This is a genomic window from Pseudomonas sp. NPDC098740 (genome assembly GCF_044760065.1).
GTDB lineage: Bacteria > Pseudomonadota > Gammaproteobacteria > Pseudomonadales > Pseudomonadaceae > Aquipseudomonas > Aquipseudomonas rossensis.
Genome location: NZ_JBIWAM010000005.1, coordinates 132438 through 188626, shown reverse-complemented (window position 1 = coordinate 188626; position 56189 = coordinate 132438). Strand labels below are relative to the sequence as shown.

At 58.4% G+C, this 56189-nt stretch carries 55 protein-coding genes, 1 tRNA gene and 1 pseudogene (1 of these 57 only partly in view); 32 read left to right on the top strand and 25 right to left on the bottom strand.

Features of this window, described 5'->3' with window-relative positions:
- Both ACIQU2_RS08410 and ACIQU2_RS08405 read right to left on the bottom strand, forming a co-directional pair.
- Nucleotides 1-1477, bottom strand: the 5' portion of a protein-coding gene (locus ACIQU2_RS08410; protein ID WP_403139955.1) for an ATP-binding protein. 41 nt of this gene lie to the left of the window's left edge; 1477 of the gene's 1518 nt are visible here — the first part of the coding sequence; the start codon lies at nt 1475-1477; the stop codon falls past the left edge of the window.
- Nucleotides 1474-2190 (bottom strand): response regulator transcription factor, encoded by a 717-nt coding sequence (locus ACIQU2_RS08405; protein WP_347803115.1) that lies wholly within the window; start codon nt 2188-2190, stop codon nt 1474-1476. The genes ACIQU2_RS08410 and ACIQU2_RS08405 overlap by 4 nt, the downstream gene beginning before the upstream one ends.
- Before the next feature lie 151 nt (nt 2191-2341).
- Between ACIQU2_RS08405 and msrB the strand changes: the two genes are divergently transcribed.
- Nucleotides 2342-2860 carry a peptide-methionine (R)-S-oxide reductase MsrB gene (gene msrB / locus ACIQU2_RS08400; protein WP_347803114.1) on the top strand — a complete coding sequence of 173 codons (519 nt, stop codon included), beginning with the start codon at nt 2342-2344 and terminating at the stop codon, nt 2858-2860.
- A gap of 68 nt (nt 2861-2928) precedes the next feature.
- On the top strand, nt 2929-3636 hold the full coding sequence (gene msrA, locus ACIQU2_RS08395) for a peptide-methionine (S)-S-oxide reductase MsrA (protein ID WP_403139953.1): 708 nt from the start codon (nt 2929-2931) through the stop codon (nt 3634-3636).
- A gap of 19 nt (nt 3637-3655) precedes the next feature.
- On the opposite strand, the gene ACIQU2_RS08390 is transcribed toward msrA, so the two are convergent.
- Nucleotides 3656-4669 (bottom strand): diguanylate cyclase domain-containing protein, encoded by a 1014-nt coding sequence (locus ACIQU2_RS08390; protein WP_403139951.1) that lies wholly within the window; start codon nt 4667-4669, stop codon nt 3656-3658.
- Between the two features lie 75 nt (nt 4670-4744).
- The gene (locus ACIQU2_RS08385) at nt 4745-5650 is read right to left on the bottom strand and encodes a LysR family transcriptional regulator (protein WP_403139949.1); all 906 of its coding nucleotides are present in this window, start codon (nt 5648-5650) and stop codon (nt 4745-4747) included.
- Nucleotides 5651-5752: 102 nt separating this feature from the next.
- Between ACIQU2_RS08385 and ACIQU2_RS08380 the strand changes: the two genes are divergently transcribed.
- The gene (locus ACIQU2_RS08380; protein ID WP_403139947.1) at nt 5753-6928 is read left to right on the top strand and encodes an aspartate aminotransferase family protein; all 1176 of its coding nucleotides are present in this window, start codon (nt 5753-5755) and stop codon (nt 6926-6928) included.
- Nucleotides 6929-7047: 119 nt separating this feature from the next.
- Here ACIQU2_RS08380 and ACIQU2_RS08375 read toward each other — a convergent pair whose 3' ends face one another.
- The 9 genes from ACIQU2_RS08375 to ACIQU2_RS08335 form a co-directional block, all read right to left on the bottom strand.
- Nucleotides 7048-7281, bottom strand: a complete 234-nt coding sequence (locus ACIQU2_RS08375; protein ID WP_403139945.1) for a hypothetical protein — start codon at nt 7279-7281, stop codon at nt 7048-7050.
- A 66-nt stretch (nt 7282-7347) separates the two neighbouring features.
- Entirely contained in the window at nt 7348-7785 is a 438-nt protein-coding gene (locus ACIQU2_RS08370) for a bleomycin resistance protein (protein WP_403139944.1), read from the bottom strand.
- A gap of 25 nt (nt 7786-7810) precedes the next feature.
- Entirely contained in the window at nt 7811-8314 is a 504-nt protein-coding gene (locus tag ACIQU2_RS08365; RefSeq protein ID WP_403139942.1) for an adenylate kinase, read from the bottom strand.
- Nucleotides 8315-8364: 50 nt separating this feature from the next.
- Nucleotides 8365-10287 carry an alkaline phosphatase D family protein gene (locus ACIQU2_RS08360; RefSeq protein WP_403139940.1) on the bottom strand — a complete coding sequence of 641 codons (1923 nt, stop codon included), beginning with the start codon at nt 10285-10287 and terminating at the stop codon, nt 8365-8367.
- Between the two features lie 173 nt (nt 10288-10460).
- The gene (locus ACIQU2_RS08355) at nt 10461-10682 is read right to left on the bottom strand and encodes a formate dehydrogenase subunit delta (RefSeq protein WP_283189968.1); all 222 of its coding nucleotides are present in this window, start codon (nt 10680-10682) and stop codon (nt 10461-10463) included.
- Nucleotides 10679-13561, bottom strand: a complete 2883-nt coding sequence (fdhF, locus tag ACIQU2_RS08350) for a formate dehydrogenase subunit alpha (RefSeq protein WP_403139939.1) — start codon at nt 13559-13561, stop codon at nt 10679-10681. Before fdhF ends, ACIQU2_RS08355 begins: the two co-directional genes overlap by 4 nt.
- Nucleotides 13558-15096 carry a formate dehydrogenase beta subunit gene (locus tag ACIQU2_RS08345; protein WP_403139937.1) on the bottom strand — a complete coding sequence of 513 codons (1539 nt, stop codon included), beginning with the start codon at nt 15094-15096 and terminating at the stop codon, nt 13558-13560. The genes fdhF and ACIQU2_RS08345 overlap by 4 nt, the downstream gene beginning before the upstream one ends.
- Nucleotides 15093-15569 carry a formate dehydrogenase subunit gamma gene (locus ACIQU2_RS08340; protein ID WP_403139936.1) on the bottom strand — a complete coding sequence of 159 codons (477 nt, stop codon included), beginning with the start codon at nt 15567-15569 and terminating at the stop codon, nt 15093-15095. The genes ACIQU2_RS08345 and ACIQU2_RS08340 overlap by 4 nt, the downstream gene beginning before the upstream one ends.
- Before the next feature lie 661 nt (nt 15570-16230).
- A complete protein-coding gene (locus ACIQU2_RS08335; protein WP_403139934.1) occupies nt 16231-16542 on the bottom strand; it encodes a DUF3077 domain-containing protein in 312 nt (103 codons plus the stop codon).
- Between the two features lie 668 nt (nt 16543-17210).
- On the opposite strand from ACIQU2_RS08335, the gene ACIQU2_RS08330 reads away from it, so the two are divergent.
- The 3 genes from ACIQU2_RS08330 (at nt 17211) to ACIQU2_RS08320 (ending at nt 19382) form a co-directional block, all read left to right on the top strand.
- Entirely contained in the window at nt 17211-18347 is a 1137-nt protein-coding gene (locus tag ACIQU2_RS08330) for an ImmA/IrrE family metallo-endopeptidase (protein WP_403139933.1), read from the top strand.
- Nucleotides 18344-18841, top strand: coding sequence for a DUF4411 family protein (locus ACIQU2_RS08325; RefSeq protein WP_403139931.1), 498 nt, complete (start codon nt 18344-18346; stop codon nt 18839-18841). Before ACIQU2_RS08330 ends, ACIQU2_RS08325 begins: the two co-directional genes overlap by 4 nt.
- Nucleotides 18842-18986: 145 nt before the next feature.
- Nucleotides 18987-19382 (top strand): hypothetical protein, encoded by a 396-nt coding sequence (locus tag ACIQU2_RS08320; protein ID WP_403140072.1) that lies wholly within the window; start codon nt 18987-18989, stop codon nt 19380-19382.
- Between the two features lie 131 nt (nt 19383-19513).
- Here ACIQU2_RS08320 and ACIQU2_RS08315 read toward each other — a convergent pair whose 3' ends face one another.
- The 8 genes from ACIQU2_RS08315 to ACIQU2_RS08280 form a co-directional block, all read right to left on the bottom strand.
- Nucleotides 19514-20158 (bottom strand): DUF3916 domain-containing protein, encoded by a 645-nt coding sequence (locus ACIQU2_RS08315; protein ID WP_403139929.1) that lies wholly within the window; start codon nt 20156-20158, stop codon nt 19514-19516.
- Nucleotides 20159-20488, bottom strand: coding sequence for a hypothetical protein (locus tag ACIQU2_RS08310; RefSeq protein ID WP_282375247.1), 330 nt, complete (start codon nt 20486-20488; stop codon nt 20159-20161). It lies immediately after the preceding gene.
- Nucleotides 20489-20987: 499 nt separating this feature from the next.
- Nucleotides 20988-21101 carry a DUF1652 domain-containing protein gene (locus ACIQU2_RS08305; RefSeq protein ID WP_080995113.1) on the bottom strand — a complete coding sequence of 38 codons (114 nt, stop codon included), beginning with the start codon at nt 21099-21101 and terminating at the stop codon, nt 20988-20990.
- A 260-nt stretch (nt 21102-21361) separates the two neighbouring features.
- Entirely contained in the window at nt 21362-21634 is a 273-nt protein-coding gene (locus ACIQU2_RS08300; protein ID WP_017338150.1) for a hypothetical protein, read from the bottom strand.
- Nucleotides 21635-21661: 27 nt separating this feature from the next.
- On the bottom strand, nt 21662-26557 hold the full coding sequence (locus ACIQU2_RS08295) for a polymorphic toxin type 46 domain-containing protein (protein WP_403139928.1): 4896 nt from the start codon (nt 26555-26557) through the stop codon (nt 21662-21664).
- A complete protein-coding gene (locus tag ACIQU2_RS08290; RefSeq protein WP_403139927.1) occupies nt 26554-27294 on the bottom strand; it encodes a DUF4123 domain-containing protein in 741 nt (246 codons plus the stop codon). The genes ACIQU2_RS08295 and ACIQU2_RS08290 overlap by 4 nt, the downstream gene beginning before the upstream one ends.
- Nucleotides 27284-29326 (bottom strand): type VI secretion system tip protein TssI/VgrG, encoded by a 2043-nt coding sequence (gene tssI / locus ACIQU2_RS08285; RefSeq protein WP_403139925.1) that lies wholly within the window; start codon nt 29324-29326, stop codon nt 27284-27286. Before tssI ends, ACIQU2_RS08290 begins: the two co-directional genes overlap by 11 nt.
- 130 nt (nt 29327-29456) lie before the next feature.
- Entirely contained in the window at nt 29457-29972 is a 516-nt protein-coding gene (locus ACIQU2_RS08280) for an Hcp family type VI secretion system effector (RefSeq protein ID WP_017338154.1), read from the bottom strand.
- A gap of 395 nt (nt 29973-30367) precedes the next feature.
- Here ACIQU2_RS08280 and ACIQU2_RS08275 point away from each other — a divergent pair, with 395 nt between their 5' ends.
- Entirely contained in the window at nt 30368-30589 is a 222-nt protein-coding gene (locus ACIQU2_RS08275) for a hypothetical protein (RefSeq protein WP_017338155.1), read from the top strand.
- 19 nt (nt 30590-30608) lie between these two features.
- Here the strand turns inward: ACIQU2_RS08275 and ACIQU2_RS08270 are convergent.
- From ACIQU2_RS08270 to ACIQU2_RS08260, 3 genes and pseudogenes are all read right to left on the bottom strand, one after another.
- Nucleotides 30609-30831: pseudogene (locus tag ACIQU2_RS08270) on the bottom strand (integrase); the annotation flags it as partial.
- 981 nt (nt 30832-31812) lie between these two features.
- Entirely contained in the window at nt 31813-33141 is a 1329-nt protein-coding gene (locus ACIQU2_RS08265; RefSeq protein WP_129438209.1) for an integrase arm-type DNA-binding domain-containing protein, read from the bottom strand.
- Nucleotides 33142-33305: 164 nt separating this feature from the next.
- Nucleotides 33306-33390, bottom strand: a tRNA-Leu gene (locus ACIQU2_RS08260).
- Between the two features lie 107 nt (nt 33391-33497).
- Between ACIQU2_RS08260 and queA the strand changes: the two genes are divergently transcribed.
- The 6 genes from queA to ACIQU2_RS08230 all read left to right on the top strand — a co-directional run bounded on the left by queA (nt 33498) and on the right by ACIQU2_RS08230 (nt 39596).
- Nucleotides 33498-34562 (top strand): tRNA preQ1(34) S-adenosylmethionine ribosyltransferase-isomerase QueA, encoded by a 1065-nt coding sequence (gene queA, locus ACIQU2_RS08255; protein WP_403139922.1) that lies wholly within the window; start codon nt 33498-33500, stop codon nt 34560-34562.
- Nucleotides 34563-34576: 14 nt separating this feature from the next.
- Entirely contained in the window at nt 34577-35692 is a 1116-nt protein-coding gene (tgt, locus tag ACIQU2_RS08250; RefSeq protein WP_403140071.1) for a tRNA guanosine(34) transglycosylase Tgt, read from the top strand.
- A gap of 43 nt (nt 35693-35735) precedes the next feature.
- Nucleotides 35736-36071 (top strand): preprotein translocase subunit YajC, encoded by a 336-nt coding sequence (gene yajC / locus ACIQU2_RS08245; protein WP_008147715.1) that lies wholly within the window; start codon nt 35736-35738, stop codon nt 36069-36071.
- A gap of 63 nt (nt 36072-36134) precedes the next feature.
- The gene (secD, locus tag ACIQU2_RS08240; RefSeq protein WP_403139920.1) at nt 36135-38003 is read left to right on the top strand and encodes a protein translocase subunit SecD; all 1869 of its coding nucleotides are present in this window, start codon (nt 36135-36137) and stop codon (nt 38001-38003) included.
- Nucleotides 38004-38012: 9 nt separating this feature from the next.
- Nucleotides 38013-38927: a protein translocase subunit SecF gene (secF, locus tag ACIQU2_RS08235; RefSeq protein ID WP_403139918.1), complete on the top strand. Its 915-nt coding sequence runs from the start codon at nt 38013-38015 to the stop codon at nt 38925-38927.
- A gap of 120 nt (nt 38928-39047) precedes the next feature.
- Entirely contained in the window at nt 39048-39596 is a 549-nt protein-coding gene (locus ACIQU2_RS08230; RefSeq protein WP_347804040.1) for a glycine zipper 2TM domain-containing protein, read from the top strand.
- A gap of 251 nt (nt 39597-39847) precedes the next feature.
- Here the strand turns inward: ACIQU2_RS08230 and suhB are convergent, their stop codons facing one another.
- Nucleotides 39848-40663: an inositol-phosphate phosphatase gene (suhB, locus tag ACIQU2_RS08225; protein ID WP_033061458.1), complete on the bottom strand. Its 816-nt coding sequence runs from the start codon at nt 40661-40663 to the stop codon at nt 39848-39850.
- Nucleotides 40664-40809: 146 nt separating this feature from the next.
- Between suhB and trmJ the strand changes: the two genes are divergently transcribed.
- From trmJ to ACIQU2_RS08130, 19 genes are all read left to right on the top strand, one after another.
- The gene (gene trmJ, locus ACIQU2_RS08220) at nt 40810-41580 is read left to right on the top strand and encodes a tRNA (cytosine(32)/uridine(32)-2'-O)-methyltransferase TrmJ (protein ID WP_347803668.1); all 771 of its coding nucleotides are present in this window, start codon (nt 40810-40812) and stop codon (nt 41578-41580) included.
- A gap of 2 nt (nt 41581-41582) precedes the next feature.
- The gene (gene cysE / locus ACIQU2_RS08215) at nt 41583-42359 is read left to right on the top strand and encodes a serine O-acetyltransferase (protein WP_347803669.1); all 777 of its coding nucleotides are present in this window, start codon (nt 41583-41585) and stop codon (nt 42357-42359) included.
- Between the two features lie 169 nt (nt 42360-42528).
- Nucleotides 42529-43020 (top strand): Fe-S cluster assembly transcriptional regulator IscR, encoded by a 492-nt coding sequence (gene iscR / locus ACIQU2_RS08210; protein WP_007903581.1) that lies wholly within the window; start codon nt 42529-42531, stop codon nt 43018-43020.
- Nucleotides 43021-43070: 50 nt separating this feature from the next.
- Nucleotides 43071-44285: an IscS subfamily cysteine desulfurase gene (locus ACIQU2_RS08205; RefSeq protein ID WP_074873944.1), complete on the top strand. Its 1215-nt coding sequence runs from the start codon at nt 43071-43073 to the stop codon at nt 44283-44285.
- Between the two features lie 84 nt (nt 44286-44369).
- Complete coding sequence (iscU, locus tag ACIQU2_RS08200) at nt 44370-44756, top strand: Fe-S cluster assembly scaffold IscU (protein ID WP_003443374.1); 387 nt, start codon at nt 44370-44372, stop codon at nt 44754-44756.
- A gap of 34 nt (nt 44757-44790) precedes the next feature.
- Nucleotides 44791-45114 carry an iron-sulfur cluster assembly protein IscA gene (gene iscA, locus ACIQU2_RS08195; protein WP_007903589.1) on the top strand — a complete coding sequence of 108 codons (324 nt, stop codon included), beginning with the start codon at nt 44791-44793 and terminating at the stop codon, nt 45112-45114.
- Between the two features lie 8 nt (nt 45115-45122).
- Entirely contained in the window at nt 45123-45644 is a 522-nt protein-coding gene (gene hscB / locus ACIQU2_RS08190; protein ID WP_008070981.1) for a co-chaperone HscB, read from the top strand.
- A gap of 51 nt (nt 45645-45695) precedes the next feature.
- Complete coding sequence (gene hscA / locus ACIQU2_RS08185; RefSeq protein ID WP_403139916.1) at nt 45696-47558, top strand: Fe-S protein assembly chaperone HscA; 1863 nt, start codon at nt 45696-45698, stop codon at nt 47556-47558.
- A 2-nt stretch (nt 47559-47560) separates the two neighbouring features.
- Nucleotides 47561-47902, top strand: a complete 342-nt coding sequence (fdx, locus tag ACIQU2_RS08180) for an ISC system 2Fe-2S type ferredoxin (protein WP_403139915.1) — start codon at nt 47561-47563, stop codon at nt 47900-47902.
- A 14-nt stretch (nt 47903-47916) separates the two neighbouring features.
- On the top strand, nt 47917-48117 hold the full coding sequence (gene iscX, locus ACIQU2_RS08175; RefSeq protein WP_403139913.1) for a Fe-S cluster assembly protein IscX: 201 nt from the start codon (nt 47917-47919) through the stop codon (nt 48115-48117).
- 214 nt (nt 48118-48331) lie between these two features.
- On the top strand, nt 48332-48757 hold the full coding sequence (gene ndk, locus ACIQU2_RS08170; RefSeq protein ID WP_007916882.1) for a nucleoside-diphosphate kinase: 426 nt from the start codon (nt 48332-48334) through the stop codon (nt 48755-48757).
- Nucleotides 48758-48785: 28 nt separating this feature from the next.
- Nucleotides 48786-49934 carry a 23S rRNA (adenine(2503)-C(2))-methyltransferase RlmN gene (rlmN, locus tag ACIQU2_RS08165; protein ID WP_059403385.1) on the top strand — a complete coding sequence of 383 codons (1149 nt, stop codon included), beginning with the start codon at nt 48786-48788 and terminating at the stop codon, nt 49932-49934.
- Between the two features lie 12 nt (nt 49935-49946).
- The gene (gene pilW / locus ACIQU2_RS08160; protein ID WP_347803672.1) at nt 49947-50705 is read left to right on the top strand and encodes a type IV pilus biogenesis/stability protein PilW; all 759 of its coding nucleotides are present in this window, start codon (nt 49947-49949) and stop codon (nt 50703-50705) included.
- Nucleotides 50705-51739, top strand: a complete 1035-nt coding sequence (locus ACIQU2_RS08155; RefSeq protein WP_347803673.1) for a RodZ family helix-turn-helix domain-containing protein — start codon at nt 50705-50707, stop codon at nt 51737-51739. The genes pilW and ACIQU2_RS08155 overlap by 1 nt, the downstream gene beginning before the upstream one ends.
- 3 nt (nt 51740-51742) lie before the next feature.
- Nucleotides 51743-52852 (top strand): flavodoxin-dependent (E)-4-hydroxy-3-methylbut-2-enyl-diphosphate synthase, encoded by a 1110-nt coding sequence (ispG, locus tag ACIQU2_RS08150; protein WP_347803674.1) that lies wholly within the window; start codon nt 51743-51745, stop codon nt 52850-52852.
- Nucleotides 52853-52876: 24 nt separating this feature from the next.
- On the top strand, nt 52877-54166 hold the full coding sequence (hisS, locus tag ACIQU2_RS08145) for a histidine--tRNA ligase (RefSeq protein ID WP_403139911.1): 1290 nt from the start codon (nt 52877-52879) through the stop codon (nt 54164-54166).
- Nucleotides 54167-54206: 40 nt separating this feature from the next.
- Nucleotides 54207-54848 (top strand): tetratricopeptide repeat protein, encoded by a 642-nt coding sequence (locus ACIQU2_RS08140; protein WP_095131572.1) that lies wholly within the window; start codon nt 54207-54209, stop codon nt 54846-54848.
- Nucleotides 54841-55992: an outer membrane protein assembly factor BamB gene (gene bamB, locus ACIQU2_RS08135; RefSeq protein WP_403139908.1), complete on the top strand. Its 1152-nt coding sequence runs from the start codon at nt 54841-54843 to the stop codon at nt 55990-55992. The genes ACIQU2_RS08140 and bamB overlap by 8 nt, the downstream gene beginning before the upstream one ends.
- Before the next feature lie 139 nt (nt 55993-56131).
- The coding region (locus tag ACIQU2_RS08130; protein WP_403140069.1) for a GTPase at nt 56132-56189 on the top strand (58 nt) is incomplete at its 3' end.

The window sequence follows — 56189 nt, the reverse complement described above, 5'->3', positions numbered from 1 at the left end:
ATTGCTCAGCCGTTTGCTGGTCCACCGGCAACGAAAAGCGGAAGGTCGCGCCGCGGCCGGGAACGTCAATCAGCTGGATCTCGCGGCCGTGCAATTGCAGGATCCGGTGCACGATCCGCAACCCCAGTCCACCGTCACGCCGTGCGCCACCAATGTTGAACGGGCGCAGGAACAGACCTTCGTGCAGTTCGGCAGCGATGCCGGGGCCGGTGTCGCTAACGGTGACTTCAATAAAAGGACCTTGCGGGCGCAGGCTAAGCTCGATTTCTCCCCCTTGCGGGGTGTGGCGCAGGGCGTTGTCGAACAGGTTGGTGAGCACCCGCTCGATCAACCCAAGGTCGGCGCAGGCCGCTGAAACATTGGGTGCAAAGGTGGCCTTGAGTTCGACGTGACGCGCCTCGGCCGTCAGTTCGAATTTCTGGAAAATGTCCTGCACCAGATCGGTCAGCGAGAAACGCTCCAGTACCGGTTGCACGAAACCATGTTCCAGGCGCACCAGCTCCAGCAGCGATTGCGCAAGACCACCCACCTTGCGGCTTTGATCCAGTGCGATGCCCAGGTAACGGCGGCGGTCGGCGGGTGACAACGTGGCATCCTTGAGCGACAAGGTTTCCAGGTAACCGTGCAGCGAGGCCAGAGGCGTGCGCAGGTCGTGGGAGATGTTTGCCACCAGTTCACGGCGTTCCTGATCCTGGCGGGTCAACGAGCGCCATTGCTCGCCGAGGCGCGCCTGCATCTGCCGGAAGGTCGCGTCGAGAATGGCAATTTCATCGTGGCTGGCGGCTTTTTCCACCGGGACGGATGCAGGCGGCGTTACCGGAGCACCATCAATGTCGAACTGGCTGACGGTTTCGGTCAAACGGCGCAAAGGGCGGGTGATGAGGGCGAATGCGGTGAGACCGGCAATCAGGCACAGCAGCGCCACCAACCCGATCGACAACAGCGCGGTATTCAGGGCGGCACTGGTGGCGCCGCGTTCGGCGAAGCGGTCATGCTCTTCGCTCAGCAGCACCACATAGAGATAGCCCACCGGTTTTCCATTGACCTGCAATGGCGCGGCGCTGAACACTTTGCGGCCATCGACGCTGCGCGGATCGTCGCCGAGAACCGGCAGAGCATCGCCCTTGAGCAGACGCTGGATCGGCGCCAGATCGACCCGCTCCCGGCGTATCCGACCCTCGGGCGCAGCACTGCCGACAATCCGGCCCTCGGGGTCGAGCAGATAGACCTCGACACTGGGATTGACCAGCATCAGTTGGCTGAACAGGTCGCGCACGGCGTCGGGCATCAGGCCTTTGGTGTCCATCAGCACGGTGTCATGGGCGATGTGCCGGGCCAGATCCCGCGACAACCCTTGCACCACTTCCAGCTCATGCATCTTGTTGGACCGCACCTGCATCCATGCCGACGTGCCGCAGCACACCAGCAGCAACACGGCGAACACCAGAGACAGGCGCTGAGTCAGGGTCAGTCTCACGGCTGCTCCTCCCTGGCCGCGAATTTGTAGCCTCGTCCCCACACCGTGAGGATGCGCGCCGGTTGCGCCGGATCGGCCTCGATCTTTGCCCGCAAGCGGTTGATGTGAGTGTTGACGGTGTGCTCGTAGCCTTCATGGCTGTAGCCCCAGACGGCGTTGAGCAGGTCCATGCGCGAGAACACTTTGCCGGGCTGACGGGCGAAGAAATACAACAGGTCGAACTCCCGTGGCGTGAGGTCGAGGCGGCGACCGTCAAGGGACACCTCGCGAGTGATCGGGTCGATGGAGAGGCCGTCCGAGATCAGGCTGCCGGCGTCCATTTTCAGATTGCGAGCCATGGCGTCGACCCGTCGCAACAGCGCTTTGACCCGGGCCACCAGTTCGAGCATCGAAAAGGGTTTGGCCAGGTAATCGTCGGCGCCGAGTTCGAGCCCGAGAATCCGGTGCACTTCGCTGGAGCGCGCACTGGTAATGATGATCGGGGTGTAGCGGGCCATGGCGCGGGCGCGGCGGCAGATTTCCAGGCCGTCGACGCCGGGCAGCATCAGGTCGAGGATCAGTGCGTCCCAGCTTCCTTGCTGCAGCAGGCGCATGCCTTCATCGCCATCGGCGCAGTGCACCACCTCGAACTGCTCATCGCGTAGATGCAGGCAGATAAGGTCGGCGATATGCAGGTCGTCCTCGACCACGAGGACGCGTTTGGTCTGTTCCATCAAGCTCAATCCTTCGGCGCAATGAGCGCATTGTGCGGGTTTTCCGGGGCCTGAGTTATCACGAATTGTTTAACTTCTCGTGAGGATTTGGCGATCAACCCAAGCCTAGGCTGTGTTCCATGTCAGGCATCTGGAATTTTCGGAGACGACCATGTTTTCACGGCGACAGTTTCTCGTAGCAAGCGGCGGGCTAGGCGCTGCAGCCCTGGTCATCGGTGTATTGCCAAAATTTGCCGCGCGTTCTGCACTGGTCAGTGATGCCGACGCGGGAGAGGTGTTCGAGGTGACTCACAGCGACAGCGAATGGCGCGCCATGCTCAGCGCCGAGCAGTACGAAATCCTGCGCGAAGAGGGCACTGAACGGGCCTACAGCAGCCCGCTGAACAACGAGCACCGTGAAGGTACGTTTGCCTGTGCCGGTTGCGATCTGCCGCTGTTTTCTTCCACGACCAAGTTCGACAGCCGCACCGGTTGGCCGAGCTTCTGGGCACCGCTGGACAAGGCTGTGGCCACTCGTCAGGACCGTTCCTTCGGGGTGCTGCGCGAAGAAGTCCACTGTCGGCGTTGTGGCGGTCATTTGGGTCATCTCTTCGATGATGGGCCCAAACCCACCGGCTTGCGCTACTGCATGAACGGCCTGGCGATGACTTTTGTGCCGAAGACGGCTTGATCCATGGACACACTTTTTCGCGTTTACGTTCGGTTGATCGTCATTCCATTTATTCAGGAGTCAGCCTCATGAAAACCCTATTCACCTGGCGCCGCACCCTGTTCGGCCTGGCTGCTGCCGGCGTCATCGGCCAATGCCTGGCGTTCTCCTTCGGTGCGGCGGAAGACGCGGTCATTATTCCTCCACCCACCCTCGACGAAACCACCCAGGCCGACAGCGAAAGGGCGGTCTTTGCCGGCGGTTGCTTCTGGGGCGTCCAAGGCGTGTTCCAGCATGTAAAAGGGGTGAAGAAAGCTGTCTCCGGTTACGCCGGTGGTGCAGCCAACACTGCTCAGTACGAGCGGGTCAGCAATGGCGATACCGGTCATGCGGAATCCGTCGAAGTCACCTTCGACCCCCGTCAGGTCAGCTACGGCACCTTGCTGCAAATCTACTTCTCGGTGGCTCACAACCCTACCGAACTCAACCGTCAGGGACCTGACAGCGGCACTCAGTATCGCTCGGCGCTTTTCCCGGAAAACAGCGAACAGCAACGTGTCGCTCAGGCCTACATTGCCCAGCTCGACGCCGCTCATTCGTTCAACAAACCTATTGTCACCAAGCTAGAAACCTACAATGGTTTCTACCCGGCAGAGGAGGAGCATCAGGACTTTCTGACCGAGCATCCGACTTATCCGTACATCGTGATCAACGATCTACCGAAGGTTGCGCAGCTGAAAAAGCTTTATCCGGATCGGTATCAGGAGAAACCGGTATTGGTGAAGGCGGGAATGTGAGAAGTGAAGGGCATAGTCCTTACCCCGAAATCACATTCTTGCCCGCGATCTTCGACCGATACAGCGCTTGATCGGCCCTGGCCAGCAACCCGGTCTGTTGTTCTTCTTCAAAGCGCTGAACCACGCCAAAACTCATGGTCACTTGAAAGTCCCCCACTGGTAGCAGGCTTGCGAGGCCATGGCGGATACGTTCGGCGAGGGCCCGGGCATCGACGAGTGGTGTATTGGGTAGGATCAGGATGAACTCGTCGCCGCCCCAACGCGCGAGCAGATCGCCCTCGCGTACGCAGTGCTTCACGCTATCGATCACCTGCACCAATGCCGCATCACCCAGCGCGTGGCCATAGTGATCGTTGATGTTCTTGAAGTCGTCGATGTCCATAGCGATCAGCGACAGCGGTTGTCGAAAGCGTTGGGCGCGTTCGCATTCCTGGGGCAGGGCTTTTTCCAGAAGATAGCGATTGGCGATTGAGGTCAGTGTGTCGGTTTCCGCCAGTTTGCGGTTTTCTTCGAGTTGGATTTGCAGTTGCTGATTGACGCGAGACAACTCTCGGGTGCGTTCTTCAACGATCGCTTCAAGGGATTGGTTGCGCCGTTCAAGCGCTTCGTACAGGCGCTTCTTGTCGTCGATGCTGCGGTGTGCGCCGACCATCCGCGCCACCGAGCCGTCGGCATTGCGTGCCAATACGTAGCCACGGTCTTCGATCCAGGTGTAGCTGCCATCCTGCATGCGGCAGCGATACTCGGCCTGATAGCCGGGGGCGCGCTGATTCAGGTAGTCATCGAACAGGGCCATGACCTGCTGGTAATCGTCGGGATGGATCACGTTTTCCCAGGTCAACACGTTGTTATCCAGGGAATGAGGCGGGTAGCCGAGCATCTCGTACCACCCGGGGTTGCGATAGACGAACCCGGTGTTGGCGTTCCAGTCCCAGATGCCGTCACTGACCAGTTCCAGAATGGTGTGCAGCATGTCTTCGTTCAAATCCGACAGATTGAACTTCAACGGCTCGATATTCGACGCCTCACCCATCTCCGCACTCCCTGCCGTCCTGATATCTAAGTGACCCGCCTGTCGAGGAGATTAGTGCATGGGGTATTCGGTCGGCTAGTGCTTGCCCCATCTCTGCAAGGCAAAGTCGACGAAACTACGCAGTTTTGGCAAACGGTAGCGATCCTGGGCATACATCAGGTTCATCGGTCGGCTCGGCGGCAAGTAATTCTTCATCAATGCCACCAGTTTTCCGTCCTTGAGATCTTGCTCCATCAACGCATCAGGCAACACCACGATGCCCATACCGGTTCGCGCCGCTTGATGCAGTCCTGCCGAACTGTTGATCAACATCGGTCCATTGACCGCTACCGCCACTTCTCCCTCGGGACCGGTCAGGCGCCAATGTTTTTCCACCGACTGCCAGTCATCCCCGGCCGGATAGGCAAAGGATAGACAGTCGTGGTGTTGCAGATCATCAGGTTTCTCCGGTGTGCCTTTGCGCGCCAGGTACTCCGGTGATGCACACATGGTCAGGCTGTAGTCGAGGAGTGGACGGGCGATCAGGTGGGTCTCCTCGGTATTGCCCAGGCGAAACGCCACGTCGAAACCGTTTTCGAGCAGGTCCGGACGGCGATTGGTGAGGACCACATCCAATTTGACGCGTGGACACAGCAGGGCGAATTCATTCAGGGCGGGTGCTAGTTTTTCGCTGCCGAACGTCAGCGGTGCGGTGATGCGCAAGGTGCCGCTCGGCTCGTCGAGGGTTTGCTCGGCCAACCGCTCGGAATCGGCCACCAGCCCCAGCACTTCGAGGCAACGCTGGTAATAAGCGGTGCCGAATTCCGTTAACCGCTGGCGTCGCGTCGTTCGGTTGAGCAGGCGTACACCCAGCCGTTGCTCCAGCGCCCGCAGGTGATTGCCGACCATGGTCGTGGACATTTCGCACTCCAGCGCGGCAGCGGTCATGCTGCCGGTTTCCACCACCCGGACGTAAACGGTCATTGCCTGGAACAAATCCATTATCAAGCCCAGCTTTAAAATGATCGAAGTGTTGCAGCGTTTATCCAGCTCAGGTGGCTAACCATACTGCAAAAACACCGACCATTGATGGAGCTTGATGTCATGACCGCTGCCTGCCTGATGACCACTTACCAACCTTTGGCCTTGAGTTTCAGCAAGGGCCTGGGCACGCGCCTGTGGGATCAGGCCGGTCGTGAATACCTGGACGCGGTGGCGGGCGTGGCAGTGACCAACGTCGGTCACTCCCATCCGAAAATTGTCTCGGCCATCAGTGAGCAGGCCGGACTGCTGTTGCACACCTCCAATCTTTACAGCATCGATTGGCAACAGCGGCTGGCGCAGAAACTGACGCAACTGGCGGGCATGGAGCGAGCGTTCTTCAACAACTCCGGTGCCGAAGCCAACGAGACGGCGTTGAAACTCGCGCGGTTATATGGCTGGGGAAAAGGCATCGAACAACCGCTGGTGGTGGTCATGGAAAACGCCTTTCACGGCCGCACCCTGGGCACTTTGTCCGCCAGTGATGGCCCAGCCGTGCGCCTGGGGTTCAACGAGTTGCCAGGGGACTTCGTCAAAGTGCCATTCGGTGACCTCAAGGCGCTGGACAAGGTGCAGCAAGCCCACGGCCCGCGCATCGTGGCGATCCTGATGGAGCCGATTCAGGGTGAAAGCGGTGTCCAAATGGCCCCGCCCGGTTACCTGAAAGCCATTCGCGAACTCTGCACTCGCCGCTCGTGGCTGCTGATGCTTGACGAAATCCAGACCGGCATAGGCCGCACCGGCCAGTGGTTTGCCTTTCAGCACGAAGGCATAGTTCCGGACGTCATGACCCTGGCCAAAGGCCTGGGAAACGGCATTCCCATCGGCGCCTGCCTGGCCCGGGGCAAAGCCGCCGACCTCTTCACGCCCGGCAGTCACGGCAGCACTTTCGGCGGCAATCCACTGGCCTGCCGGGTCGGATGCACCGTGCTGGAGATCATCGAAGAACAAGGACTGCTGGATAACGCCAAGCTTCAGGGCGAGCGTCTGCTGGCCAGATTGCGCATTGAATTGGCGGACGACCCGAACGTGTCGGCGATCCGCGGTCAGGGTTTAATGATCGGCATCGAACTCAAACAGCCGATTCGCGACCTGACCCTCATCGCCGCACGGGATCACGGCTTGCTGATCAACGTGACACGGGGCAAAACCATTCGCTTGCTGCCGCCGCTGACGATTGATGAGCGGGAAGTGGAGATGATTGTGAGAGGGGTTTGCCGGGCGGTGAAAGTGGCTTGACATCCCTAGGACTCACGCAAGCCTCTCGTAGGAGCTGCCGAAGGCTGCGATCTTTTGATCTTCAGCGACTTCAGTTCCGGCCAAAATCAAGATCAAAAGATCGCAGCCTTCGGCAGCTTCTACAGGATCGGCGTTTCCGTCGGTGTAATGGGCTTGCCGATACTGGTTGTTCCTGCCCTCAAAGTAGCGATCGACTTGAGCAAACGTTTCGCATTGGCTTTCGAACTCAAAAGGTAAGCGGTTTCATCACTTGCTTTGAAGTTGGCAGCACAGCCTTTTCCAAAGTAATTGCTATCTGATTGTTGGGTGGTTTGCATCGTGTTTTCCGCATTTGACAGACGCTCAGTATTCATCGACTTACCAAAAGACGTTTCCGTGATCGATGTAATCCCGATCCGAAAAACAAGCCATCTTTTGGTTCAGTGGCTTACGGACGCAAACGGCCGCTCCCCCAAACTCTCCACCAGGCGAACCAGATAACCGTCCGGATCCTGCACCAGAAATTCACGCTGGCCGACTTCTACCGCATCGGCGCGATACCAGACATCGGCGCAAGGACGAAACAGCGGCCAGCCAATGTCGCCCAGGCGCTGGAGTATTGGCTCGACGACATCGACCGTGATCTGAAAGTTGATGCCTCGACCAAACGGTGCTTGCAGTGCGCCGGTCACCCACTGGCCTTCAGCCGGATCGAATTGCTCCAGCATGATCTGAACGCCGTTTTTATCGAGGTAGGCAAAGCCGACTTCGGGGCGTTCATAGGCGATTTGAAAACCGATCAGGGAGGTCCAGAAGTGAAGGCTTTTCTGGATGTCCGAGACCATCAGTTCGGGGACTAATTTGCTCCGTGCAAACATACGTATCCTTGGTAAACAGTGTGAGTTAGTTGGCCTGTAACACGGTGTCGGCGAATGTTGTGATTTCGGTTCGATCCCTGAGTTTGAGTTTCGAACCGCTAAACCCTTCGAACAGTTGCTGATGCGCGGCAAATCCACTGGACTCTTCGCGCGTACGATAGCTGCCGGCCCAGTCGAGCAACGCAATCAATAACTCGTCATTCCTGTCCCGGTGCGCCTCTCGCTGACGAATATTGGCAACACATTTCTCATCTTCAACACACAGCCAGATCAGTGTTGTCGCCCGGGGCATGAGTTCGCTGATGATCCAGCCGTAAACGCCTTCGATAACCCAGCGCTCTTCACTGGCCTCCACCCATGCCAAGCCCAACGCCTCGGCACGGGGGCGCGGGATGCTATGTTCGTCGGACAACCAGTGAATCGAATCGAGATCGACCCACGGCACCGGCAGGTATTCGGCCAGTCGTTCGGACAGCCAGCTTTTGCCAGAACCGGAGTTGCCGATGATCAGGATTCGAGTGAGGTTCATGAGCGACACCAGTCATGTAAGGGAGCCGAAATTCGATCAGCCTTCAGCCTTCAGTCGTCATTCTCAGGCGCAACCATTCGCGTCTTCGGCGAACCGTTCGAGTTGTGCTGATAGATCTCCTGCGGCTGTCCTTTTTCATTAAAGAACACTTGGCCGATTCCCGCCGAATTCCACAGCCGTTCCCCCGCCTCAGCATGTTCCGGGACATGCGGGACAATGCGCATGCGCCGGCGCTTGGTCAGCCAGTTGAGCGGCGAGCGGGGCGAGTAGAGCCAGCGGTTGAGGCGGTCGAACCATTCGAGCAACGCGGGCGGGAACTCGTTTTTGATGCCGCTGCTGGTGATCTGCCAGATGCGCGGGCCGGCCTTGCGGTGTCGGATCAGTACTTCATAGACGAAGGAATAATGCACATCGCCCGACAGCACCACGTAATTACCCGGTGTTCGCGAGTGTCGGAAAATGTTCAGGATCACCTGGGCCGCGCCGCGATGGGCCATCCAGTTTTCGGCGTCCACCAGCAGGGGATAACCGCACCAGCTGAAAACGCGCTGCACGGTTTCGATCAGTTTGACGCCGAAGATCGGTGCCGGCGAAACGATGATGGCCGAAGGGTGATCGAGCAGTTCCTGTTGCAGTTCGCTGAGGGCTTCCCAGTCCAGCAAACCCGAGGGCTGCTTGAGGTTCATCTCGCTGCGCCAGCGTCGGGTGCGGGTGTCGAGCACGACGATGGCCGGGCGGGTGGGCAGCACGTAATGCCAGTTCTGAAATCTCAGCAGCTCATCAATCAACTCGTCCTGAATGTCACTGTCGAGGTAGCGGTCATGCCCGGTCGCGGTCAATCCGCCGGCCTTCTTCAGCACAGCGCCAAACGCATCCGGGTTGTTGCCCCAACCCTGGCATAGCATGTAAGCAATCAGCGCGTTGCCGATGATGCGCCTGGAGAACGGATGGCCGTAGGCCGTTTCCTCCCATTGCGCGGAAAGATTCCAGTCATCGGTAATATCGTGGTCGTCGAAAATCATCAGGCACGGCAGGTGAGCGAGTGCTCGGGCGACGCCTCCAAGCCCGGCCTTGAAGCCATCGATGCGCGTCTGCTCGAGTGCATAACGCTCACGTCTTGCCGGCGTCAGTGCCGGTGGTTGCGGGGCGATCAATGTCCAGGCGGTTGGCGACCAGACCAGCAGGTACATGGCCATGACTTCGGCGAACGTCACCAGATGGTTGTCAGCACTGCTGCTGGTGAAAATCGGCTTACGCGCCCCACCGAAAAATCGCTCGCGCAGGGTTTCGTTGCTCTCCAGCGCCGGTAACAAATCCGCACGATGGTAGTAACTGGCGGGGTGCTCGTAGAGTTTGGCGCTGTCGCTGACCACCGCGCCTTCGAGGTGTTCTTCGAACAGCCCAAGCCGCTTTATCAATGCATGGATGGCTCGCAGCATGGGGCCCGCGACGTCGTCGGCATAAACCTGATCGCCACTCATCATCAACAGCGCCGGGCGTTTGTGTGCGTCCGGCTCGGTCTCCAGCAAACGATCGACGCACAACAAGCCATCCGTGGCCGGATGGTGAGGTTTGCGGCAGGAACCGTGCAGCAGATGATCAGCCCGTTTACGCAGGACGAAGTTTGGGCAACGGGCGTCGCCGTACAGCAAGTGCGGAGCCCAATCGGCGATGCCTGTGCCCGCGTCGTCAATCAGCAGGTCGTATTCGATTAACGTGTCGCAGGGCAGGGCGGCGTCCAGCGACACATCGATCAAATGAACAAAGGCCTGGGTGCCCACCGCAATGATCGTGCACTGATTCGCGTCGAGGTGGATGGCGTCGCGATCTTGCAGACGCAACGTCAGCGTCAACGCCCGCGCCCCCACCATCCACATCACCAGCCGCGAGGGCTCCAGGCGCCGCAACAGCGGCCCGACCAGGACAGGGGGCAGGGGTTGGTGATCGTCAGGCAGCGGCAAAGACATGGACATCCGGGTTTTTGGAACAGAGAAGCGCGGGATGATAACGCAGCTGACGTCAATGAATTGCAACGGGCTCGAATCCGACAGTCAAGGTAGCTACAGGCTGCCCGCCCGCCAAGCACTGCACCATTGAAAGCCCCGAAACACTCGGGGCTAATTACAAGGGATCGTGTGAACTGAACCTAAGCCTCCCAGCCCGCCCCACTGACCGCGGCCTGCGCCAGTGGGTGCAAGTCTGCCCCCTGATGCTCCGTCTGCCAGGCCAGTAATTCCTTGCGCATGCCGGGCGTCCAGTACATCTGCAGGTGATTACGCACGCCGAGCACGGCCTGTTGCTGATCCGGTTGGCTGGCGAAGTACTGGGCGATCTGGTTGGCCATTTTGATCAGGTTGGCGGTGCTCATCGGCGCACCTCCGCTTTAGCGCCACGCGTCTGACGACGATCTTTGAGCAAACGGTCCTGTTCGTCGCTGAATTCCTGGTAGCGTTTTTGCCACTCGGAAGGGTGGTAGACGCGGCTGACTTCCACGGCGGTGACCTTGTACTCCGGACAGTTGGTGGCCCAGTCGGAGTTGTCGGTGGTGATGACGTTGGCCCCCGATTCAGGGAAGTGGAAGGTGGTGTACACCACGCCTGGGGCGACCCGTTCGGTGACCCGCGCACGCAGTACGGTCTGGCCGGCGCGGCTGCCGATGCCAACCCAGTCACCCTCGTTAATGCCACGGCTCTCGGCGTCGGTCGGATGGATTTCCAGGCGGTCTTCGTCGTGCCAGGCGACGTTTTCGGTACGCCGGGTCTGGGCGCCGACGTTGTACTGGCTGAGGATGCGCCCGGTGGTCAGCAGCAGCGGATAGCGATTGTTGACCTTTTCCTCGGTGGGCACGTAGCCGGTGAGCATGAAGCGTCCCTTGCCGCGCACGAACTCCTCGATGTGCATGGTCGGCGTGCCGTCCGGTGCCGCGGCATTGCACGGCCATTGCAGGCTGCCGTGGCTGTCCAGTGCGGCGTAGCTGACGTTGGTGAAGGTCGGCGTCAGGCTGGCGATTTCATCCATGATTTCTGACGGGTGCGTGTAGTTCATGGGGTAACCCAGGGCGTTGGCCAAGGCCACGGTGCCTTCCCAATCGGCCTTGCCGCCCAGAGGCTCCATGACTTTGCGCACTCGGGAGATGCGCCGCTCGGCGTTGGTGAAGGTGCCGTCTTTTTCCAGGAACGAGCTGCCCGGCAGGAACACGTGGGCGAACTTGGCGGTTTCGTTGAGGAAAATGTCCTGCACCACCACGCACTCCATGGCCGACAGCGCCGCGGTGACGTGCTGGGTATTCGGATCGCTCTGGGCGATGTCTTCGCCCTGGCAATACAAGCCCTTGAAGCTGCCGCCCAGTGCGGCTTCGAACATGTTCGGGATGCGCAGGCCCGGGTCGGGTTGCAGGGTGACGTTCCAGGCCTGTTCGAACTGCGCCCGTACCACCTCGTTGGAGATGTGCCGGTAACCGGGCAGCTCGTGGGGGAAGGAGCCCATGTCGCAGGAGCCCTGAACGTTGTTTTGCCCCCGCAGCGGGTTCACGCCCACGCCTTCGCGGCCGATGTTGCCAGTGGCCATGGCCAGGTTGGCGATGCCCATGACTGCGGTGCTGCCCTGGCTGTGCTCGGTGACGCCCAGGCCGTAGTAGATCGCCGCGTTGCCGCCGGTGGCATACAGACGGGCGGCGGCACGGATGTCGGCAGCGTCTACACCGCAGATGGGGCCAAGGACTTCCGGCGAGTTTTCCGCGCGGCTGACGAACTCGCTCCAGTGAGCGAAATCGCTGCCCTCGCAACGGGCGTCGATAAAGGCCTGATCGAGCAGGCCTTCGGTGACGATGACGTGGGCCAGGGCGTTGAGCATGGCGACGTTGGTGCCCGGACGCAGGGCCAGGTGCAGTTCGGCGCGGGCATGCACCGAGTCCACCAGATCAATGCGTCGTGGATCAATGACAATCAGCCGCGCGCCTTCACGCAGACGGCGTTTGAGCTGGGAGGCGAACACCGGGTGGGCGTCGCTGGGGTTGGCGCCCATCACCAGGATCACGTCGGCCTGCATCACCGAGTCGAAACTCTGGGTGCCGGCGGACTCGCCCAGGGTTTGTTTCAGGCCATAGCCGGTCGGCGAGTGGCAGACCCGCGCACAGGTGTCGACGTTGTTGTTGCCGAACGCGGCGCGCACCAGTTTTTGCACCAGGTAGGTTTCTTCGTTGGTGCAGCGGCTGGAGGTGATGCCACCAATGGAGTCGCGGCCATATTTTTGCTGCAGCCGGCGGAATTCGCTGGCGGCGTAGGTCACCGCTTCATCCCAGCTGACTTCCTGCCAAGGGTCGTTGATGTGCTGGCGGATCATCGGCTTGGTGATGCGATCCGGGTGGGTGGCGTAGCCCCAGGCAAAGCGCCCTTTGACGCAGGAGTGGCCGTGGTTGGCTTGGCCGTTCTTGTCCGGAACCATGCGCACCAGTTTGTCGCCTTTCATCTCGGCGCGGAACGAGCAGCCCACGCCGCAATAGGCACAGGTGGTGATCACGCTGCGCTCGGGCTGACCCAGTTCGACCACGCTTTTTTCCATCAGGGTCGCGGTGGGGCAGGCTTGCACACAGGCGCCGCAGGACACGCATTCCGATTCGAGGAAGTTCTCGCCACCGGCGGCCTCGACCCGGGATTCAAAACCGCGTCCGGTAATGGTCAGGGCAAAGGTGCCCTGGGTTTCTTCGCAGGCGCGTACGCAGCGGTTGCAGACGATGCACTTGCTCGGGTCGTAATCGAAATACGGGTTGGACGTGTCCTTCACGTCAGCCAGATGGTTGTCGCCTTCATAGCCGTAACGCACCTCCCGCAGGCCGACCTGGCCGGCGACGGTTTGCAGCTCGCAGTTGCCGTTGGCCGAGCAGGTCAGGCAATCCAGCGGGTGATCGGAGATGTACAACTCCATGACGTTGCGGCGCAGGGTCGCGAGCTTCGGCGTCTGGGTGTGCACGCTCATGCCTTCAGTGACCGGCGTGGTGCAGGAGGCCGGGTAGCCGCGCATGCCGTCGATCTCCACCAGGCACATGCGGCAGGAGCCGAAGGCTTCCAGGCTGTCGGTGGCGCACAGTTTGGGAATGGTGGTGCCCAGCAGCGCGGCGGCGCGCATCACCGAGGTCCCTTCGGGCACGCTGATGCTGCGGCCGTCGATGTTCAGGGTGACTTGAACCTGACTCTCGCGGGCCGGGGTGCCCAGATCGATATCGGTGTTCGGGTCGAAGAGAGTAATCATTGCTCGGCCTCCGAAGATTGCAGACCGAAGTCGGCGGGGAAGTGCTTGAGGGCGCTGGCTACCGGAAAGGAGACCATGCCGCCCAACGCGCACAGCGAACCGTATTGCAGGGTGTCGCACAGGTCCTTGAGGATGATCACCTGCTCATCACGACCGCTCTGGTCAGGCGCTGCCAGCAGGCGGTCGATCACCTCCACGCCCCGGGTCGAGCCGATGCGGCAGGGGGTGCATTTGCCACAGGATTCCTCGGCACAGAACTGCATGGCGAAGCGCGCCATATGGGCCATGTCCAGGCTGTCGTCAGCCACCACCACACCACCGTGACCGAGCATCGCGCCGATGGCGGCGAAGGCTTCGTAATCCAGCGGTGTGTCGAATTGCGACGGCGGCACCCAGGCACCGAGCGGGCCGCCGACCTGAGCGGCTTTCAGCGGCCGGCCACTGGCGGTACCACCGCCGTAGTCTTCCACCAGTTCCCGCAACGTCAGGCCAAAGGCCCGTTCCACCAAACCACCATGACGAATATTGCCTGCCAGCTGGAAAGGCATCGTGCCGAGGGAACGGCCCATGCCGTAATCGCGATAGAACTGCGCGCCCTTGGCCAGAATCAGCGGCACCGAGGCCAGGGTCAGCACGTTGTGTACCAAGGTCGGCAGGCCAAACAGGCCCTTCAACGCAGGGATCGGCGGCTTGGCGCGGACGATCCCGCGTTTGCCTTCGAGCGAGTCCAGCAGCGCGGTTTCCTCACCGCAGATGTAAGCACCGGCACCGACGCGCACTTCCATATCGAAGGCCTGGCCGCTGCCGCCGACATTGGCGCCCAGGTAACCGGCGGACCGGGCGATGTCCAGCGCCGCACGCAGTGTCGCCACGGCAGCCGGGTATTCCGAGCGCACATAGATGTAGCCATACGTCGCCCCAACGCACAGACCGGCAATCGCCATTCCTTCGATCAGCAGGAACGGGTCGCCTTCCATCAGCATGCGGTCAGCAAAGGTGCCGGAGTCGCCTTCGTCGGCGTTGCACACAATGTATTTCTGCGCCGCTTGAGTGGCGCGCACCGTGCGCCATTTGATCCCGGCCGGGAAAGCCGCGCCGCCACGGCCACGCAGGCCCGAATCGAACACTTCCGTCGCGGTCTGCTCGCCGCCAATGGTGACGGCCCTTCTTAAGCCCTCGAAACCGCCGTGGGCCCGGTAATCGTCCAGCGACAGCGGCCGGGTAATACCGGCTCGGGCGAACAGCAGGCGTTGTTGAGTCTTCAGATAAGGCAACTCTTCTACAAGACCCAAGGCCAGCGGATGAGCGGACGGCTCGCCTCGCAGCGCCTCGAGCACGGACGGCACATCAGCAGCGGTCAACGGGCCAAAACCGATTCGGCCTTGCGGGGTGTCCACCTCCAGCAGCGGTTCCAGCCAGTACAGGCCGCGAGAACTGGTGCGTTGCAGATCCACATTTTGGAGGGCCAAGGCCACTTCATCAGCACCCACGGCACGAGCCAGCGAATCAGCGGGCAGATAGAGACGCGGCATCATGCGTCCTCCCGGCAAGCGTCAAGCAAGGCATCAAGACGCTCGGCACTCAGCCGCGCATGCACCCGGTCATCCAGCTCCAGAGCGGGCGAGCAAGCGCAAGCGCCGAGGCAATACACCGGACGCAAACTGATATTGCCGTCGGCGCTACTGCCGTGATCGTCCAGTTGCAGGCGTTCGCGCAACTGCGCCGCGAGCTGCTCGGCACCGCGGCTCTTGCACGACTCGGCCCGGCACAGACGCAGGATATGCCGGGCAGGGGGCGCGGTGCGGAAGTCATGGTAGAAGCTGATCACCCCGCGAACCTCGGCCTGACTCAGGTTTAGCGCGTGGGCAATCTCGGGGATGGCGGCATCGGGGATATAACCGATGCCCTCCTGAATCTCATGAAGAATGGGCAACAGCGCGCCCGGGGAGCGTTTGTGGCGCTCCAGCAGGCTGTTGACCATAGGCAGGTGCAACATCTCATCAGGCATACAGCATTCCTCACGGTCACGGACAAACCAGATGGTTGTCGGTCGTCCGAAAGTGTCGGCTGCGGCACTCACTCCACGTCACGGTATCGTGGCAATTTCAGGCCGTTGGCCAGGGCACCCTGAGCGGGCATCTTGTTGTGCCCGGCACGGTCTTTGCCGCACCTCTTAAAGGGCATTAAGGCAGCTTGCCACGCTGCTATTGATCGAACTGCACCAAAGCGACGTGTTCGGTTCTGCCTACGACTATCCATTAAGTCTAGATGAGTGGGTGCGGAGCGTTCACTCACTGGCCTAATGCCCTGAGGGCCTACTAGAGAGCAGAGCTGTTCTATAGCGTTGATTTGTTCCGCTGTAAGCCGATAGTCATAGACGCAGTTACTACGGTTACCACTCACCTGTAGCAGCGGAAAAGTTGGCGGCGTGAGAACCGAAAAAAATGTCCAAAATTACTGGACCAGTTCAGCTTGCCCGCGAAAGCGCCAGACCAGCCAACGCAAATCACCGAACTGAAACACAACCCCATGTAGGAGCGAGCCCGCTCGCGAAAAACGCAAGGCATCCACCAACCCGCGGAATGCCCACAATCCTCACAAGCAAGCCCGCCCCTACAACTGCCATACGTAGCTTCGATCGCCAGACAGAGTCCGGGGTTTTTTACCCGCTACCCCTCAGCCATCCCCTCCGCCCGCTTGGACGCCAACTCATTATCCCGATCCCGCGTCAGCACCTTCACCGCATCATCCACCACCGCCTTACTCATCGCCGTCAAATAATGCGCGGCCCAGGCGTGGCGGTCAGTGTCTCTGGCGTAAGCAGCATCTTCGGTCAGCTTCTTGGCGAGGAACAGAAAATCAGAAGCCATGGCTAACGCATCACCGAGGGGAACGCCGCAAGTGACATGGAACAGCGGCTGATTCGCGCAGTAGATGGCAGGTGTCAGGCCGATGGTTGTGAGTTCGGGTTGGTCGGTCATTTACCACCTCCGATGAGGGAGAGGCGGTGGGAGAGGGTGGATGTTGATGCGCTATGCGATTGGGAATTGCGTAGAGGGAAAAGCCAAATTTTGTACGGATTTGTTCTAGTCATGGGTCAACATCCTTGATTTGAGGAGCTGCCACGAGCCTTCTCACGGGCGTGGGTGACAGCTGTGCGCGGGGTGAGAAACCGGCAATCAAGGCAACCGGTAGACCCGAAGGTCTCCCACGCACAGCCGCCATAAAGCCTTATCGCAGACGAAAAAAAACGCCACGACAGGTTTTGGGGCGCTTTGCGCCTTGATTGTTTCGGGCTCTCACACCCGGTCGCTGAATTGGCAGCGACGGTGGGAGGGTATCGTGCAGACCTCATTCCTGCAACCTTCGGGACTAGCCGCACTTGCGTCCTGAAACGCATTGAAACAGGTCAATACCATCTGTCTGCGGGTTACATATTTGCGCTTCGGGTGGTTGATGAATTACCCCATAATCCCGCGCTTCCAACGTCGAAAGCGACGCTTCTCGACTAATCTGTAGCCGCTACCGCCAGACTTTTAATCGCCAAGGAGAAGGCAATGCCAGATCACCGGAACCAGCGTCAGTCGAATGCACTTGCCAACTGTGCCCTCGAACGTTTGCCGGCCGCATCTGACTTGCCTGCGACCCTATGAGCCAAGCCGCCTTAGTCAACCCTAGCCTGCTGACCTGGTCTCGTGAGCGCGCAGGCCTCTCCACCGCCCAGGTCGCTAAAAAGCTGCCGGTAAAACCTGATCGAGTACAGGAATGGGAGTCTGGCGAGACCAAACCCACATTCCTTCAGGCTCAAAAGTGGGCGAGCCTCGCTCACATTCCGTTTGGCTTCCTGTTTCTTCAGCAGCCGCCCGTCGAACAACTGCCTTTACCTGATCTGCGGACCGTCGGTGGGATTGCGCCTCCGCGTCCCAGTCTGGAACTGTTGGACACCGTCAGGGATTCCATACGTAAGCAGGACTGGTACCTGGAGTACCTGCAACACCAGGAGCATCAGCCGCTGGCATTTGTCGGTCGTTTCAATAGCCGATCTCCAGTCGCAGAGGTGGTGGACGATATCCGCCAGACCCTCGGCGTAAACCCTGACGCTGCTCGATGGGATTACGACAAATACAGCCGTGCCTTGATCGAGGCAGCAGAAACGGCTGGCATTTTGGTTATGCGCAGTGGCATCGCTCTAGGCAATACTCATCGCAAACTTGAAGTTAGCGAGTTCCGTGGTTTTGCCATCAGTAATGACTACGCCCCCGTTGTATTCGTCAACAGTTCCGACGCCCCCACCGCCCGGCTGTTCACTTTGCTCCACGAACTGGCCCATATCTGGATTGGTAGCAGCGGAGTGTCTGACGGGAACACCGCGAATGGTCGAGACGAGGAGCGATTCTGCAATGCAGTTGCAGGCGAGTTTCTAGCTCCCGAAGCCCAATTCCGCGCCCTGTGGAACGCCGATGTTAACTGGGAAGACAACCTGGCTCCGCTGGCCACTCGGTTTCACATCAGTAAATTGGCGATCGGTCGCCGCGCATTGGATCTTGGATATATAAACCAGGCCCAATACAGCGCTTACTATCGAATGATCCTCAAGGCCTTTCAGGATGAAAAAGGTGGAGCGGGCGACTATTACCGTAACGCCACAGCGAAAAACAGCCCTCGCTTAAGCAAGGCAGTGCTAACTGAAGCAATGAGTGGCCGGATGCTGCTACGCGAGGCGGGACATTTGCTCGGCGTACAACCTGCCAAATTAAGGACTCTGGCCCGCAGGATCACGGAATGAATCATCTGCTCGACGCAAACACGCTGATCGAGGCCAAGAATCGTTACTACGGCATGACCATCTGTCCTGGTTTTTGGCAATGGTTGTTGCTGAAAAATGAGGCATTGGCCTTAGCCAGCATCGCCCCCGTAATGGATGAGTTAGCGAAGGGGAATGACGAACTGGCTGGTTGGGCGAAGGAAAACTCCGGGTTTTTCCACATCACCACCGATCAAGCGACGCAACAAGCCTTCGCGCAAGTGGCAGGGCTCGTGGCAGATCAGGCACCGAGAATGAAGACAGGCGCCATGGAAGAGTTTTTAGCGGGTGCAGACCCTTGGTTAATTGCAAAGGCTATGACGACGGGAGCGACGTTAGTGACTCACGAAGTGCTGAATCGCGACGCGAAACGTAAATTCATCATCCCTAATATTTGCGAGCAGCTTAACGTTCCGTTTTTGAATACGTTTGAGTTATTGCACAGGCTTGAAGCGCGATTTGTCTTGCATGCATAGGTTATTGTAAGACTTGAGCGATTTAAACTTTTCATCGGCGGCCTCATTCCGCGCTGCCCGAAAAGGGGGACGCATGAAAGAGGAGAAGGGGCCGTTTTTGTCGGGGGTATGTCTGGCGAAGGGGAGCCGAGTTCCAGTGGACAAGATGAATTTTCGCATTGGATATCTTCTGAGTCAGTCTGAACTGACAAAAATCAGAACCGCGCTTTCGGATCCGTTCAACGACTCGCCGGTAGATTACGACTACATCGCAGAACAGGTGAAAGGTGTTGATCGTCAGGCGCTATACGAAATCCTCTATTCAGAAGTAGCACCTGTGTGCTTTACCAATATTGAATCGGCCGTCCCATCGGTTTGGACAGGTTTCGATCCTGACTCGCTCAACGCCGTGATTGAGGAAAGGCTTGCAGCCAGGGAAAACAATTGGTTCCGCAGGCAGTTCGATAAGCTGCTCGTTCGCTGGCTGAGTTATCAATACGGGTATATCTGGAAGGAAATTGGCAGCCGTCTCTCGCGTCTAAATTCGGACCTGAAGCCTTAACCTCATGAGCGAGCTTCGCGCCGAGCTCAGTATCAAAAGCCCCGAAAAAATCCGGGGCTGACAGCAGCTGTCAATTCACCGCAACCCTACAAGGAGCGAGCTCGCTAGCGAAAAACATCTCGCGAAAGCCGTCAGGCCGGTTCTCCGATGCACCACCACTGTACTGCGACCTCATCGTCAGGTTGAGTTACGTCATGCCCGTGCTCGATGAAATTCGCTGGTGTGTGCAACGCAAGAGCATGACTGATCCGCTCTGGCATGAGAGCGTTAGTCTCACCGAGAAAACCCAGATAATAGTCCCGGTCATAGAAGAGGGTGACCTCGCTCTGATGAACCCATGGCCACACCAGCAGGCAAGCGACCCGGTAGTAACCCTGTGAGTGGTCAGCAGCGTTGGACAGGTGGCAAGCGGCTTCGAGCAGTTGCTGAATGCAGAAGGCCTGAACTTCGATTCTTGCTTGAGGGCCTTGAACCAAGGCCGCGTGCACCGGGATCTTCCAATGTGTGTAGCGCTCCATGCGCCCGGATCGCGGGTAAAACTCGTCGCGAAAGCTGGAGGCCCATTGTTCCAGAGCACGAAGGCGGCGGGGAACGCCTCTGATCGACTTGTTGCTGAGAGCGATTTGCCGCATTGATACGTCCTTGTGATGCCGAAAAGTCTTTAATTGTGTCTGCTGGCGCAATGGAAAAGTGGACAGATTTATTTCCATATCTGCCAAAGCCGTACCCAGTACCAGCGGGTGTAAAGGCGTGACAAGCTTGCCTAACACGATCATTCACTGAATATCTTTCAAGTATCCCTTTAGTGCAGTGAGCGGCGTATCAAGCTGCTCCATTGTCTGCGCATTGCTGACATTAGCTGACAACCGTTGCAGTTCACGCCCAAGCGGCGTATCAGCCCCGCCTATAGCGTCTAGCGCCAAACCTGCGCAGTGCGCCACTCTAAGCTGAATACTCTCGACATCACCCCGGCGCACCAGCAAGCCAAATACCTCCCGCTCGTAATCGCTCATGATCGGATCATCCCGCAGAATCGGACTCGACCCCTCCGTCTCATAAGCCAGCTTAAGACAGAACAAAGCGACGGTTTCCAGCAGCAATTCCATGGGGGGAATCCTTGTGAAATGTTCCACCGGTGCAAGCGCGTGGAAGAGAAGCAAGATCAAAAGATCGCAGCCTTCGGCGGCTCCTACCGGATCGCGGTGGGCGCAATGGCTTTTCTATAGGCGAAAAAAAAGGCCTTGCAAAGCAAGACCTTTCTTAATTTTGGTGCCCGAGGGAGACTCGAATAATAGCATAACTGTATAATTAACATAGTTTTTTGCATGTGTACACTTCCACGTTGTACCGTGAAGTGTACACCCTACCTGCCTCCAATAAGGACTGGTGTGGATGGAAGCTTGATCGGATTTCTCCATCCAATTTCCGATGAGCTGTGAGTAATATCTACAAGAAACTGGTTACGGATAGACTCCCTGGTCTGCCAAAAAATGCCGAACCTGTTGGCGCTGATGCGATTTTGACCCAGGTTACTGATTTTAGCTGACCCATGTGCAGCCTCTGAAATCCCACGCAAGGTCATCGATTGCTGAATATTCGAATGGGTCAATGATTTCCGGCGGCTTGGGTCAAAATCGCATCAGCGCCAACAGTGCAGACGCAAGAAAGAGGCAGAAAACCGCACTCAATGATGTGGCGAAGTTCAAGGATGGAAATCATGACCTATGTCCTCAACCTCAAAGGTGGTTTGAGTTTCTGTTCAGTAATCATAGACAACCTGCTCGGTGTTGACTGAGATCACGACAAGCTGCATCACCTCTAGCGGTCATCCCTCGCCCTCGTAATGACATGCGCTATGGGTCGAAAAGTACCTGGCGACATGCAGCAATCGGCCGATTCTGTTGAAAAAGTCGGATTTTCAGATCGCCTGAACTCAGGCACGGCTATCCCCTTTTGTTTTGTGGCTAACTTTTTGTTTGTTAAACACTTAAAAGCCAAGACTCACACTGCTTCAGTTTTGCATTGTCGTTCATTGCGTGAGATATTTTTTTGTCTATCTCTTTGAATTTATTCGGTTCGTTTTCTTTGTAAAATATTAACCAGTTGTCTCTGCCTTCATGTTCGATCATGTATTTTTGTTCATTTTTTTTGATACTCAAAGACCAAGATGAGAAAAAATCGGGGTGATCCGAAAATACTGTTACCGTAAAGCCACAACGACTTGCCATGTCATATAGATCGGATTGTTTCATTTGTGGCCTCCTAAATGTTATTACAGTTTACGGGATTTTTTCGAAGTTTCCTTTAGCGCTGCTAAAGACTTGAGTACCACCCCCTGACGACGGTTGTGTCACACCTTTCACAGACCAAGTATCATCTATCTGTTTGGCTGTCGATTTCAATACGGGCGTTTTTTCGGTTGTTCGATAAATACCTTGCAGTTTTAGTTCGACTGTCCCTGCTGCACGATTATCTCCGAGTGGACCAATTCCTAGCTCTGATGGGGTTGTAGCAGGGTTCAGAGAGTAGTAGTTGCCTTGTGGAGCACCCGGTGATTGGAATTGATAAACGGTTTTTCCTCGGTTTAACGTTTCTACATTTACCGGTTGATTAAAATCTATGCCGTTTAAATGCCCTGGAATGCTTGTCTCTTCAAAGCCTTGTGTTCGGTAAAACTCCGTAGCGGTCTCTTTTCTTCCGCGGGCATTGATATCGTTATTGATATCCCCTGTCCGGCCGTATTTTTGATTCAGCTCAGCTCGTCTGTCATCTGGGCAGTTACTCGGAACGCAGCTCAACCCCAACGGATCCACCCACCCCGTAGGGTTAGGTACGTACTGGTAGTTGTTCAACCCACCCGCAAGCTTGATCGGATCCGGCGTCAAAAACCGTCCAGTCCCCGGATTGTAGTAGCGATGTCGGTTGTAATGTAAGCCCGTTTCGGCATCGAAGTACTGGCCCTGGAAGCGCAGCGGGTTGTCGATTTCTGCAACGTCGAGGGTGGCGAGGTTGCCGTAGGCGCGGTATTTCGCCGACCACATGATCTCGCCGCTGTAGTCGGTGAGTTCCTGCGGGGTGCCGAGGTGGTCGAGTTGGTAGTAGAACGGCGTGGCTTTCAGTGAGCCTTCGCCATCGAGCATCGCCAGCGGGCGGAAGCTACCCGGTTCGTAGATGTAGCTGCGATAGCGGTTGTCGGCGCTTTCGGCGATGAGTCGTTCGCCTTGCCACAGGAATTCGGTGGTGTGACCATCGACGGTTTTGGCGATGCGTCGGCCGAAGGCGTCGTACTGGTAGCTCGCGATGCTGCCGCCGGGGAGGCTGACACCGATCAGGCGATGTTGGCAGTCGTAACGGTACTCGGTGACGAGTTTTTGCCCGGTGCCGCGACGTTCGCGGATCAGGTTGCCATGGGCATCATAGTCATAGTGCCGGTCGCCCTGCATTAGCAGGCGGTTGCCTTTGACGTTGACCAGGTTCGCGGACGGCTGGTCGCCTTGGCCGAGGAGGTTGCCCGCCGGGTCGTGGGCGAAGCTTTCCGGGGTGGTGCCACGGACGTTGATCAGGCGATCGAGCGGATCGTAATGGTAGCTGCGCTTGCCTTTGCGGCTGTCGTCGATACCCGCAAGATTGCCGTTGGCATCGTAGGCGTAGCGACGGCGAAACAGGTTGCGGTCCTGCTGGCTGACGGTGTGGGCTTGCAAGCGGCCTTGTTCGTCGTACTGGTATTGGCTGAGCAGCAGGCCTTGTTGGCGCTGTTGTTCGCGACCGGCGCTGAACTGGTGCGTGGTCAGGCGCGAGCCGTTGAGGTCGATGCTGCTCAGGCGGCCGCCGGGTTGGTGGCGGTAGTCGAGTTTGCTGCCGTCGGGGAGGCGGCAATGACTCAACTGGCCCAGGTTGTCGTACTCGTAACGCAGAGTGCCCCAGCCTTGGTGTTCGGTGATCAGGCGGTCTTGCAGGTCATATTCGTAGGCGAGGGGCCAGTGGCCGTCGTCGACGTTGACGAGGCGGCCGAGGGCGTCGTAGCTGTAGTGAATTTCGTCGCCATCCGCCAGGGTTTTCACCAGCAAGCGGCCGGCGGCGTCGCGTTGGTATTCGGTGAACAACTCACTGCCGTCGTCGCCGAATTCGATTTTCTTCAGCAGTTGGCCGTTGAGGTCGTACTCGTAGGCCGTCCGGCGACCGTCGAAGCCGGTTTCCTGCTGGATCAGGCCGTTCGGGTAGTAATCGAGGTGGTAGTGCTCGCCACGTTCGTTTTCGATCTCGCTGAGCAGCAGGCGCGAGTTGTCGTAGCGGTAGCGAAGCTGACTGCCGTCCGGATTGATACGGCGGCTGACCAGGTGCAGACCATCGGCGTATTCGTAGCGGGTCACGCGACCCAATTCATCGCGTTCGGCAGTGACTTTGCCGTAGGCGTTGTAGGTGAAGGCGCGAGTAGCGCCGCCGGGCAGGGTGATTTGCGCGAGACGATTGGCAGCGTCCCATTGGTATTGAGTGATGGCGCCGGTTTCGTCCTGACGGGTGATCTGCCGCCCCAAGGTGTCGTAGCGATATTTGCGTTGGCCGCCGTCCGGTAGCTGTTCCTCGAGCAGTTGGCCGAGGTTGTTCCAGCCCAGTTGATGGCGGCTGCCGTCGGGGTGACGGATTTCCAGCAGACGGCCCTGGCGGTTGTAGCTGTAGTGGGTCGAGTTGCCGTCCGGGTCGACTTGTTCGGTGATGTCGCCCTGGTCGTTGCGCCAGTATTTCCAGGTCGCCGGACCACGGTTCACGACACGAACAAAACCGTTGTAGTACTCGTAAGTGGTCGGTGCGTCCTCCGGTGGGATCACCGCTACCAGACGGCCCGCTTCGTTGTACCGGTATTCAGTGACCGCACCGAGTGGATCCTTTTCGGCGATCAGGCGGCCCTTGTCGTCGTAAGCCTTGAGGTGTTCCGCACCGTCCGGATCGACTTTGGCGACCAGTCGAGCCTTATCGTCGTGGGTGTAGACCTCTTCGCTGCCGTCAACGTTGGTAACTGTGACGCTGCCCTTGTCATCCCAAGCGTAGTGCGCGTCCATCTGCGAGAAGCTTGCCCAGTGATGGATGCAGCGGGCTGACTTGCCTTCTTTTTCCCATTCCCAGTAGAAGCTGGCACCACCAGCCAGTTGCCGTTCGAGAATGACGTTCTGGTCGTTATAGGCATAACGCTCGGCTTCACCGGCGGCGTTTTTGGCTTCGATCAGGCGGTGCTGGGCGTCGTAGCCGTAGGTGACCAGGGTCTGGACGGTGCTCCAGGCATCTTCCAGGTTGTCCGCCGGGCTGAACTGCTGGTAATCGATGGCGACGATGTGTTTGCGGTCGTAACGCACGAGGAGGGCGCGACCGGCACCGTTATCGACACGTTTGATTCGTCCGTGAATGTCGCGGGTGATGTGCAGGCGGTTGTCGTAGCTGTCGCTGATGGCGATCAGCGTCGCGCCTTTGCTGTTGTAGCGGAAGTGGTAGAACTGGGTGCGTTCGCCGGCTTGGGTGAGGGTCAGTTCGGACGGATCGTCACCAAGGAAAATCGCCGCTTCCGACAGGCTGTTGGTGATCGCCGGGCGCTGCACACTGGGCAACGGGAAGGTGGTGACGCGGTTTTCGTGGTCGGTCCAGATTACTTCGTCGCCGTTGATGTCGACGCGTTGCGCCAGGGCGTGGCTCCAACCGTAACCGAGGCCGCAGTCGATTTCTGCGGCGCTGGTGCGATAGAGGCGCGTCCAGCTGAAGGGCAGCAGACCACCGAGTTCACCGTCGGTCAGGGTCAGCAGCTCTTCGCCGGTAACCATCGATACCGGGCAACCATTGGTGCAGGTTTTCTTGGCACAGGCGGCGCTTTTGTCGTCAGGCGTTTTTGACTGAGTAGGAGCGTCGTCGACCTTTTCCTTTGGTGCGAGGGTGGTCTGTTTGTCTTTCTTGCCACGCGGAAATGAAGAAGCGTCTTTCACTTCCTGCTTCGGCGTATCCGTGGTTTTCGGCACCTGACTTTTAGAACCGTTGGCGGCGGCCTCGTCGATTTTGAGCGCCGCCGTTTTGGTCGGCTTCATCGGCACGCTTTTGGCACTGGCAATCAGTGGCTTGGAAACCTCCGCGTGCGCTGGCAGGCTGTGCTTGCCGCTCAGGCTCATCAGTTTTGCGGCCAGCTCTTCAAGGTATTTGAGCGCCGTACCGGACTTGACCGTGGACAGAGTTTTGGTCCCCACCCGCACTGCGATCCCGGCACCGCCAGTGAGGCAAATACCCAATACCACGTTGATCAGGAATTCCGACGCAATGGCCGTCACCACGTCAACGATGACTTGCGGCGGCAGCATGCCGACCCACGCCACAATCGCCGAGACGTAAATGAACATCAGTGGTTCGTCACTGAGGATCAACAGACCCGAAGCAATGGACTCCTTGGACGCGGCATAGAGCTTGTCGATCTCGACATCCGACAGGTACTTGCGCAGCTTTTCGAGGTTTTCCTTTGGGTGTGCGAGTAGTTCGAACAGGCTTTTGATGTCATCCCACAGCCTGAGCAGCGCCTTTTCCAGACCATCCATCGCTCGTTTTAACAGAATGACAGAGCGGCCCGCGCGGTCAGCCGCCGAGTAACTGGCCCACTGAGGCTGGAACTTGCTCGACCATTCACTTTGCAACCAGCCGTTTAGATTGCCGATTACACCCTGGTAGGAGTCGTAGAGTGCTTTGACATTGCTTTGGGATACGTTCGGGAAAAAGGTAATGCGGTACATCTGGCCTTTCTTGCAGCCATCGATCACCTTGATGCCGCTCGGGCCGATCGTTGTTTCAATGACGGGGCCAGTGACGTCGTCGTAAAAAGTACCTTTGGTGACGGGTTCCAGTTTCACTGGCGTGTTGCCGATCGGTACGAATCGTGCTGATTCGAACATGTGGATCAGCGTGAAGTCGCCCGCCAGAGGGCAGGTCGCGTAGGTCTCGACCTTGCCGGTTTTGGTCTTGCGTTTGGTCACGCTGACTTCATTACCGACCTTGAAGGTTTGGTCGACATCCAATGCCCAACCGGTCAGGAAGCCGTCCGCCCATTCCTTGTAATCGCTCAGGCAGTTCTTGAAGTCTTTGAGAATCAGGTTCACGTCAGGGGTTTTGGCGTCCAGCACGTGTAGGACCAAGGTACCGATCGGGGTATTCATGACGTGACTTCCTTTGTCAGCTGAGCAGCGAGACGCTCTGCCAAATCTTCTGTATTGGGTTGTTGGCGCACGAAGCGCTCGACCTTGTGGCGCAAGTTATTTTCGGGAAAGGCGAAGAACAGTTCCGGGCAGTCCTCTCCCAGCCACTGCATCAGGTTGTCGACGACGGTGGTGTGGTCTTTTTCCGCCAAACTATCGAGCAACTTTTGCGGCACCTCCCACCACGGCCATTCCTTCGCTGGCGGCACGGCCCTCGGCCCAACGTCCAGGCTCTGGCCATTGATCAGATAGCGGTCAAACACCGGCAATACTTCACCTGCGCCAGCACCCAGCCCTTCAAGAATCGGGTAAATATGCCGCCCGTCCCAGAACCGGAAAAACACTTCGGTCCCATCGGGCATGCGTACCTGGGTCAAACTGCGCAGGTGCTCGAACACCACGTCCGGCGTGCTGGTGGACACTGCCAGCCAACCCCAGTCCTGAGCATCGGTTTCGGCGATCCATTGCAGAAAACCGGCATTGGGTTTCAGCTCGGCGAGGTAGGGCATGACGGGCTGCCAATCGGCGTAAGGCGTGCCGCTCCAGATCGGGATCAATTCCGGCGCCATGTCTTGCTGGTAGAAGGCCTTGAGTGGCTCGGCATCGCTGGCCGCGCTAACGATCAAGTACAACCGCTCACCCGTCTGCAACGGCCGTTCAGCCAGCCAAGCCTGTGGAGTCAACAGATCAGATCGCACAAGCACCTGCCTTGCACTTCTCGCACTCTTCACAGAATGGCGCGTTGCGTTTCAGGGTGTTGATCTGCGCCGGGCTCAGAACCGCCCCCGCCTTATCCGCATCCGCCTGTTTCAACACCCCCGGCATCAACGGTGCCGCGCCAGTCCCGTTGCCAGGACTGCCGCCGGAGTTCATGTTGATCACCGGCCCGCTCAGGGTGACGCCACTGCCGTCGATCTTGATGAAGCTGCCACCACCCTTGAGGGTGAGTTCGCTGCCGGCTTCGAGCACGACTTTCATGCCGCTGCTCAGGTGGATCTCCTGGCCGGCTTCGATGAATTGGCCGGTGCCGACCTTGATGTGCTGGTTCACACCGACGGTGAGGTGGTCGTTGGCGCGGGTTTCGACTTTACGATCGGCGTAGACGGTGTGGTGTTCTTCGGCCTTGAATTCGCTGTAGCTGTTTTGCTCGACGGTGTCGTGGCGTTCGTTGCCGACGCGGATTTTCTGGTCGTGCTCGACGTTTTCGTCCCAGTCGCGCTGGGCGTGCAGGAAGATTTGTTCCTGGCCCTTTTTGTCTTCGATGCGCAGTTCGTTGTAACCGCCGCCACCGGGGGAGCTCAGGGTTTTGAAGGTGCTGCGGGTTTTGTTCGCGGGCAGGGCGTACGGGACGACGTTTTCCTTGTGGTAAAGACAGCCGCTGATCAGCGGTTGGTCGGGGTCGCCTTCGAGGAAGGAGACGAGCACTTCCATGCCGATGCGGGGGATGGCGATGCCGCCGTAGTGGGCGCCGGCCCAGGCGGAGGAGACGCGCAGCCAGCAGCTGGTTTTGTCATCGGCCTGGCCTTCGCGGTCCCAGTGGAATTGCACTTTGACGCGACCGTATTGGTCGCAGTGGATTTCTTCACCTTTTGGCCCGGTGACCATGGCGCTTTGGCTGCCGAGGATGCGCGGCTTTTTCTGGGTCAGCGGTGGCCGGTTCGGCACGTCCCACGGGGTGGCCTGGAAGCGGTTGCGGTAGCCCTGATGGAAATCGTCCTTGAGGTTGGTGGTGCTGCTGGTTACCGACTCTTCCAGCACTTGCGGCTGTTTGCCTTCGTGGAGGATTTCGGTCAGCAGCCACAGGTCGTTCCACTTGGCTTTGGGGTGTTGGGTCAGGGCCAGGAAGTGGCCGCTGACCAGCAACGGCTGATCGCTTCGGCCTTCGGCCAACTGGAAGTCGCTGCGGTGACGTTCGAGGGCGCGTTTGGCCAGGTGCTTGCCGCGCTCGCGGTCGATGAAACGGCCGGGATAGTCGTAGTCTTCGAGGTCGGGCAGGGCGTCGCCGCGGTTTTCCGCTTCGAGGGTCAGGCGCGGTTTTTCGAAGTCGTAGTCGCGGCGGGTGGTGCGGCTGGTGCGGGTTTCCAAACGCAGGTCGAAGCGCTTGATCACCGGGTTGTTGGCGACCATGCCGGAGTCTTGCTGGTAGGCCACGGGTGCGAGTTTCGGGAACACCGTCTGGTCATCGCCGAACACCAGTTTGTGGGCCGTGGCGCTGTGTTCGAAGTGGTAGTGAATACCTTCTTCCTCGCACAGGCGCTGGATGAACTGCAGGTCCGATTCATCGTACTGAACGCAGTAGATGCGCTCGGGATAAATCGCCCCGACTTTGAATTCGTAGGCATTACTTTGGATGCCGTGCTCTTCGAGGACCATGCCGACGATTTTCGGCACGCTGAGGTTCTGGAAGATGCGTTGGTTGATGCGGTGCGCCAGGTAGGATAGCTGCGGACGCAGGGTCACCGCGTAGCGGGTCAGGCGTTTGCCGGAATCACCCTGAGCGCCACGATAGATCTGGCCATGGATGCCGCTGCCGTCAGGCGAGAGCTGCAAAAAGGCCGGTTTGTGAAGCAGCGTTTCGAGGTCCAGGGATGGCTGTTCACTGACCAGTTCCACCTCAAATACAAAAGGCTGGCTGATGGCTTCCCGACCTTGCAGGGCAAGCACCTGGAGATCGTTATCCAGACCTTCGATAGTCAGGGCAAAGTGAGTCTGATTGGCCGGCGCGAACATCCCTTGTTCCTCGTGCAGTGCTGCGGCGTAAACCAATACCCGATCAAAGGATCAGCAGACGCAAATTCTGGAAGGGCGGAAACAACATCGACCAGCAGAGCTGGCCGATGCGTGAAGCGGTCAGCCGCGATTAAGCGACTGGCTGACGCCAGTCATCGGAACCCGAAGTACCGGATACTTCGTGGGTCCAGGTGATTTTGCGGTAGGTGAACTGTACTTCTTCCAGGTGCGTGAAGTGGGAGTTCGACGGATCCTGGCAGTTGTGCATTTTGTTGTTGATGGCGACGATGATCGCGTCTTCCAGTTTGGTGGTGTAGTAGTGCTCTTGGGTCCCTTGGGCCGAAGTACGGAACCACTGGATAACGATTTCGCTCATGCGCTCGCCCGAGGTCAGAGCCGCTTGCAGCAGTGGCGAAGACTTGTCGTAGACCTTGGTGATCACAACTGGTTTGTGTACGCGCTGACCGGTCGGTTGGCCGGACTGCGGGTCACGCGGGATGATTACGTCGTGGTTGAAAGCCTGAACCATGACCTGGTCTTCGTGACCTTCCTGGTAGGTGTTGCCAACCGAATCGGCGGTGAATGCGCCGGCGGTGATCAGACCTTGTTTTTCGCCAGTGACGGACATGTACGCTGGAGTAGCCATGGATGTGCTCCTTGCTGAATAAGTGAGGTGCCCGGGAGGCGGTATCGCCCGGTGGGTGCCTGACTGTTATCAAGGAGCGTGCCAGCTTTTGTGAAGTGCCCAGACGCCGGTGGCCTGCCGGCCCTGGCTCGCCGTTCAGCGAGTTTTTTACAACCATAATCGGAAGAAAGTGCGCAAGAAGTTGCGCACCACTGCGCAACTTCTTGCGCACTTGGCTGCAGTCTTTGCAAGACGTGGCTTGCAGGGCAGTTGGGTCGCGAATATTACGATCTACTGCGCAACTTCTTGCGCACAATGGCCCAATGATGGCGCTCACTGTGCGAAGAAAGAGAATTTCATAACCTCCCAATTCGCATCAAGGTAGTTGAAGGTAATGCTGGACCGGAGAAGTACCAATGCTAACCGATCTACAAGCTCGTCTATCACTCGCAGAGCTAGCCGAAAAATACTTAGAGGGAAGAGATCCTGCTTATGGTCGGCTGATCGAAGTCATTCATGATCCAGCGCGGCAAGTGCCTATCAAAGGGGTACTTGAGGCCATTCGCCGATACCAAAAAGCGCCGTACACACAACAAGAGCTTGAGCTGATCGATGACCTTTTATACATGTACGGATAATTGGCAAAACGCGATTCGGGATAGTCCAACAAGATCTGCCGATCAATCTGCCGCGCATCGTTGAACCCTGGCCCATCCTCCGACCGACACCACCGCACAAACGCCTGCCAGCGATCACTGTGCGCTTTGACCGTGCCGTAATGCTCACCGCCAAACAGGTCGCGGAGGGCCTGCGGCCCGGCATAACTCAGTTGTCGGCCATAGCCAAAATTGCGCCCGTCCCGTCTACCGACCAATGCCATGATCAAACTCCTCTCGAAGCCAAAACTTTTAAAACTTTCCCCACGTCATCCCGCCAAGAATGTTGAGTGTTATCAGGGATCAAGGCCCCTGCGACCTGTGAGGGTTGTCCACTAACGCGGGATTGACGGCTCTTTACGACCGGGAGCTTGGGCATCTCATGATCTGGCCTCCTGAACACCGTTACCGGTGGGCGGGCGGAGGTTGCATTGGCTGACGAGACCAGCGCCGTGGGATCCTGAGTCAGGTGAAGGCAGTGAGGCGATGACCGGGGCATCCCTGACTGTCAGTCAGGTGCAGTCCATTCCTTGGGCTGCGGCACCATCATCTGCATCGCTGTTGCTGGTGACTTCGGTGTTTGTCACGCCGATTGTCACGAGGGGAAATGCCGCAAAGCCTTGTACGAGTTGGGCTGCAGCAGCGGTAGGAGCGCCCGTCTCTTTCCGGGAGAAAGAGACGGGCGCAGGTTGGCGCAAGGAAATGGCCAAGCGGATAGGTTGCTGCAGGACAGCTATGAAAGGGAATGAGTTACCGCAGTGGGCACGCTGGTAAAAGTAGGCATCCATCACATCGCTGTGACCGTGCGAGCCGCCGGACGCTCATCGCACTTTGGGAGAACCACCACGGTGTGGCGTAGCCTTAAAGGTTCTGGCTACCTGGGTTGCTGTCAACGACAGCGCTTTGCCCGATCTTTTCTACGCCTGTGGATAATTGAGGTCAAGACTCCAATTTTCGGGAGTTCTGCGGCGGTGGATGAAATTATCCACCGGTGGAAATCAGTGGTTTTCCACAGACAGTTTGCGCGGGCTTTAGATTTCTTAAGTGAGGTCCATCCAAACAGGGCGGCTTTGCAGCCCTGTTTGGATGGACCCGCGTGGAAGGGCGGACTGCGGTGATCTCATTGGCTTACCAATGTTGGAATGCGCCACGGTAGTTTTGCAAGGTTGTCGTCGAGCGGGTCGAATTCGTGAGGCATCAAGTGATCACTGAGTCGCCGTTGATTCTGTCTCGATAGGCAACTTTTGGGGAGGATCATCTTTGTGTGCATGGGATGCTGTTAGAGGCGGTGCAGAAGGGCGAGCGAGGAACTGATTAACGCGAGTATCAAATTGATCGCGAAGGTTGGCTGTAATGCCTTCTTTGAGGGCATCGAGATAGTCTGCATACCACTGCATCATGATCCGACGTTGCGGCAGGTATAGGGCTTGATTGTACTCACCAGAGATGCCGCCCTCGACGTGAGCCAGCTGGCTTTCGACATGATCCTTCAGCCAGCCATGTTCGCGGAGCAGCGTGCTTGCGGTATGACGAGTGCCATGGCTGACGAGTCGTCCTTTGTAGCCGATCTTGGCGAACACCAGGTTGATCGTGTTTTCACTGATGACTGGCTGCTTTTCACCATTGCCAGGGAACAGATACCGGCTGCGTCCAGTGCTTTGATTCAGTTTGGTAAGCATGGCGATCAATTGATGAGGTAGAGGGCTGACGTAATCTCTGCGCATCTTCATGCGTGCGGCCGGGATGGTCCATATCCCTTCCTCGAAATCGATCTCTTCCCATTTTGCATAGCGAACCATGCCGGGGCGGCTCGCCGTCAGGATTGTCATCCATGATGCAATCCTCGCTGGTAGCCGACTGGTGGTCTTGCTTAAGGCCCGGAGAAACTCAGGTAGTTCGTGTTCATGTAGATGTGGGTAGTGTTGAGTGGGTGGTGGAGCTATCGCAATGGCATGGAGTTCGGAGGCTGGATTGTGTTCGCACAGGCCACGTGCAATGGCTTGACTGAAAATCTGTTTCAGCCAGGTCCTGGTCTTGTCCGCAACATTGAAGGCGCCTCGTTTTTCGATGCAGGCCTGCAGTTTTGCGCAGTCGCTTCGAGTGATGAGCTCCAGTTGCTTCTCGCCGAGCGCGGGCAGTAGATCCTTATCGAGATAGTCGCGGATCTTCTTCAGCGTCGCGCTGCTGCGGCCGGAGTCCGCTTTGAATTGGTACCAGTACTCCGCGGCTCGCCTGAAGGTGTTGAGCCCGGCCTCCTGCTGTCGTAGCTTGTCATCGCGGCGTTTGGCGCCGGGGTTGGTGCCTTGCTTGAGTAGGTTGCGGCATTCTGCAGCTCGTTCACGAGCTTCCTGCAAGGAGATATGCGGATACACGCCAAGTGACATGCGCGCCGCCCGACCCTGATAGGTGTAACGGAAGTGCCAGTACTTGCTGCCGTTGGGTTTCACCAGCAGGGCAAGACCCGAACTATCACTCAAGGTGAACGGTCTGTCGGCAGGCTTGGACGCTTTGATTTGCAAGGCGGTCAATGGCATCGCTGTACACCTCCGGTTCTCGAACTGGAATATGTACAGAAAATGTACCAAAAAGAGGCTGGCTTGCAAGAGATAGGGGTGGAACCCCCAGAGACCAAAAAGCCCGCAGTTAGCGGGCTCTATGGGTGTTGAGTAGACGCTGGTAGTCGTCTATGTACTGTAAATGGTGCCCCGAGGGAGACTCGAACTCCCACTTCTTGCGAAAACGGATTTTGAATCCGCCGCGTCTACCAATTCCGCCATCAGGGCTCAATGGCGGCGAAGTATAGAGATGAGATTACCGTCGGTCAATCAGGTACATAGAGAATTTTCACTATTTCGGCTAGACTTCCGGCCCCTGCTAGACGAACCCCATCATGCGCGTTGCTGACTTTACTTTCGAACTCCCTGATTCGCTGATCGCTCGCCATCCTTTGGCTGAGCGTCGCAATAGTCGCCTGTTGACCCTTGATGGGGTCAGCGGCGCCCTGGCACACCGTCAATTCACTGATTTGCTTGAGCATTTGCGCCCGGGCGATTTGATGGTGTTCAACAATACCCGGGTGATTCCGGCGCGGCTGTTTGGCCAGAAGGCTTCTGGCGGCAAGCTGGAAATTCTGGTGGAGCGAGTGCTCGACAGTCATCGCGTGCTGGCCCATGTGCGGTCGAGCAAGTCGCCGAAGCCGGGTTCCAAGATCCTGATTGATGGCGGTGGCGAAGCCGAGATGCTGGCGCGCCACGATGCGTTGTTCGAGCTGGGGTTTGCCGAAGAGGTGTTGCCGCTGCTCGATCGCGTCGGGCACATGCCGTTGCCTCCTTATATAGACCGCCCGGATGAAGGTTCGGACCGCGAGCGTTATCAGACGGTCTACGCCGAGCGTTTGGGCGCGGTAGCGGCGCCGACGGCGGGGCTGCATTTCGATCAGCCGCTGATGGAGGCGATTGCCGCCAAGGGTGTCGAGACGGCGTTCGTGACCTTGCACGTTGGCGCTGGCACCTTCCAGCCGGTGCGCGTCGAGAAGATCGAAGACCACCACATGCACAGTGAGTGGCTGGAAGTCGGTCAGGACGTGGTCGATGCGGTTGCCGCCTGCCGCGCTCGCGGTGGTCGCGTGGTGGCCGTGGGGACCACCAGCGTGCGTTCTCTGGAAAGTGCCGCGCGCGATGGCGTGCTCAAGCCGTTCAGTGGCGACACCGACATCTTTATCTACCCGGGCCGGCCGTTTCATGTGGTCGATGCCCTGGTCACCAATTTCCATTTGCCCGAATCCACGCTGTTGATGCTGGTTTCGGCGTTCGCCGGTTATCCCGAAGCCATGGCCGCTTACAAAGCCGCCGTGGAGCATGAATACCGCTTTTTCAGCTACGGTGATGCGATGTTTATCACCCGTAACCCCGCGCCTACTGCCCCTAAAGAATCAGGCCCTGAGGAAACAGAATGAGTCGCACCAGTCGTATGTCTTTCGAGCTACTTGCCACCGACGGCAAGGCTCGTCGCGGTCGTTTGACCTTCCCGCGCGGTACCGTCGAGACCCCGGCGTTCATGCCGGTGGGCACGTATGGCACGGTCAAGGGCATGTTGCCGCGGGATATCACCGCCACTGGCGCGGAAATCATTCTGGGCAACACCTTCCACTTGTGGCTGCGTCCTGGCACTGAAGTGATCAAGAAGCACGGCGACCTGCATGATTTCATGCAGTGGAAAGGCCCGATTCTGACCGACTCCGGCGGTTTCCAGGTGTTCAGCCTGGGCGCGATGCGCAAGATCAAGGAGGAGGGCGTGACCTTCGCTTCTCCGGTCGACGGCGCCAAAGTGTTCATGGGCCCGGAAGAGTCGATGCAGGTTCAGCGTGATCTTGGCTCGGACATCGTGATGATTTTCGACGAATGCACGCCGTACCCGGCCGACGAAGATGTCGCTCGCGTCTCCATGGAGTTGTCGTTGCGTTGGGCCAAGCGTTCGAAAGAAGCCCATGGCGACAACACGGCGGCGCTGTTCGGCATCGTTCAGGGCGGTATGCACCAGGATTTGCGCATGCGCTCCCTGGAAGGTCTCGACAGTATCGGCTTCGATGGCCTGGCCATCGGCGGTCTGTCGGTGGGCGAGCCGAAACACGAGATGATCAAGGTGCTCGACTACCTGCCAGGTCAGATGCCGGCTGACAAACCTCGTTACCTTATGGGCGTTGGCAAACCGGAAGATCTGGTTGAGGGTGTGCGCCGCGGTGTGGACATGTTCGATTGCGTGATGCCAACCCGTAATGCCCTCAATGGGCATCTGTTCATTGATACAGGCGTGCTGAAGATCCGTAACGCGTTCCATCGCCATGATGATTCGCCGCTGGATCCGACCTGCGATTGCTACACCTGCCAGAACTTCTCCCGTGCTTATCTGCACCATCTGGACAAGTGCGGCGAAATGCTGGGTAGCATGTTGAATACCATCCACAATTTGCGCCATTACCAGGTGCTTATGGCTGGTTTGCGCGAGGCTATTCAACAGGGTACATTGGCCGCCTTTGTCGATGCCTTCTACGCCAAACGCGGGCTTCCTGTTCCGCCTTTGGACTGAGTTTTCTGACCCCAAGATTCAACATTTGCAACTGGAGTGCTAAATGAGCTTTTTTATCTCTAATGCCATGGCTGACGCTGCTGCACCTGCTGCAGGCCCGATGGGTGGCGGCTTTGAGTGGATTTTCCTGGTCGGTTTCCTGGTTATCTTCTACCTGATGATCTGGCGTCCACAGGCCAAGCGCGCCAAAGAGCAGAAGAACCTGCTGAGCAGCCTGCAGAAAGGCGACGAAGTTGTGACCACCGGTGGTATCGCCGGCAAGATCACTAAAGTGGCAGACGACTTCGTTGTTCTGGAAGTTTCCGACACCATCGAAATGAAGTTCCAGAAAGGCGCCATCGCCGCCACGCTGCCAAAAGGCACGCTGAAAGCGATCTAAGTTTCAACTTCTACTCAATCGACGGGGCGCGCAAGGCGCCCCGCGTCATAAGCGGGCGGCGTGATGCTGAACAAATACCCTCTGTGGAAATACATTCTGATCCTGGCGGTGCTAGCGGTCGGTCTGATTTATTCCGCTCCCAATCTATATCCTGATGACCCGGCCATTCAGGTCAGCGGTGCAAGCACTTCGCTGCAGGTCACTCAGGCTGATCTGGACCGTGTGGGCGCAGCGCTCAAGGAATCCGGGATCAACGTCAAGGCTGCCACCCTGGCAGCAAACGGCAAGGGCGGTTTGATTCGTCTGACCAAGGCTGAAGATCAGCTACCTGCCAAAGACGTCGTGCGCAAGGCATTGGGTGATGACTACGTCGTTGCACTGAACCTGGCACAAACCACCCCACAATGGCTGCGCAGCCTGGCCGCGCACCCGATGAAGCTGGGTCTGGACTTGTCCGGTGGTGTGCACTTCCTGCTGGAAGTGGACATGGACAAAGCGCTCGATGCGCGCCTGAAAGTCTACGAAGGCGATGTGAAAAGCCTGTTGCGTAAAGAGAAACTGCGCTATCGCAGCCTGCCGCAACTCAACGGTGCCATTCAGCTGGGCTTCACTGATGAAGCAGCCCGCGAACAAGCCCGTACGCTGATCCGCAAGAGCTTCAACGATTTCGACATTGTTCCGGCCGACCTCAATGGCCAACCGGTGCTGCGTCTGGCGATGACCCCGGCCAAGCTGGCGGAAATCCGTGAATACTCCATCAAGCAGAACTTGACCACGGTACGTAACCGCGTCAACGAGCTGGGTGTTGCCGAGCCAATCGTTCAGCGTCAGGGCGCCAACCGCATCGTGGTTGAGCTGCCGGGCGTGCAGGACACCGCCGAAGCCAAGCGTATCCTCGGCAAGACGGCCAACCTTGAGTTCCGTCTGGCCGCTGAGCCTGGCGCTTCGAAAGCCACTTCCGAAACCTTCGAGTTCCGTGAAGGCAATCGTCCGCCAGCACAGATCGAGCGTGGCTTGATCATCACTGGCGACCAGGTGACTGACGCCAAGGCTGGCTTCGGCGAGCAAGGCACGCCAGAAGTGAACATCCGTCTGGATGGCCACGGTGGCGAGCTGATGAGTCGTGCGACTCGCAGCAACGTCGGTCGCAGCATGGCAGTGATCTTTATCGAGCAACGTCCGGTTACCACTTACGTCAAGCAAGTGGTCAATGGCGTCGAGAAAGACGTGCCGGTCCAGACATTCAAGGAAGAGAAAAAGATCATCAGCCTGGCGACGATTCAGTCGCCGCTGGGTGCTCAGTTCCGCATCACTGGCCTGAACGGCCAGGGCGAGTCGTCCGAACTGGCGCTGCTGCTGCGTGCCGGTGGTCTGGCTGCGCCGATGTACTTTGCTGAAGAACGTACCATTGGCCCAAGCCTGGGTGCCGACAACATCATCAAAGGTGTCGATGCATCGCTGTGGGGCATGTTGTTTGTCTCGCTGTTCATCATCGCCATCTACCGCTTCTTCGGCATCATCGCCACCGTCGCTCTGTCGGTGAACATGGTGCTGCTGCTGGCCCTGATGTCGCTGCTGGGTGCAACGCTGACCCTGCCGGGTATCGCCGGTATCGTGTTGACCATGGGTATGGCCGTCGACGCCAACGTTCTGATCTTCTCGCGGATACGTGAAGAGATTGCGGCGGGCATGACCGTGCAGCGGGCAATCAACGAAGGCTTCGGCCGGGCATTCACCGCGATTCTCGACGCCAACCTGACAACCTTGTTGGTCGGCGGGATTCTCTTTGCGATGGGCACCGGTCCCGTCAAAGGTTTCGCAGTGACCATGTCCCTCGGGATCTTTACCTCGATGTTCACGGCCATCATGGTGACCCGCGCGATGGTCAACCTGATCTTCGGCGGTCGTGACTTCAAGAAGTTGTGGATTTAAGGGGCTGCCATGTTACGTACAATCAACTTCATGGGCGTTCGCAATTTTGCGTTCGGCGTCACATTGTTCCTTACCGTGCTGGCATTGTTCAGCGTCGCCACCAAGGGCATGAACTGGGGCCTGGACTTCACCGGCGGTACGCTCATCGAGCTGACCTACGAGCGTCCGGCCGACGTCACTAAAGTGCGTGAGCAGCTGGCTACAGCGGGTTATCACGAGGCGATCGTACAGAGCTTCGGTGCGACTACTGATTTGCTGGTGCGTATGCCAGGTGAGGACCCGCAGCTGGGTCACCAGGTGGCCGAGGCCTTGCAGAAGGTCGGTGGCGACAACCCGGCGGTGGTTAAGCGCGTCGAATTCGTCGGCCCTCAGGTCGGTGAAGAGCTCCGCGACCAAGGTGGCCTCGGCATGCTGATGGCGTTGGGCGGCATCCTGATCTACCTGGCTTTCCGCTTTCAGTGGAAGTTCGCGGTCGGTGCCATCGTTTCGTTGATTCACGACGTGATCGTGACCATCGGTATCCTGTCGTTCTTCCAGATCACCTTCGATCTGACGGTACTGGCGGCGGTGCTGGCGATCATCGGTTACTCGCTCAACGACACCATCGTGGTATTCGATCGGGTTCGTGAGAACTTCCGCGTATTGCGCAAGGCTTCGCTGATCGAGAACATCAACATCTCGACCACGCAAACCCTGCTGCGGACCATGGCGACGTCGATCTCCACCTTGCTGGCGATCGCGGCCCTGTTGTTCTTCGGTGGCGACAATCTGTTCGGCTTCTCCATCGCGCTGTTTATCGGTGTGTTGGCGGGTACTTACTCGTCGATCTACATCGCCAACGTCGTGCTGATCTGGCTGAACCTGAGTACCGAGGATCTGATTCCTGCAGTGGCTACCGATAAGGAAGTCGACGACCGCCCATAACGGCTATCGTTTTCCAGCTGTCGGCCGAAAAGGCGCGAGTATTGAACTCGCGCCTTTTTTTATGCTCCAAGGCTGGGAGAAGCGCGGGCTTGTCCCGCATGTGATGGTCAGGAGGTTCATGTGAACAAGTCGTTGCTGGTTGGTGCGGTATTGGGTGCTGTCGGTGTAACTGCCGGGGGTGCTGTGGCCACCTACAAGCTGGTTAATAGCGGCCCTGAATATGCGCAAGTTCTAGCCGTTGAACCGGTCAAGACACAAATCAAAACGCCACGTGAAGTGTGCAAGGACGTTGCAGTAACCCGGCAAGCGCCGGTGAAAGATCAACACCAGATCGCCGGTTCCGTATTGGGTGCCGTGGCGGGTGGTTTGCTCGGTAATCAGATCGGTGGTGGCACCGGCAAGAAGATTGCCACCGTAGCAGGTGCAGTTGGCGGTGGTTACGCGGGCAACAAGGTTCAGGAAGGCATGCAGGAGCGCGACACCTACACCACGACTCAGACGCGGTGTAATACCGTGAATGACATCAGTGACAAGGTCGTAGGTTACGACGTCCGTTATTCACTGGATGGCAAGGAAGGCAAAGTGCGGATGGATCGCGATCCGGGCAACCAGATTCCGGTCGACAAGGAAGGCAAGCTGATCCTGGGGCAGAACGAGCCGGCTCAGTAAATAGCTGAAATTCAGATTCAAAAGAAGCACCCTGCGGGGTGCTTTTTTTGTGCCCGGGATCTTTGCCTCCCCACTAAACCCTTGTGGGAGCGAGCCTGCTCGCGAAGGCGTCGTCACATCCAGCAATGGAGGTGGCTGATACACCGCTTTCGCGAGCAGGCTCGCTCCCACATTTGGTCGGTGGTGTTCTTGAGGGCAAATTCCAGGCATAAAAAAAGCACCCCGAGGGGTGCTTTTTTGTGGCTGCTCGCTTAGCGTTTCAGCGAAGCCGGCAGGTGCGGCTGGATGGCCGTCAGTACTGCTTTGAAGCATTTGGTGTTACCGGCAACGACGTGGCCTTTCTCAAGGAAGTCGTGGCCGCCGGTGAAGTCGCTCACCAGGCCGCCTGCTTCCTGAATCAGCAGGGCGCCTGCAGCCATGTCCCATTCGGACAGGCCCGACTCCCAGAATGCGTCGAAACGGCCGGCCGCTACGTAAGCCAGGTCCAGGCTCGCCGAGCCAGCGCGGCGGATGCCGGCGGTCTGGCCAACCAGGGCGCGGAACATGCCCAGGTAGTTGTCGAGGTTGTCCATTTGGTCATCGCGGAACGGGAAGCCGGTACCCAGCAGGGCGCCGTCCAGGCTGGTGCGGCCGCTGACGCGCAGACGACGACCGTTCAGTTGAGCGCCACGACCACGGCTGGCAGTGAATTCTTCCTGGCGAACCGGGTCCAGAACAACAGCGTGTTCCAGGCGACCGCGGTATTTGCAGGCGATGCTGACAGCGAAGTGAGGAATGCCGCGCAGGAAGTTGGTGGTGCCGTCCAGTGGGTCGATGATCCACAGGTAGTCTTCGCCTTCGCCGCTACCAGGGTGCATGCCGGTTTCTTCACCGAGAATGCCGTGGGTAGGGTAGGCCTTGCGCAGCGCGTCGATGATTTTCTGCTCGGCGGCGCGATCCACCTCGGATACGTAATCCTTGGCGTCTTTTTCGTCGACCTTGATGGTATCCAGGCGCTCGATGGAGCGGAAGATCAATTCACTGGCGCTGCGGGCGGCGCGCAGCGCGATATTCAGCATGGGCTGCATGGATGTGTCACCTAAGGTTGTTAAAGAAAGCCGGGCATTCTATCAGAACTTTTCTACAGGTGAAGGTCGGTGTTCGGATTCGTAGCTTAACGGTAGGATGAACTGTAAGATTCTGCTCCCCATTTCTGTGTTCGAGAGCGCCTCCCTTGCTGCATAACATTCGTGTCGTCCTGGTCAATACCAGCCATCCCGGGAATATCGGCGGGGCTGCGCGTGCCATGAAGAACATGGGCCTGTCGCGGCTGGTGCTGGTCGAACCTCGGTTGTTTCCGCATCACGAAGCCGATGCTCGTGCTTCCGGTGCCGGTGACATCCTTGAAAACGCACAAGTCGTCGCCACTTTGGAAGATGCCTTGGTTGGCTGCAATCTGGTGCTCGGCACCAGCGCCCGTGACCGTCGCATTCCCTGGCCGTTGCTCGATCCCCGCGAATGCGGTGTGAAAGTGGTCGAGGAAGCAACGCAGGGCGCTGAAATCGCTTTGGTCTTTGGTCGTGAAGATTCCGGTCTGACCAATGAAGAGCTGCAGCGATGTCATTATCACGTGCACATCCCATCAGACCCTGAGTTCAGTTCGCTGAACCTTGGGGCGGCGGTGCAGGTATTGAGCTATGAAGTGCGTATGTCCTGGCTCGCGGCCCAGGGTCAGCCGAGCAAGGTCGAGAAGGATGAAGTGGCGTCCACCAAAAGTGGTGAGCTGGCGACCATGGATGAGCTGGAGCGATTCTATGAGCATCTGGAGCAAACCCTGGTGGCCATTGAATTCCTCGATCCGGAAAAACCACGGCACTTGATGGCGCGCCTGCGCCGGTTGTACGGACGCAGCTCGGTCAGCCGGGCGGAAATGAATATATTGCGTGGCATCCTCACGGAAACCCAGAAAGCGGCCCGTGGCGAGCTTCTAAAGCGGAAGGATTAAAAATGTTCGAGCGTTTGCGTGAAGATATCCAGAGTGTTTTCCATCGTGATCCGGCAGCGCGCAACGCCTTTGAAGTTCTGACGTGCTACCCGGGCATGCACGCCATCTGGATCCACCGCCTGTCGTCGGCGCTGTGGGGTATGGGCTGGAAGTGGCTGGCGCGGCTGGTGTCAAACTTCGGTCGCTGGTTGACCGGGATTGAGATCCATCCGGGTGCCAAGGTCGGTCGTCGTTTCTTTATCGACCATGGCATGGGCATCGTCATCGGTGAAACCGCTGAGATTGGCAATGATGTCACTCTTTATCAGGGCGTGACCCTGGGTGGCACCAGCTGGAACAAGGGCAAGCGTCACCCGACTCTTGAAGATGGCGTGGTGGTCGGGGCGGGGGCCAAGGTGCTGGGTCCGTTTACGGTCGGCGCCGGAGCCAAGGTCGGTTCCAACGCCGTGGTCACCAAGGCGGTTCCGGCGGGTGCGACGGTGGTCGGCATTCCGGGGCGGATCATCGTCAAGTCTGACGATGAGCAGGACGCCAAGCGTAAGGCCATGGCCGAGAAAATCGGTTTCGATGCCTACGGGGTCGGCGAAGACATGCCTGATCCGGTGGCTCGCGCCATTGGTCAGCTGCTTGATCACCTGCAGGCCGTCGACGGCCGTCTGGAGGGGATGTGCGGTGCGTTGAAGGACCTGGGCAGTAACTACTGCGCCAAGGATCTGCCTGAGTTGCGCGAAGAAGACTTCGCCTGCGTCAAGGATAAAGATGAAAGCAAGGCCAGCTAACTCCGGGCTGGCCCCTTCGCAAGCAATTGCTGGCTGTTCGTGGCCAGCCTTTGCTATGATGCGCGCGCTCTTTTGCGGGTAATCCTGACTAAAGTACTAGGTCTTATAGTTGACTTAAATACTCGGGAATTGCATACTCGCCCCATTCTGAACTCCGTGGTAATTGTCCATGCGACTGACTACAAAAGGCCGATACGCCGTGACCGCCATGCTTGACCTGGCGTTGCATGCGCAGCACGGGCCGGTGTCCCTGGCCGATATCTCCGAGCGCCAAGGCATCTCCCTGTCCTACCTCGAACAGCTTTTCGCCAAATTGCGCCGCAGCAATCTGGTGTCCAGCGTCCGTGGTCCAGGCGGCGGCTATCAGCTGTCGCGCGACATGCAGGGCATCCAGGTCGCCCAAGTGATCGATGCGGTTAACGAATCGGTCGATGCAACCAAATGCCAGGGCCAGGGTGATTGCCATCAAGGCGACACCTGTCTGACCCACCACTTGTGGTGCGATCTGAGCCTGCAGATTCACGAATTTCTGAGCGGTATCAGCTTGGCTGACCTTGTCACTCGCCGTGAGGTACAAGAAGTAGCCCAGCGTCAGGATCAGCGCCGTTGCAACAGCAAAGCGCCACGCCTGGACAAGATTGAAGCGTCCGCCGTCGAATGACAGCCAAAGAGCTAGCGGCACGCCAGCCAGCCTGATTTAGGAGATAGTCCATGAAATTGCCGATTTACCTTGATTACTCTGCGACCACCCCGGTTGATCCGCGTGTAGCGCAAAAAATGAGTGAATGCCTGCTGGTTGACGGAAACTTCGGTAACCCGGCGTCCCGTTCTCACGTGTTCGGCTGGAAAGCTGAAGAGTCCGTCGAAAACGCTCGTCGTCAGGTCGCTGACCTGGTCAACGCCGACCCGCGTGAAATCGTCTGGACCTCCGGTGCCACCGAGTCCGACAACCTGGCAATCAAGGGTGCGGCGCATTTCTATGCCACTAAAGGCAAACACCTGATCACCACCAAGATTGAGCACAAGGCTGTCCTCGACACCATGCGCCAACTGGAGCGTGAAGGCTTCGAAGTCACTTACATCGAGCCTCGCACTGATGGTCTGGTCACCCCAGAGATGATCGAAGCTGCCCTGCGCGACGACACCATCCTGGTTTCGGTCATGCACGTGAACAACGAAATCGGCACCATCAACGACATCGCAGCCATCGGCGAACTGACCCGTTCCAAGGGCATCCTGTTCCACGTCGACGCTGCTCAGTCCACCGGCAAGGTCGATATCGACCTGTCGAAGCTGAAAGTCGACATGATGTCGTTCTCTGCCCACAAAACCTACGGCCCTAAAGGCATCGGCGCACTGTACGTGAGCCGCAAGCCGCGTGTTCGCATCGAAGCGACCATGCACGGCGGCGGTCACGAACGCGGTATGCGTTCGGGCACCCTGGCGACCCACCAGATCGTCGGCATGGGCGAAGCCTTCCGCGTAGCCAAGGAAGACATGGTTGCCGAGAACATCCGCATCAAGGCCCTGAGTGACCGCTTCTTCAAACAGGTCGAAGGCCTGGAAGAGCTGTACATCAACGGCAGCATGACCGCCCGCGTTCCGCACAACCTGAACCTGAGCTTCAACTACGTTGAAGGCGAGTCGCTGATCATGGCGCTCAAGGATCTGGCGGTTTCGTCCGGTTCGGCCTGCACCTCGGCTTCCCTTGAGCCTTCGTACGTACTGCGCGCCCTGGGCCGCAACGACGAACTGGCACACAGCTCGATTCGCTTCACCTTCGGCCGTTTCACCACCGAGGAAGAAATCGACTACGCCGCGCAGAAAGTCTGCGAGGCCGTTACCAAGCTGCGCACTCTGTCGCCGCTGTGGGACATGTACAAAGACGGTGTCGACATTTCGAAAATCGAGTGGGCGGCACACTGATTTCAAGTCGCCGCAAACCGGCCCTGTGAACCCTCGGGCGCAGGGCTTCAAGAGCGACTCTCTGATGAGTGAGGATTAAGAATCATGGCTTACAGCGAAAAGGTCATCGACCACTACGAGAACCCGCGCAACGTCGGCAAGATGGACGCGGAAGACCCTGATGTCGGCACCGGCATGGTCGGCGCCCCAGCGTGCGGCGACGTGATGCGTCTGCAGATCAAGGTTAACGAGCAAGGCATCATCGAAGACGCCAAGTTCAAGACCTACGGTTGCGGTTCGGCTATCGCCTCCAGCTCCCTGGCCACCGAGTGGATGAAAGGCAAGACTCTGGATGAAGCAGAGACCATCAAAAACACTCAGCTGGCTGAAGAACTGGCTCTGCCGCCAGTAAAAATTCACTGCTCCGTACTTGCTGAAGACGCTATCAAAGCGGCCGTTCGCGACTACAAGCAGAAGAAAGGCTTGATCTGAATTTCAAGTTTTGGCGACGAGTAAGGAGTCACCGATGGCTATCAGCATGACAGAAGCGGCTGCTCAACACGTGCGACGCTCCCTCAACGGGCGCGGCAAAGGTGAAGGGATTCGTCTGGGTGTTCGCACCACAGGCTGTTCCGGCCTTGCCTACGTGCTGGAGTTTGTCGACGAGGTGGTTGCAGAGGATCAGGTGTTCGAAAGTCACGGCGAGAAAGTGATCATCGACCCGAAAAGCCTGGCCTACCTGGACGGCACCGAACTCGACTTCGTCAAGGAAGGGTTGAACGAAGGCTTCAAGTTCAACAACCCCAACGTGCGCGGTGAATGTGGCTGCGGCGAAAGCTTCAACATCTGAGGCTGCGCGTGGGTACTCCTTGTCATTTCGCTTTATTTGAGCTGAAACCGAGCTTCCGTCTGGATCTCGATCAGTTGGCCACGCGCTATCGTGAGTTGGCGCGCGGTGTTCATCCGGACCGCTTTGCAGACGCTTCCGAGCGCGAGCAGCGGCTGGCGCTAGAGCAATCCGCGAGCCTCAACGAGGCCTACCAGACGCTCAAAAGTCCTCCAAAGCGCGCGCGTTACTTGCTCGCCATGGGGGGGCGCGAGCTGCCGCTGGAGGTCACGGTGCATGATCCGGAGTTTCTTCTGCAGCAGATGGAGCTGCGTGAAGAGCTCGAAGACTTGCAAGACAGCGCCGACCTGGCGGGTGTTGCAGTGTTCAAGCGTCGCCTGAAGACTGCGCAGGATGAACTGAACGAAAGCTTCGCAGCCTGTTGGGATGATGCAGCGCAACGTGAACAGGCTGAACGCCTGATGCGGCGCATGCAGTTTCTCGACAAGCTCACCTACGAAGTGCGCCAGTTAGAAGAGCGCCTCGACGATTAACCCAGTGCCGCTCCGGTCGCACGCCTGATATACAGATAAGTCCTGATAACGATGGCCCTACTGCAGATCGCCGAACCCGGCCAAAGTCCTCAACCGCACCAGCGTCGTCTGGCTGTGGGGATCGACTTGGGCACTACCAATTCGCTGGTCGCTGCATTGCGCAGTGGTCTTTCCGAACCTCTGGCTGACGCTGACGGGCAGGTCATCCTGCCGTCTGCCGTGCGCTACCACGCTGATCGTGTCGAAGTCGGCGAGTCGGCCAAGCTGGCTGCCGCGACCGATCCTTTGAACACCGTGCTGTCGGTCAAGCGCTTGATGGGTCGTGGTCTGTCCGACGTCAAGCAATTGGGCGATCAACTGCCGTACCGCTTTGTCGGCGGCGAGTCGCACATGCCGTTCATCGACACGATTCAGGGGCCGAAAAGCCCGGTCGAAGTCTCCGCCGATATCCTGAAAGTGCTGCGTCAGCGCGCCGAAGCGACGTTGGGTGGCGAACTTGTGGGTGCGGTGATCACCGTTCCGGCCTATTTCGACGATGCTCAGCGTCAAGCCACCAAGGACGCGGCCACGCTGGCCGGTCTGAACGTGCTGCGTCTGCTCAATGAGCCGACCGCCGCCGCTGTGGCTTACGGTCTGGATCAACACGCTGAAGGCCTCGTCGCGATTTATGACCTGGGTGGCGGCACCTTCGATATTTCGATTCTGCGCCTGACCGGCGGTGTGTTTGAGGTTTTGGCTACCGGCGGCGACAGCGCGCTGGGCGGCGATGACTTCGACCACGCAATCGCTGGCTGGATCATCGAGAGCGCCGGTCTGTCCGCCGACCTCGATCCGGGTGCGCAACGCCATCTGCTGCAAACCGCTTGTGCGGCCAAAGAAGCTCTGACCAATACCTCGTCCGTTGAAGTCGCTTATGGCGACTGGAAAGCCGAGCTGACCCGTGAAGCCTTCAATGCGCTGATCGAGCCGATGGTTGCCCGCAGCCTGAAAGCCTGTCGCCGCGCTGTGCGTGATTCCGGCATCGAGCTGGAAGAAGTGCATGCCGTGGTCATGGTCGGCGGTTCGACTCGTGTGCCTCGCGTCCGCGAAGCCGTCGCTGAAGCCTTCGGTCGCGAGCCGCTGACCGAAATCGATCCGGATCAAGTGGTGGCCATTGGTGCCGCGATCCAGGCCGATACCCTGGCTGGCAACAAGCGTGATGGCGATGAGTTGCTGTTGCTTGACGTGATTCCGTTGTCCCTGGGGCTGGAAACCATGGGCGGACTGATGGAGAAGGTGATTCCTCGCAACACCACCATCCCTGTCGCCCGCGCCCAGGACTTCACCACTTACAAAGATGGCCAGTCGGCCATGGCGATCCACGTATTGCAGGGTGAGCGCGAGCTGATCAGCGACTGCCGCTCCCTGGCACGCTTCGAATTGCGCGGCATTCCGGCGATGGTGGCCGGTGCGGCGAAGATTCGCGTGACCTTCCAGGTCGATGCCGACGGTCTGCTCAGTGTTTCTGCCCGCGAGCTGGGCTCGGGCATTGAGGCCAGCATCCAGGTCAAGCCGTCCTATGGTCTGACGGATGGCGAAATTGCCAAGATGCTCAAGGACTCGTTCCAGCACGCCAACGACGACAAGGTCGCTCGTGTATTGCGTGAGCAGCAGGTCGATGCCCGGCGCCTGATCGAAGCGGTGCAGGGCGCCCTCGATGTCGATGGCGAGCGCTTGCTCGACGCCGAAGAGCGCATGGTCATCGAATTGCAGATGCAGGAACTGACCGAATTGATGAAAGGCACCGATGGTTACGCCATCGAGCAGCAGACCAAGCGTCTGTCGCAAGTGACCGACGCCTTTGCTGCCCGCCGCCTGGACTCGACGGTGAAAGCCGCGCTGGCGGGGCGCAACCTGAATGAGATTGAGGAATAACGATGCCGCAGGTCATTTTTCTGCCACACGAGAAGTTCTGCCCGGACGGTATGGTTGTGGAGGCTGAGCCTGGCACATCCATTCTCGAGCTGGCCCACGAACACCATATCGAGATGGAAAGCGCCTGTGGCGGCGTCTGCGCCTGCACCACCTGTCACTGCATCATTCGTGAAGGCTTTGACTCTCTGGAAGAGGCGGATGAGCTGGAAGAAGACTTTCTTGATCGTGCCTGGGGTCTGGAGGCGCAATCGCGTCTAGGCTGTCAGGCGATCGTCGGGAATGAAGACCTGACTGTCGAAATTCCGAAATACTCGCTCAACCATGCGGCCGAAGCGGCGCACTGATTCAAGGAACTGAAATGAGTCTGAAATGGGTTGATGTGCTGGAAATCGCGATCCAGCTGGCTGAATCCAGGCCGGATGTGGATCCGCGTTATGTGAACTTCGTCGATCTGCACAAATGGGTGCTGGCATTGCCGGAGTTCAGTGATGATCCGACCCGCGGTGGCGAGAAGGTGCTTGAAGCCATTCAGGCCGCCTGGATCGAAGAAGCAGAGTAGGAGCTGACGAGCGAAGCGAGGCTGCGATCTTTTCAAAGCGACCGGAATCTCAAGCGCAAAGCAGAATCAAAGGATCGTCCGAACGCGGCCCGAGCCTTCGGCAGCTCCTACAAAGGGCAGAGGTCGCGACCTTACGCAGTTAGGCAATACCAAAGAACCCGCGTATAATTCGCGGGTTTAATTTTTCGCAAATTACCGTTTCTGGAGTTACATCATGGCTGTTCAACGTACTTTCTCCATCATCAAGCCTGACGCTGTTGCAAAAAACGTTATCGGCGAGATCACCACTCGTTTCGAAAAAGCTGGCCTGCGCGTTGTAGCTTCGAAACTGAAGCAACTGTCCAAAGCTGAAGCTGAAGGCTTCTACGCTGAGCACAGCGCTCGTGGTTTCTTCGGCGACCTGGTTGCTTTCATGATCTCCGGTCCGGTTGTCGTTCAGGTTCTGGAAGGCGAAAACGCTATCGCTCTGAACCGCGAGCTGATGGGCGCTACCAACCCTAAAGAAGCTGCTGCCGGTACCATCCGCGCTGACTTCGCTGATTCCATCGACGCCAACGCTGTACACGGTTCGGACTCCGAAGCCGCTGCTGCTCGCGAAATCTCGTACTTCTTCGCTGCTACTGAAGTAACCACTCGCTAAGCATTGGCTTAAGAGTGAAGGTGAATCCATGACTACATCGACTGTAAAAACCAACCTGCTGGGTCTGACTCAGCTGGAAATGGAAAAATTCTTCGACTCAATCGGGGAGAAGCGTTTCCGTGCCGGTCAGGTAATGAAATGGATTCACCACCTTGGCGTTGATGATTTCGACGCCATGACGAACGTCAGCAAGGCCTTGCGCGACAAGCTCAAGGCTATTGCCGAGGTTCGCGGTCCTGAAGTGGTCAGCGAGGACATCTCCACCGACGGCACCCGAAAGTGGGTGGTGCGCGTGGCGTCCGGTAGCTGCGTCGAGACCGTGTACATTCCCCAGGGCAAACGCGGCACTTTGTGCGTTTCGTCCCAGGCAGGCTGTGCCCTGGATTGCAGTTTCTGCTCCACCGGCAAGCAAGGATTCAACAGCAACCTCACTGCCGCCGAAGTCATCGGCCAGGTGTGGATTGCCAATAAATCGTTCGGCAGCATCCCGGCGACCGCCGACCGTGCCATCACCAACGTGGTGATGATGGGCATGGGTGAGCCGCTGCTGAACTTCGACAACGTCGTGGCCGCCATGCATCTGATGATGGATGACCTGGGCTACGGGATCTCCAAGCGCCGCGTAACCCTGTCTACATCGGGTGTGGTGCCGATGATCGATGAGCTGTCCAAGCACATCGACGTCTCCCTGGCGTTGTCCCTGCACGCACCGAACGACGCATTGCGTAACCAATTGGTGCCGATCAACAAGAAGTATCCGCTTAAGATGCTTCTCGAGTCGTGCCAGCGCTACATGTCGTCCCTGGGCGAGAAGCGCGTACTGACCATTGAGTACACGTTGCTCAAGGACATCAACGACAAGGTCGAACACGCGGTCGAAATGATCGAGTTGCTCAAGAACATCCCGTGCAAGATCAACCTGATTCCGTTCAACCCGTTCCCGCATTCCGGTTACGAGCGCCCGAGCAACAACGCGATTCGTCGTTTCCAGGATCAGCTTCACCATGCCGGCTTCAATGTCACCGTACGCACCACCCGCGGTGAAGACATCGATGCCGCGTGTGGCCAATTGGTAGGACAGGTGCTGGATCGCACCCGTCGCAGCGAACGTTATATCGCCGTGCGCGAGTTAAGCGCCGAAAACGATATCGCACAGAACGCTGCGAACAATAATTAAGAGAGGATCTCTATGTCCCTGCGCTTCGCGCTGCTTTTGCTGTTGGCCAGCCTGTGTGCTGGTTGTGTCCTGTCGGGCGATTTCAACCCGATGAAGACCAGCAAGGGCCGCGATGAAGCGCGCGTTGCCTATGTGCAGCTGGGCTTGGGGTACTTGCAGCAGGGCATGACCGAACGGGCGAAAGTACCGTTGAAGAAAGCGCTGGATCTGGATGACTCGGATCCGGATGCCAACGCTGCGCTGGGCCTGGTATTCCAGGCCGAGATGGAGCCGGAGCTGGCGGATCAGCATTTTCGCAAGGCGCTGTCTTCACGCCCCAACGATGCGCGAATCCTGAACAACTACGGCAGTTTTCTTTTCGAAGAGAAACGGTACAAAGAAGCGTACGAGCGCTTTGAACAGGCCGCCGCCGATACCTTGTATCCTGAGCGTTCGCGGGTGTTCGAGAACCTCGGAATGACCGCTTCGAAGCTGGGGCAGCGTGATCTGGCCCGGCAGCAGCTGGAAAAAGCCCTGCGTTTGAATCGCCAACAGCCACGTGCATTGCTGGAAATGGCTGAGTTGTCCTTCGAAGACAGGCATTATGTGCCCGCGCGTGACTATTACGATCGTTTTAGCCTGCTCACCGAGCAAAATGCACGTAGTCTATTGCTCGGCGTTCGGCTGGCAAAAGTGTTTGATGATCGCGACAAGGCCGCCAGTTTTGGCCTGCAACTAAAACGACTCTATCCCGGTACGCCGGAATATCAGCAATACCTGTCGGAGCAATGATGAAAGCGGCGCATCCCGAAGTTGTAGCAGCGAATCGCGTTAATCCCGGTGAGACTTTACGCCAGGCCCGCGAAAGCAATGGCTGGTCGCTGGCCGAAGTGGCCCTCAAGCTCAACCTCACCGTCAATTCCCTGAGCAATCTGGAAGCCGGCGCTTTCGACAAGCTGCCTGGGCATACCTTTGCTCGCGGTTACATTCGCGCCTACGCGAAATTGCTCGGCATGGATCAAACCGTACTGGTCCAGCAGTTCGACCAATCCACCGGCACCGACTCCCAGGGCAGCAACGTTCATAGCCTGGGACGTATCGAAGAGCCGGTTCGGGTTTCCCACACCATTTTGCGAGTTGTCAGCCTGTTGTTGCTGTTCGCAGTGATTGGTGGTGGTTTTGTCTGGTGGCAGGATCAAACCTCATTGCGCACCAAAGACCTGACCAGCCTGAGCCCGGAACACGTTGAAGTCGAAGGCGCTGACGGCACCACCCAGATCCATCCGCTGGACGAGCCGGAAGACCAGGCCGTCGCGGAAGGTCAGGTTGAAGGCACAACCGCTCTTTCGTTGCCGCAAGCCGAGACGTCGGCTGAAGCGCCGGCCGAAGCTGAAGCCACCGCACCTGCTGCACCGACTGCACCAGCACCAGCGCTGACGCCCGCTGCACCGGCGCACAGCACCGCACCGGTTGTCGCGATTCCGACCGCGCCAGCCCCGACTGCTCCCGTTGTATCGACCCCGCCTGCGAGCGCCTCGGTTACTCCGACCATTCCCGCTCCGGCAGCGGCTGCTCCGGTTGCTGGCCAGGGTCAGGTTCAACTGCAATTCACTGCCGATTGCTGGACGCAAGTGACCGATGGCAGCGGTAAAGTGCTGTTGAGCGGTCTCAAGCGCAAAGGCGAAAACGTTTCCGTGAGCGGCAAGCCACCTTTCTCCGTGCGTCTGGGCTTCGCCCGTGGCGCGCAGGTCAGCTACAACGGGCAGGTGGTTGATGTCGCTCCGTTCACCAGTGGCGAGACTGCTCGCCTGAAGTTGGGTCAATAAGTCATGCACGGCGAATCTCCAATCAAACGTCGCGAATCCCGCAAGATCTGGGTCGGTAACGTGCCCGTTGGCGGCGATGCGCCTATCGCTGTGCAGAGCATGACCAACAGCGACACCAATGACGTAGCCGCTACCGTGGCCCAGATCAATCGTCTGGAAGCGGCTGGCGTCGATATCGTGCGAATTTCCGTGCCCGACATGGATGCCGCTGAAGCCTTCGGCAAGATCAAGAAGCTGGTCAAAGTACCTTTGGTTGCCGACATCCACTTCGACTACAAGATCGCTCTGCGCGTAGCCGAACTGGGTGTTGACTGCCTGCGCATCAACCCGGGCAACATCGGTCGCGAAGATCGCGTGCGTGCGGTAGTCGATGCCGCCCGTGATCGCGGGATTCCGATCCGCATCGGCGTGAACGCCGGTTCTCTGGAAAAAGACCTGCAAAAGAAATACGGCGAGCCGACCCCGGCTGCGCTGGTCGAGTCTGCTTTGCGTCACGTCGAGCACCTTGAACGCCTGAATTTCAAGGACTTCAAAGTCAGCGTGAAAGCCTCCGACGTGTTCATGGCCGTCGCCGCTTACCGCTTGCTGGCCAAGGAAATCGTCCAGCCGCTGCACCTGGGCATCACCGAAGCCGGTGGTTTGCGTTCAGGCACGGTGAAATCCGCCGTGGGCCTCGGTATGCTGCTCGCCGAAGGGATTGGCGATACTATTCGCATCTCGTTGGCGGCCGACCCGGTCGAGGAAGTGAAAGTCGGCTACGACATTCTCAAATCCCTGCATCTGCGTTCCCGTGGCATCAACTTCATCGCCTGCCCGAGCTGCTCGCGGCAGAACTTCGATGTGGTCAAAACCATGAACGAGCTGGAAGGGCGCCTCGAAGACCTGCTGGTGCCGCTGGATGTCGCGGTCATCGGTTGCGTGGTCAATGGACCGGGCGAAGCCAAGGAAGCCCATATCGGCTTGACCGGCGGCACGCCAAACCTGATTTACATCGACGGCAAGCCGTCGCAGAAACTGACGAATGACAATCTGGTGGATGAGCTTGAACGCTTGATCCGCCAGAAAGCGGCCGAAAAGGTCGAAGCTGACGCAGCAGTCATTGCGCGCGGCTAAGTCGAACGAATTTAAGGATTTATAGTGAGCAAGTCTCTGCAAGCCATACGTGGCATGAACGACATCCTGCCCGAGCAGACTCCCCTGTGGCGTCATTTCGAAGGCACCGTCTCGCGTTTGCTGGATAACTACGGTTACAAGCAGATCCGCATGCCGATCGTCGAGTTCACCGAGCTGTTCAAGCGCTCCATCGGTGAAGTAACCGACATCGTCGAGAAAGAGATGTACACCTTCGACGACCGCAACGGCGACTCCCTGACCCTGCGCCCTGAAGGCACGGCGGCCTGCGTGCGTGCAGTGCTTGAGCACGGCATCACCGGCGGCGGCCAGGTGCAGAAACTTTGGTACATCGGCCCGATGTTCCGCCACGAACGTCCGCAGAAAGGCCGTTATCGTCAGTTCCACCAGATTGGTTGCGAAGTCTTCAACCTCGATGGTCCAGACATCGATGCCGAGCTGATCGTGCTGACCTGGCGCCTGTGGGGCGAGCTGGGCATCCGTGATGCGGTCAAGCTCGAGCTCAACAGCCTGGGTACCGCCGAGTCCCGCGGTCGTTATCGCGAAGCGCTGGTCGAGTTCCTTTCGGCCCGCCTGGACAAGCTGGACGAAGACAGCCAGCGCCGTCTGAAGACCAACCCTTTGCGGGTTCTGGATACCAAGAACGCTGACACTCAAGCCGTGCTGGTCGACGCGCCGAAAATGGCCGACTACCTCGACGAAGAATCCCGCGTGCACTTCGAGGGCCTCAAGGCTCGCCTGGACACCGCCGGCATTCCTTACGTGATCAACCCGAAGCTGGTTCGCGGGCTGGATTACTACAGCAAGACCGTTTTCGAATGGGTCACCGACCAGTTGGGCGCCCAAGGCACCGTGTGTGCCGGTGGTCGTTATGACGGTCTGGTGGAGCAGATGGGCGGCAAGCCGACCTCGGGCGTTGGTTTCGCCATGGGCATCGAGCGCCTGGTGCTGCTGCTTGAAACCCTGGAGCAGATCCCGGAAGAGATTTCCCGTCAGGTCGACGTCTACCTCTGCGCCTTCGGTGAAGCCGCCGAGTTGGCCGGCCTGGCCCTGAGTGAACGTGTTCGTGATCAATTGCCCAACCTGCGCCTGCAAGTGAATGCTGGCGCCGGCAGCTTCAAAAGCCAATTCAAGAAAGCCGACAAGAGCGGTGCGTTGTACGCGCTGATCCTCGGTGACGACGAAATGGCCCAGCAAGTGGTAGGTTTCAAACCCCTGCGTGGCCAGGGCGAACAACAAAGCATTGCCTGGGATGCGCTTGCTGCACACCTGGCCACCTGCGTCGTGCAGGGTTGAAGCTGTCAAACAGCCGATTTAGCGATTAAGGAGTATTGGGGTGTCGAGTACCGAAGACGAACAGCTGTCGGATTTGAAGGACTGGTGGACACGCAACGGCAAGCCCCTGGTCACTGGCGGCCTGTTGGCGCTGGTCATCGTGTTCGGCTGGCAGGCTTTTCAAAAGTATCAGAGCAATCAGTCGCAAGGCGCCTCGATGCTCTATCAGCAACTGCTGGAAACCACGCTGACGCCAGACGGCAAGCCTGATGCCGCCCGTGTTGCGGACCTGGCCGGCAAGCTCAACAGCGAGTTCGGCGGTAGCGCTTACGCGCAGTACGGCAGCCTGTTCGTGGCAAAAGTTGCGGTCGACAGCGGCAAGCTGGATGACGCAGCCAGCGAGCTGAAAGCCATTGTCGCCAAACCGGCCAACCCGGCGCTGGGCGAAATTGCTCGTCAGCGCCTGGCGCAGGTACTGGCCGCGCAGAACAAGGCCGATGAAGCCCTGAAACTGCTCGAAGGCGATGCCGATAAAGCATTCCTGGCCACTCGCGAAGAACTCAAAGGCGACCTGCTGGTGCAGTTGGGTCGTACCGACGAAGCGAACACGGCGTATCAAAAAGCCAAGGCGGCACTGTCGGATGAAGCGGCAGTGGGTGGCCTACAAATCAAGCTGGACGACCTGGCCAAAGGGGATGCGTGACGTGATTCGTTGGAAACATGCAGCATTGCTGGCTCTGGCCATATTGGCCGCGGGTTGCAGCAGCAACAGCAAAAAAGAACTGCCACCGGCCGAGTTGACCGACTTCAAAGAAGAAGTGGTTCTGCAAAAGCAGTGGAGTCGTTCGATCGGTGACGGTCAGGGCAATTCGTACAACATGCTGGTTCCGGCGATCGATGGCGATACCATCTATGCCGCCGACGTCACCGGTGTGGTGATGGCGATGGATCGCAGCAATGGCGACGTCAAATGGAAGAAAGATCTCGAACTGCCTGTTTCCGGCGCTGTCGGCGTCAGTTACGGTCTGCTCCTGATCGGTACGGTCAAGGGTGAAATCGTTGCCCTGGACGCCATCAACGGTGAAGAGAAATGGCGCGCTCGCGTGTCCAGTGAAGTCCTCGCACCGCCGGCCAACAACGGTGATGTCGTTGTCGTTCAGACTCAGGATGACCGTCTGATCGGTCTGGATGCCGCTAGCGGCACCCAGCGCTGGTTGTATGACAGCACTCCGGCGGTATTGACCCTGCGCGGCACCAGTGCGCCGATCGTCACCAACCGCCTCGCGGTGGCTGGCCTGTCGACCGGTAAAGTGGTCGCTCTCGATATTTCCAACGGCGTGCCGGTGTGGGAACAACGTGTAGCCATTCCACAGGGTCGTTCGGAACTGGAGCGCGTTGTCGATATCGACGGCGGCCTGCTGCTGTCCGGCGGTACGCTGTATGTCGCCAGCTATCAGGGTCGCGTTGCGGCACTGGATCTGGAAAGCGGTCGTCAGCTCTGGCAGCGTGATGCTTCCAGCTATGCCGGTGTCGCCCAGGGTTTTGGCAGCGTCTATGTGAGCCTGTCTTCGGGCACCGTTGAAGGCGTCGACGAACGTTCCACCACAGCTTTGTGGAGCAACGATTCGCTGGCCCGTCGTCAACTGTCGGCTCCGGAAGTGTTCTCCAGCTATGTTGCAGTCGGTGATATGGAAGGTTACCTGCACCTGCTGAGCCAGGTGGACGGTCGTTTCGTCGGCCGCGAGCGCATCGACAGCGACGGCCTGCGTGCCCGTCCGCTGGTGGTGGGTGACACGATTTATCTGTATGGCAACAGCGGCAAACTGGAAGCCCTGACCATTAAGTAAAGGTTTGACTATGCTTGGGGTTAAACCCCAGGCAGCCCCGTTCCACGGGGTTCGCAGCGCCCTCAAGCGCTGCCCCGAGCACCAGCCGCTGCCTCGCAGCGGCTTTTGTATTTTCTGAAATAACGAAGTGGAGAGCCGCATGGTTCCCGTAATCGCCCTGGTGGGCCGACCGAACGTCGGCAAGTCCACCTTGTTCA

Excerpts from the sequence above, each read along its gene's own strand:
- ACIQU2_RS08405 (WP_347803115.1), bottom strand. The coding sequence starts at position 2,190 with ATGGAACAGACCAAACGCGTCCTCGTGGTCGAGGACGACCTGCATATC.
- msrB (WP_347803114.1), top strand. The coding sequence starts at position 2,342 with ATGTTTTCACGGCGACAGTTTCTCGTAGCAAGCGGCGGGCTAGGCGCT.
- msrA (WP_403139953.1), top strand. The coding sequence starts at position 2,929 with ATGAAAACCCTATTCACCTGGCGCCGCACCCTGTTCGGCCTGGCTGCT.
- ACIQU2_RS08390 (WP_403139951.1), bottom strand. The coding sequence starts at position 4,669 with ATGGGTGAGGCGTCGAATATCGAGCCGTTGAAGTTCAATCTGTCGGAT.
- ACIQU2_RS08385 (WP_403139949.1), bottom strand. The coding sequence starts at position 5,650 with ATGGATTTGTTCCAGGCAATGACCGTTTACGTCCGGGTGGTGGAAACC.
- ACIQU2_RS08380 (WP_403139947.1), top strand. The coding sequence starts at position 5,753 with ATGACCGCTGCCTGCCTGATGACCACTTACCAACCTTTGGCCTTGAGT.
- ACIQU2_RS08375 (WP_403139945.1), bottom strand. The coding sequence starts at position 7,281 with ATGAATACTGAGCGTCTGTCAAATGCGGAAAACACGATGCAAACCACC.
- ACIQU2_RS08370 (WP_403139944.1), bottom strand. The coding sequence starts at position 7,785 with ATGTTTGCACGGAGCAAATTAGTCCCCGAACTGATGGTCTCGGACATC.
- ACIQU2_RS08365 (WP_403139942.1), bottom strand. The coding sequence starts at position 8,314 with ATGAACCTCACTCGAATCCTGATCATCGGCAACTCCGGTTCTGGCAAA.
- ACIQU2_RS08360 (WP_403139940.1), bottom strand. The coding sequence starts at position 10,287 with ATGTCCATGTCTTTGCCGCTGCCTGACGATCACCAACCCCTGCCCCCT.
- ACIQU2_RS08355 (WP_283189968.1), bottom strand. The coding sequence starts at position 10,682 with ATGAGCACCGCCAACCTGATCAAAATGGCCAACCAGATCGCCCAGTAC.
- fdhF (WP_403139939.1), bottom strand. The coding sequence starts at position 13,561 with ATGATTACTCTCTTCGACCCGAACACCGATATCGATCTGGGCACCCCG.
- ACIQU2_RS08345 (WP_403139937.1), bottom strand. The coding sequence starts at position 15,096 with ATGATGCCGCGTCTCTATCTGCCCGCTGATTCGCTGGCTCGTGCCGTG.
- ACIQU2_RS08340 (WP_403139936.1), bottom strand. The coding sequence starts at position 15,569 with ATGCCTGATGAGATGTTGCACCTGCCTATGGTCAACAGCCTGCTGGAG.
- ACIQU2_RS08335 (WP_403139934.1), bottom strand. The coding sequence starts at position 16,542 with ATGACCGACCAACCCGAACTCACAACCATCGGCCTGACACCTGCCATC.
- ACIQU2_RS08330 (WP_403139933.1), top strand. The coding sequence starts at position 17,211 with ATGAGCCAAGCCGCCTTAGTCAACCCTAGCCTGCTGACCTGGTCTCGT.
- ACIQU2_RS08325 (WP_403139931.1), top strand. The coding sequence starts at position 18,344 with ATGAATCATCTGCTCGACGCAAACACGCTGATCGAGGCCAAGAATCGT.
- ACIQU2_RS08320 (WP_403140072.1), top strand. The coding sequence starts at position 18,987 with ATGAATTTTCGCATTGGATATCTTCTGAGTCAGTCTGAACTGACAAAA.
- ACIQU2_RS08315 (WP_403139929.1), bottom strand. The coding sequence starts at position 20,158 with ATGATCGTGTTAGGCAAGCTTGTCACGCCTTTACACCCGCTGGTACTG.
- ACIQU2_RS08310 (WP_282375247.1), bottom strand. The coding sequence starts at position 20,488 with ATGGAATTGCTGCTGGAAACCGTCGCTTTGTTCTGTCTTAAGCTGGCT.
- ACIQU2_RS08305 (WP_080995113.1), bottom strand. The coding sequence starts at position 21,101 with ATGATTTCCATCCTTGAACTTCGCCACATCATTGAGTGCGGTTTTCTG.
- ACIQU2_RS08300 (WP_017338150.1), bottom strand. The coding sequence starts at position 21,634 with ATGAAACAATCCGATCTATATGACATGGCAAGTCGTTGTGGCTTTACG.
- ACIQU2_RS08295 (WP_403139928.1), bottom strand. The coding sequence starts at position 26,557 with ATGAATACCCCGATCGGTACCTTGGTCCTACACGTGCTGGACGCCAAA.
- tssI (WP_403139925.1), bottom strand. The coding sequence starts at position 29,326 with ATGTTCGCGCCGGCCAATCAGACTCACTTTGCCCTGACTATCGAAGGT.
- ACIQU2_RS08280 (WP_017338154.1), bottom strand. The coding sequence starts at position 29,972 with ATGGCTACTCCAGCGTACATGTCCGTCACTGGCGAAAAACAAGGTCTG.
- ACIQU2_RS08275 (WP_017338155.1), top strand. The coding sequence starts at position 30,368 with ATGCTAACCGATCTACAAGCTCGTCTATCACTCGCAGAGCTAGCCGAA.
- ACIQU2_RS08265 (WP_129438209.1), bottom strand. The coding sequence starts at position 33,141 with ATGCCATTGACCGCCTTGCAAATCAAAGCGTCCAAGCCTGCCGACAGA.
- queA (WP_403139922.1), top strand. The coding sequence starts at position 33,498 with ATGCGCGTTGCTGACTTTACTTTCGAACTCCCTGATTCGCTGATCGCT.
- tgt (WP_403140071.1), top strand. The coding sequence starts at position 34,577 with ATGTCTTTCGAGCTACTTGCCACCGACGGCAAGGCTCGTCGCGGTCGT.
- yajC (WP_008147715.1), top strand. The coding sequence starts at position 35,736 with ATGAGCTTTTTTATCTCTAATGCCATGGCTGACGCTGCTGCACCTGCT.
- secD (WP_403139920.1), top strand. The coding sequence starts at position 36,135 with ATGCTGAACAAATACCCTCTGTGGAAATACATTCTGATCCTGGCGGTG.
- secF (WP_403139918.1), top strand. The coding sequence starts at position 38,013 with ATGTTACGTACAATCAACTTCATGGGCGTTCGCAATTTTGCGTTCGGC.
- suhB (WP_033061458.1), bottom strand. The coding sequence starts at position 40,663 with ATGCAGCCCATGCTGAATATCGCGCTGCGCGCCGCCCGCAGCGCCAGT.
- cysE (WP_347803669.1), top strand. The coding sequence starts at position 41,583 with ATGTTCGAGCGTTTGCGTGAAGATATCCAGAGTGTTTTCCATCGTGAT.
- iscR (WP_007903581.1), top strand. The coding sequence starts at position 42,529 with ATGCGACTGACTACAAAAGGCCGATACGCCGTGACCGCCATGCTTGAC.
- ACIQU2_RS08205 (WP_074873944.1), top strand. The coding sequence starts at position 43,071 with ATGAAATTGCCGATTTACCTTGATTACTCTGCGACCACCCCGGTTGAT.
- iscU (WP_003443374.1), top strand. The coding sequence starts at position 44,370 with ATGGCTTACAGCGAAAAGGTCATCGACCACTACGAGAACCCGCGCAAC.
- iscA (WP_007903589.1), top strand. The coding sequence starts at position 44,791 with ATGGCTATCAGCATGACAGAAGCGGCTGCTCAACACGTGCGACGCTCC.
- hscA (WP_403139916.1), top strand. The coding sequence starts at position 45,696 with ATGGCCCTACTGCAGATCGCCGAACCCGGCCAAAGTCCTCAACCGCAC.
- fdx (WP_403139915.1), top strand. The coding sequence starts at position 47,561 with ATGCCGCAGGTCATTTTTCTGCCACACGAGAAGTTCTGCCCGGACGGT.
- iscX (WP_403139913.1), top strand. The coding sequence starts at position 47,917 with ATGAGTCTGAAATGGGTTGATGTGCTGGAAATCGCGATCCAGCTGGCT.
- ndk (WP_007916882.1), top strand. The coding sequence starts at position 48,332 with ATGGCTGTTCAACGTACTTTCTCCATCATCAAGCCTGACGCTGTTGCA.
- rlmN (WP_059403385.1), top strand. The coding sequence starts at position 48,786 with ATGACTACATCGACTGTAAAAACCAACCTGCTGGGTCTGACTCAGCTG.
- pilW (WP_347803672.1), top strand. The coding sequence starts at position 49,947 with ATGTCCCTGCGCTTCGCGCTGCTTTTGCTGTTGGCCAGCCTGTGTGCT.
- ACIQU2_RS08155 (WP_347803673.1), top strand. The coding sequence starts at position 50,705 with ATGAAAGCGGCGCATCCCGAAGTTGTAGCAGCGAATCGCGTTAATCCC.
- ispG (WP_347803674.1), top strand. The coding sequence starts at position 51,743 with ATGCACGGCGAATCTCCAATCAAACGTCGCGAATCCCGCAAGATCTGG.
- bamB (WP_403139908.1), top strand. The coding sequence starts at position 54,841 with ATGCGTGACGTGATTCGTTGGAAACATGCAGCATTGCTGGCTCTGGCC.